Source organism: Microvirga flavescens (assembly GCF_003290125.1).
In the GTDB taxonomy this organism is placed as follows: domain Bacteria; phylum Pseudomonadota; class Alphaproteobacteria; order Rhizobiales; family Beijerinckiaceae; genus Microvirga; species Microvirga flavescens.
In genome coordinates this window covers 114,632-171,603 of the sequence record NZ_QMKH01000005.1, presented here as the reverse complement: position 1 = coordinate 171,603, position 56,972 = coordinate 114,632, and the positions used below count along the sequence as shown (strand labels likewise).

The following is a 56,972-nucleotide window of genomic DNA, read 5'->3' as shown; positions in this document are numbered from 1 at the left end:
ACGTGGATGCGGGCACCATCGTCTGGCGCGATCCGGAAACCGGCGAACGTTTCGAGACGCCCGTGACGGGTGGCCATGCCAAGCTGCAATGGAAGCCCGATTGGGCGATGCGCTGGGTCGCGCTCGGCGTCGATTATGAAATGGCGGGCAAGGACCTGATCGACTCGGTCAAGCTCTCCGGCGAGATCGCCAAGGCGCTCGGCGGCCTGCCGCCGGAAGGGTTCAATTACGAACTCTTCCTCGACGAGAAGGGACAGAAGATCTCGAAGTCGAAGGGCAATGGCCTGACCATCGACGAGTGGCTGACCTACGGCACGTCGGACAGCCTCGCGCTGTTCATGTACAACAAGCCGCGCGAAGCCAAGAAGCTTCACTTCGACGTGATCCCGCGTCAGGTCGACGACTATCTGACGTTCCTCGAAAAATATCCCGCGCAGGATATCAAGACGCAGCTCGCCAATCCGGTCTGGCATCTGCATACGGGCGAGCCGCCAGCGCCGGAGCTGGTTGCCTCAAGCGGTGGGCAGGGCGGCACGACGATTTCGTTCTCCATGCTGCTCAACCTCGTGGCGGTGGCGAACTCGGAAGATCCGGCCATGCTGTGGGGCTTCATCCGCCGCTACGCGCCCGGCGTCTCGCCGCAGACGCATCCTCGCCTCGACAGCCTTGTGAAGCGCGCCGTGCGCTACTTCGAGGATTTCGTGAAGCCGCAGAAGACCTATCGTCTGCCGGACGAGGTGGAGGCGGCGTCCCTTCGCAAGCTCAGCGAGGCACTCTCACCCTTCGAACGCGGCGAGCAGCCGGCGACGGCGGAAGCGATCCAGGACGAGATCTACAACGTCGGCCGCGCCGAACCACGCTATCAGGACTTCAAGGCCAAGGGCGCGACGCCCGAGCGCCCTGGCGTTTCCATCGAGTGGTTCAACACGATCTATCAGGTGCTGCTCGGCGAGCCGCGCGGCCCGCGCTTCGGCTCCTTCGTCGCGCTTTATGGCGTGAAGGAAACGCGCGCGCTGATCGAGAAGGCGATTGCCGGTGGCCTCGTGCGCGAGCATGAGGAGTTCCTGCGCCAGCGGGAGGCCGGACGCGCGGCTTGAAGCCGGCGTTCTGAAATCAAGCTTAAGGGGCAAGCTAAGGGGAAGGCGAAGCGGGCTCTGCTTCGCCTTCTTTTTTATGCGCGCTCGTCGAGGTTAGTGTCGGCTCCACATCACGCGCGCGACCCAGGAAACGTCTTCGAGCGGCAGGGGCGTTTCTTCCTGCCCAGAGCCGAGGGACGCAAGCTCGAGTGTCTTAGGAGTGCGGCGCCGCAGCTCCTTCGCGATGATCTCCCCGGCCTTGGTGCGCACGATCACGCGGTCGCCCTTGCGCATGCTGGCGGTGGGCGAGACGATGATGATGTCGCCGTCGCGAAAGAGCGGGCCGAAGGAGTCGCCGGAGACTTCGAGCGCGAAAACGTTGTCTCCAGCAAAGCCGGGAAAGTTGATCTCCTCCCAGGCAGGCCCGTTTTTCGGGAGCCCGTCCTCGGTAAACAGATCACCCTTCGCGGCCAGCTCGAGCTTGGTGAGCGGCAGAAAGGCTCCGCGCGTTGCCCCGCCCGGTTCGACGAGGCGAATGAAATCCTCAAGGCTCGCGCCGGTGGCGTGCAGGATCTTGGAGATCGATTCCGTCGACGGCCAACGGTCGCGGCCCTCAGGGCTTGTTCGCTTCGATTTGTTGAAGCTCGTGGCATCCAGCCCCGCCTTGCGGGCGAGGCCCGAGGCAGTCATGCCATGGCGCGCAGCCAGGGCATCGATGGCAGCCCAGACACGGTCATGAGAAAGCATGGCTTGAACCTCCTCGACAGCAGAACATAAGATCCGAACCTTTCCCTAGGAAATTAAGGCCGATTGTCAGGGCTTCAACCGTCCGACGCACGCGACAACTCGTCCATGTCCGGGTTGCCCACAACCTTCGGCCCAGTTACTCAAGACACATGGCACTGATTTACAAAATCTCTCCCGAAGTCCTTTGGCGGCAGGCCGAGAAGGATGGTTCCTTCACTGGCGCGCCTATCGACCTTCAAGACGGCTATATTCATTTCTCGACAGCAGAGCAGGTGCGCGAGACGGCGGAACGGCATTTCGCCGGACAGTCCGATCTCCTTCTCGTGGCGGTCGAGGCGGACACGTTGGGCGGGGCTCTCAAATATGAGCCGTCCCGCGGCGGCGCGCTGTTTCCGCATCTTTATTGTGTCCTTTCGATGGCTTCCGTCGTGTGGGTCAGACCGCTACCCTTGGGGGGCGATGGACGGCATGTTTTTCCGGAGCTGACATGAGGATCGGCGCTCTCTATCCCCTCGCGAAGCCGCTTTTGCATGCGCTCGATCCCGAGACGGCCCATCGCGCCACGATCAAGGCACTGTCCCTGATGCCGATCAAAGGTGGTGCGAAGGACGACCCGGTTCTCGCTGTGGATGTGCTCGGACGGCGCTTCCCGAATCCGGTTGGATTGGCGGCGGGCTATGACAAGCAAGGCGAGGTGCCGGATCAGCTTCTCTCCCTCGGCTTCGGGTTCGTGGAAATCGGTGGTGTGACGCCGAAGGCGCAAGCAGGCAATCCGCGCCCGCGCGTGTTCCGCCTCGAACGTGACGAGGCAATCATCAACCGATTCGGCCTCAACAGCGATGGACTGGAAGTTGTGCGCGAGCGCCTTGTGCGCCGCCGGGGACGCCCCGGAATCGTCGGCGTGAACATCGGCGCGAACAAGGAGAGCGCGGACAGGATCGCCGATTATGTGCGTTGCGTCGAGCGCCTGTGCGGTTTGGCCGATTTCCTGACGATCAACGTTTCCTCACCGAACACGCCGGGGTTGCGGGATCTTCAGGGCGAGGCATTTCTCGATGATCTGTTGGCGCGCTGCGTGGAAGCGCGAGAGAAGGCGGATGCAGGGCACTCGCCCAGGACAGCCATTCTCCTGAAGATCGCGCCGGACATTTCGCTCGATACGCTCGACGCTATCGTCGCCACGGTTCTCAAGCGCGGCGTCGATGCGCTCGTCGTTTCCAACACGACTGTCGCGCGGCCGGAGAGCCTCAAAGAAAAGACTCTTGCCGGCGAGACGGGCGGGCTTTCCGGGAAACCTCTCTTTTCGCCCTCGACGCGGCTTCTTGCGCAAACATTCCTGCGCGTGGAGAACAAAGTTCCACTCATCGGTGTCGGCGGCATCGACTCGGCCGAAACAGCCTTCACGAAGATCCGCGCCGGCGCCATGCTCATCCAGCTTTATTCCGCGCTGGTCTATCAGGGGCCGGGGTTGATCGAGACGATCAAGGATGGCCTGCGCGATCGCGTTCGCCAGTCGGGACGATCCTTGAGCGCACTTGTGGGAAGCGACGCACGAGAGTTGTCGCAGCAGGCCTGATTTCGTTCTCTTGAGGGAGGCGCAACAAGCAACCTCACCTTTGTGGGTACTTGACTAGAGAGGCCTGTGCTCTGAACAAAGAGCGCTTAAGCTTGGGTCAAATGCGCCGGATTGTGACAGCCATCGTCCGGTTGCAGCGAACGTACATTTCCCGCATGAGGATGGATGATGCTGGCAGGCAGGTTGCTCAACCGCCTCAGGGCGGACAAAGAGCGATTTGAATGGCTTCTTGCAGCGTTGATAACGCTGGGCGTCGTCGTGCTCGAATTGAAGACGGGCTTTCTCGTGCGCGTGTACCTGCTCGCGCGCGAGCATCAGGATCTTTACATCGACAAGCTGTATCTTGGGTCGATTGCCGCCTGCGTCGCGCTGGCCTTCATCGGCGTTCGCCGCTCTGTCCGGTTGCGCGCCGAAATCAGCCGCCGAGTCGAGGCAGAGCGGCACGCAAAGGCCATCGCGCGGCATGATCCGCTGACCGGCCTGCCCAACCGGAGCAGGTTCATCGAGGACGTCGCATCCACGATACAACGGATCAAGACCTACGGCTCGTCCAGCGCCGTTCTTCTGATCGACCTCGACCGTCTCAAGACGATCAACGAACTTTACGGCCACGCGGCGGGAGACAAGGTGTTGTCCGAGACGGCGGCGCGGTTGCGCCGTGTCCTGCGCGTGGGCGATGGGCTTGCCCGCGTCGGCGGCGACGAGTTCGCGCTGGTGATTGCCGTCAATTTCGATGAGGACATTCCCGTCCGCGTAGCCCAGCGTGCGATCAACATCGTCAATCAACCTGTCGTGCTCGGCGATGCCGAAATCAGGGTCGGCGCTGCTGTCGGAATTGCGATGTGCCCCGGCGACGGTTGTGATCCCAATGCGCTGCTGCACGCAGCGGCTCTCGCGATGAAGCGCGCCAAGAAGGAAGGGCGTGGCAAATATAGCTTCTTCGAAGAAGGCATGGACGAGGAATTGAAGTCCCGCGCCATCACCGAGCGGGAGTTGAAGGCCGCGATTGCCGCGAACCACATCAGGCCTCACTATCAGCCGCTTGTCTCCCTCAAAACCGGCGAGGTCTGCGGTTTCGAGATTCTCGCCCGCTGGGAGCATCCGACGAAAGGCCTTCGCATGCCGGCGGAGTTCGTTCCGGTCGCTGAGGACACGAGCCAGATTTCGGAGCTGTCCTATCGCCTGCTGCGGCAGGCCTGTGAGGATTCGAACGCGTGGCCCATCGGGCTGACGCTCTCCCTGAACATCGCCCCCTGCCAGCTCGAGGAGCGTGATCTGCCCTATGCCATTCTCGCTGTCCTGCGCGAGACGGGGTTCGATCCGAGGCGCCTGATCATCGAGATCACGGAGGCCGCGCTGGTGCGGGATCTCGATATGGCGCGGGAGATCCTGGGCGTGCTCAAGCGCGAAGGGGTGCGGATCGAGCTCGACGATTTCGGCATCGGCTATTCAAGCCTCTATCACTTACGCGAATTGTCCTTCGACGCGATCAAGATCGACCGTTCCTTCATTCAGGAACTGCGCGGCGACGATGAGAAAAAGAAAATCCTCGGGGCAATCATCAATCTCGGCCACACGTTAAGTCTCGCGACGGTGGCCGAGGGCGTCGAGGATGAGAGCGATTTCGCCCTGTTAAGTGAACTGGGGTGCCAGTTCGGGCAAGGCTATCATTTCGGCAGGCCGGTCGCCGCCCGTGAAGCGACCCGCCTCGTCGATCGGGAGCAGGTCGTCGCTTAGGCGGCCATGGCGGGCGTGCGTGAAGCGCCGAAGGCCTGCCGCGTCAGCCGTTGGCTCAGCAAGGCTTGTCCGATTCCTCTCGTGCCGAGGAAGGCGAGAAGCGCGATCCAGAGCCCTGCATTGCCAAGGCTGCCGACGGACAAAAGAACGAGGCTGTAGGCCGCAAGAGCGATCAGCATGAGATTGCGCATCGCCTGCGTCCATGTCGCTCCGGCATAGATCCCATCATACGCGAAGGCGAATGCGCCGACGAACGGCGTGGCGGCGGCAAAGATCAGGTATTGCTTGGCGTAGGCACGCACATCGGGATTGGTGGTCACGAAATCGATGAACCAGTCGCCGCCGACGAGGAAGATTGCGGACGCCGCAAGGCCGAAGCCGAAGCACCAGCCAAGGCTCAAGGACACCGCCCGCCGGAAGCTGCGCTCGTCGCGCGCACCGAGGCTTTGCCCGCACAGCGTTTCCGCCGCCGTGGCGAAGCCGTCGAGGAAATAACCGCCGATGAGGAAGAGGTTGTAGAGAACCGCGTTCGCCGCAAGCGTTACATCTCCTGCGCGCGCGCCGAGCGCGGTGAAGATCGAGAACGCGAGAATGAGCGCGACGTTGCGGATCATGATGTCGCGATTGATCGCGAGCGTCTGGAACATCGCGGCCCGGTTCAGAACCTCGCTGCGCGCAACGGCGAACGGGTTGGAGCCGATGCGGCGCAGCACGACAATGCCGAGCCCCACGCCGATGACCTCAGCGAGCGCCGTGCCGATGGCAGCGCCCGCGACGCCGAACTCGAAGACGAGAACAAGGACAGATGTCAGGATAATATTGGCGACATTGATGGCCACCTGCAAAAGCAGCCCGAGATCGGTTCTCCCGCGCCCCAGTGTCGAGCCGAGGATGACATAGTTCGCGAGTGTGAAGGGCGCCGCCCAAATACGCAGGAAGAAATAGATGGAGAGCGCGCTCGTGACGTTTTCGCTTGCTCCCGCGAGCGAAAACGTGGCCATGCCGATGGGCCATTGCAGGGCGATGAGGATGAGCCCGGCGACGATGGCGACGACGAGCGCCCGTGCAAGGGTGGTGTCAATCTCGTGGCGATTGCCAGCGCCGACCGCCTGCGCGGTCAGGCCGGCGGTGGCCATGCGAAGGGAGCCGAAGCTCCAGAACACGAAGTCGAACACCACCGCGCCGAGCGCGACCGCTCCCAAAAGATGCGCTTCGCCGAGCCGCCCGATCACTGTCGCGTCGACGAGGCCGAGCAGCGGCGTCGTCACATGCGAGAGCGTCATCGGCAGGGCGAGGGCGAGCACCCGCTTATGAGAGACTTCGATGCGCATAGAAGCCGAACCGTCCATGATCAGCGGCCCCTGTCGAAAAGGCGCACGAAAAACCAGAGCGGCACGACGATGATCGCGCCATACAGTATCCAGCGGCCAACCTCCTTCACCGTGTCGAGGCTCACGTTCAGAACCGCCTGGATCCAGTCGAACAGGCCTTCGATCAGCCCGAGGGGCGTAACGTTTAGGAAGGCCATGAAGGCCCCGACGAGGAGGGAGAGAAAGATCAGCTTGGCAAGGACGGAGGCCGGCGAGCCGCCGAGAAACCGGTTCATGTTGGACATCGCCTCACTCCTCCCAAAAGCGCTCTGGACCGGAGCGCCCGCGCATGCTTCATCGCAAGCACAGGAAACGAACGCAACCCGTACCTTCCCATGATCGATCATACTCTCTTCGACCCCGCCGCTATCAGCGAGGAAATCAAGGCGCAGAACGCCTATATCATCGAGCGGTTGAAGGGCCTGCCGGACCAGTGGTCCATTCCGCCCGCCGTCGTGCGCGAGCGCCGCGCCCAGGGGCTGGGCCCCTTCCCGCCGATGCCGCTGAGCAAGCGGGCAAAGGTCGAGACCATCGATGGGCCGCGCGGGCCGATTTCCTTGCGGATCATTGCCCCCGAGAACCCGCGCGGGGCCTATTTCCATGTCCACGGCGGCGGCTGGACCTTCGGCACCGCGGACGAGCAGGACCCCTGGCTCGACCGTTTGGCGGAACGCTCCGGCCTTGCGGTGGTGTCGGTCGAGTACCGGCTGGCGCCGGAAAATCCCTATCCGGCCGGACCGGACGATTGCGAGGCCGCGGCCCTCTGGTTCCTGCGCGAGGCGCAGGGGCGGTTCGGCACGGACCGCCTGTTCATCGGGGGCGAATCGGCGGGCGCACATCTCTCGGCGGTGACGATCCTGCGCCTGCGGGACAAGCACGGCCTCAAGCCCTTCCGGGGCGCGAACCTTTTCGCCGGGTGCTACGATCTCTCAATGACGCCGAGCGTGGTTCGTTGGGGCGCCGAGAAGCTGATCCTCAACACCCGCGACATCCGCATGTTCACGGACAATTTCTGCGGTCCGGATGCCGACCGTCGCGATCCGGATATCTCCCCGCTTTATGCCGATCTCACCGGCCTGCCGCCGGCCCTGTTCTCGGTCGGCACGCGGGATCTTCTGATCGACGACACGCTGTTCATGGCGGCGCGCTGGGCGCGGGAGGGCAATGCGGCGGATCTCGCCGTCTGGCCGGGCGGCTCGCACGTCTTCATCCGCTTCGACAGCGCGCTTTCGGAAGCCGCATTGTCGCGGATCGACGCGTTCATCGAAAAGCTCTGAGACTGAAAGAGTGGAGGGCGTGCCCGTTCGGCGCGCCTTTCGTTCACTCGGCGCTGGCCGGGGAGGGGCGCTGGGTCACGCCGATCTTGGAGGCCGCGATCACGGCCTGGGTGCGGCTGTCGACGCCGAGCTTGTCGAGAATGGCCGAAACGTGGGCCTTCACCGTGGCTTCCGACACGCCGAGCTCGTAGGCGATCTGCTTGTTGAGCAGGCCCTCGGAGAGCATGGCGAGCACCCGCACCTGCTGCGGGGTGAGGGTTCCGAGACGGCGGACGAGGTCGGCGGTTTCCTTGTCCTCCGCCGCCGTCAGGTCGACATCGGGCGGAGTCCAGGTGTCGCCGGCCAGAACCGCCTCGATGGCGCTGCCGATGCTGTCCACATTGACGGATTTCGGAATGAAACCGAATGCGCCGAATTCCATCGCACGGCGGATCACGGTCGCTTCCTCGTTGGCCGAGACAATCACCACCGGAATTTCAGGATATTGCGCGCGCAGCGAAAGAAGGCCGGAAAAACCCTGGACGCCGGGCATAGTCAGATCGAGGAGAATGAGATCGACATCCCGTGCGGTGCTAAGGAGCGCGCCCAACTCCTCCATCCCGCTCGACTCGATCACGCGCGCCTTGGACAGGACCGAACCGATCGCCTGCCTCAATGCGCCGCGAAACAGCGGATGGTCGTCCGCGATCACGATCGTGGTGTTTTGACCCTGCACCCTGTCTTCTCCCACGCAGCCTCCTGAGGCTTACCCGCAACCTGCACCCGATGGCAAGCAGGGGACTTTAGCCATGACCATTCCACGGAAAAAGCGCAAGTCTTTCCGCAGGGTTAGGCTCCGATCAGGTAAAAAACGACTTCGCGATTATGAGGCCGATCGCGGTGTTCGACAAGATAAAGCCCCTGCCAGGAGCCTAAGGCCATCTGGCCTTCGAGAACGGGGATGCTCAGGCTGGTGGCGGTCATCATGGCCCGGATATGGGCCGGCATGTCGTCCGGGCCTTCGGTTGTGTGGAGATATCCCACCTCTCGTGGCGCAAGGCGGTCGAGGGCGGTCAGAAGATCGGCCCGCACGTCCGGATCGGCGTTTTCCTGAATGAGGAGCGAGGCCGAGGTATGGCGGCAGAACACCGTGAGCAGGCCGTGCAGGATTCCGGTCGAAAAGACCCAGCGCGAGGCTGCCTCCGTGAGATCGGTGAAACCCTGCCCGCTGGTTTCGACCACGAGCCGTCCGGATGCCTGCTGGGTCACGCTGCCCTCGGTCAGGGGTTCGATGTCGAGCGGTTTCATGTCTCGCGGTCCTCCAGCGGATAGGTTTCCTCTTCGCCCCTCGCTAGAATTCTTTCCAGTGTTTCGATGCGGTCCGCCTCGGCGGCGGGCTTGTCCCAGCGGATGCGGTTGATGCGCGGAAAGCGCATCGCGACCCCCGACTTGTGGCGCGTCGAACGCTGCAGCCCCTCGAACGCCACTTCGAGAACGAGCCCGCGATCCTTACCGTATTCCACCTCGCGCACGGGGCCGAAGCGGTTGACCGTGTGGTTGCGGACATAGCGGTCGAGCTGCGCCAGCTCCTCATCCGTGAAGCCGTGATAAGCCTTGCCGACGGGGACCAACTCGTCGCCTTCAGGCCCCGTGCGCCAGACGCCGAAGGTGTAATCGGAATAGAACGACGAACGTTTCCCGTGACCGCGCTGCCCATACATCATCACCGCATCGACGAGATAGGGATCGCGCTTCCACTTGTACCAATATCCTTTGGGCCGCCCTGGTAGATAGGGGCTGTCGGCCCGCTTGATCATGCAGCCCTCGATGGCCTCGGCATCGGGACCTGCGCCGACCGAGGCCGGATTTGCACGCGCGGCGGCAAGAGCCTCCCACGAAGCAAAGGAAACCATCGGGGAGAGATCGATGCGTGGATGCGCGATGCGGCTGACGAGTACTTCGAGCCGTTGACGGCGTTGGAGGAAGGGAAGATCGCGTAAGTCCTCTCCGCCTTCGGCGAGAAGATCGTAGACGCGGAAATGCGCGGGAAACTCCGTCAGCAATTTTGCGGTCACGCTCTTGCGGTTCAGGCGCTGCTGCAAAACGTTGAAACTTTGCACGAGGCCGTCGCGCACGATCAGGAGTTCGCCATCGAGCGCGCCATCGAAATCGAGAGCCTCGACGAGATCGGGAAAGGCACGCGAGACATCATCGCCCGTGCGCGAGTAGATCCGCCGCACCATGCGCCCGTCGGGCGCGCGACCCGCCGCGGCCTGCAGGCGAATGCCGTCCCATTTCCATTCGGCGACGAAGTCGGTGGCGGTGAATTTCCCGAAATCCTCATCCTCGATGGGGTGAGCGAGCATCGGCGGGCGAAACGGCGCGGGGTTTTTCGATTCAGGTTTTGGGCCGCGCCCTTCCACCCAGGCGAACAGGTTTTCATAGGGCGCTTCGAGGCCATGCCACAGAAGCTCGACTTCATCCGCATCGACTCCGCCGAGTTGCGCGACGGCGGTCTTCGCAAGCCGCGCCGAAACGCCGACGCGCAATTCGCGCGTGATGAGCTTGAGCAGCGCCCAGCGCCCTGTTTCATCCAGTGCGTCGAGCCAGCCTGCGATGCGCGCGGGCAGTTCGCTCTTGCCGGTGCTGGACAACGCCTCAACGACTTCGCCAAGCGTCGGCACATGCGTGGGCGGATTGTTGTGGCCGGGTCGGGGCGGCGCGTCGGGCGTGGATGAAACTTCTTGCGGTGCGGGCCAGATCAGCGCCGTCGTTTCGGCAAGGTCGCCCACATAATGATAGGACATGCGAAACAACACCGGATCGACCCGCTCTTCCACCAGCCCCCGGATCAGGCCGGGCTTGGCCCCCTGGAACATCAGCGCATCGGTCATCGCGGCAAGCGCGTAGCCACGATCGGGATCGGGCGTGTGGCGGAAGTAATCGACGAGCAGTCGCAGTTTGGCGTTGCGGCGCGGTTCGTAGGCGAGACGGTCGAGGAGGGCGGCGAAGCGGTTCATGATGCGCCCGCCTCGCTTGTTTCGGCAGCCTGCGCCGTATCCTCCGCCTCTCCTTCATCGCCATAACCGAGCATGTGCAGAGGGCGCGCCTTGATGCCTTGCTGCAGGCACCAATGCACCAGCGCATCCTCCTGTCCGTGCGTGACCCAGACTTCGCCCGCGCCCGTTTCGCGGATGGTGCGGCAGAGATCGTCCCAATCCGCGTGGTCCGAGATCACGAGAGGAAGCTCCACGCCTTTCTGGCGCGCGCGGGCGCGCACGCGCATCCAGCCTGAGGCGAAGGCGGAAACAGGATCGGGAAATCGCCTTGACCAGCGATCCTGAAGGGAGGACGGTGGACACAACACGATGGCGCCCGCAAATTCCGTACGCGGCAGATCGCCGACGAGCGGCGTTTCGCCAAGCGAAACGCCCTCGCTCTTGTAGAGATAGGTCAATCGTTCCATCGCGCCGTGAAGATAGATCGGCGCGTCGTAGCCTTCCTCCCGAAGCAGCGCGATGACATGCTGCGCCTTGCCGAGTGGATAGGCTCCCACCATGTGCGTGCGCTCGGAAAAGAGCGAGACGGAGTTCAGGAGCTTGCGCACTTCCTCGCGCGCTGGTGGGTGTCGGAAGACCGGCAGGCCGAATGTCGCCTCCGTGATGAAGACATCGCAGGGGACGACCTCGAAAGGTGTGCAGGTCGGGTCCTCCGTGCGCTTGTAGTCGCCGGAGACGACGACGCGTGTGCCGCCTGCCTCAATGACGATCTGCGCCGAGCCGAGCACATGACCGGCGGGGGCAAAGCGCACCGAGACGCTGCCGATGCGCATCGGCTCGCCAAGCTCCACCTCTTCCGTCGTGTCGGCGAAATCCTCGCCGTAACGCACGGCCATGATGCGCAGCGTCTCCCGCGTCGCCAGAACGGCGGCGTGGCCGGCACGGGCGTGGTCCGAATGGCCGTGCGTGATCAGCGCGCGCGTGACGGGGCGGACCGGATCGATGTGAAAATCGCCGAGAGGGCAATAAAGCCCCTGCGGGGTCTGGGTCAGGATGTCGGTGGAGCGCAGAGCCATAGCGTTCAAGATATAGGAAATCAGGCGGGCTTTTCAGCCTTGTCCGCGATCTGCCTGCGGGCACGCCCGTTGACAGCGTGTCTTTCGTCTTTCATGCAAAAGTCATGTCTTTATCTTCGACCTTGCGTTCCTCCGGCGATCTTCTGGCCGACCGCCGCTATGAATATGCCCGTGCCGCCTTCGACGAGAAGGACTTCGAGGCTGCCGCCGATCTGGCGCGGCAGGTGCTGGAGATTGCGCCGCGCTTTGCCGCCGCGCATGCCTTGCTTGGCCGTGCGAGTGCCGCCCTTGGTGAGCAGGAGGGAGCCATTGAGGCCCTGCGGCAGGCCTTAAGCCTGGAGCCTGAAGATTCGTTGGGCGTCCGGCTCGATCTCGCGAGGCTCGGGGCTCTGCCGCTGGAAGAGGCGATCACTGACGGCTATGTGCGCGCGCTGTTTGACGAATACGCGCCGAAATTCGATACGCACCTCACCAAAAGCCTCGCCTATCGCGGCCCGGAACTCATCGCGGACGCCTTGAAGCGTGTCTGCGCCGCTCTGGGCCGGCCCTTGACCTTCGCGCATGTTCTCGATCTTGGCTGCGGCACCGGCCTGATGGCTCGGGCGCTCGAGGGAGTGTGCGGCTCCATCGAGGGCGTCGACCTCTCGCCGCGCATGCTGGAGATGGCGCGGCGCGCGGGGCTTTATGCGGCCCTGCATGAGGCCGAACTTGTTGCTTTTCTTCAAACCCGGGCAAAGGCTGAAGCTGGGCTCGTCGTTGCGGCGGATGTGTTCGTCTACATGGGCGCGCTCGAGGTCGCCTTTCGCGAGGCGCATCGCGTTCTCAAAAGCTCGGGCCTCTTCGCCTTCACGGTGCAGGCTTACAAGGGCGAAGGCTTCATCCTTGGAAGCGATGCGCGCTATGCCCACAGCGAAGCCTATCTGCGCGGGCTAGCCGAAGCGGCAGGCTTCACCGTCACACTCTGCGAAGAGGTTTCGAGCCGGGAGGACCGGGGCGAGCCGGTTCCCGGCCTCCTTCTGGTGCTGGAGCGGGTTTAGACCTGCGCAGGCGTCGAGGGGTGCGGCGCGGCCTCGTAGCAGCCCAAAACCGATTGATCGAAATCGATGATCGATCCGGTCATCAGGCCGGATTCGGCGCTTGCGAGGTAGCCGACCGCGCGCGCGACTTCCGCCGGATCGAGCAGGCGTCCGAAGGGCTGCTCCTTCGCGGCCTTCTCAAGCCAGCCATCCTGCGCGCCGTGATAGGTGCGCATGATCCTGTCCTCGCCGGGCGTGCTCATCCAGCCGATGTTGAGCCCGTTCACACGAATGCGCCAGGGCATGAGGCTGAAGGCGGCGTTCTTGGTCAGAGTCGCGAGAGCGCCCTTCGAGCCGCAATAAGCCGAGATGAACGGCTGGCCGCCATGGGCGGACATGGACAGGATGTTGACAATCGTGCCCTGAATCTTCTCCCGGCGCATGATCGTGGCCGCGTCCTGCATGAGAAAGAATGGCGCGCGCACGTTCACCGCGAACATGCGGTCGAACAGCTCCGGGCTCGTGTCGAAGATCGTGCCACGGTCCGTCATGCCCGCCGCGTTCACGAGAATATCGACCTTGCCGAACACGCTGTCGGCCCGCGCCGTCACCTGGCGCACGTCGTCGACATTCGCGAGGTCCGCTTGCACGAATTCCGTGCGGCAGCCTTGCGCCGTGATCTCCCGCGCCACGGCCTCCCCACGCTCGGCATTGCGGCCGCAGATCACGAGGCCCTTCGCGCCGCGTTCGGCCAGCGTGCGGGCGATGGTTTCGCCAAGGCCCTGGGTGCCGCCCGTAACGATGGCGACGGCATTGGTGAGGGACGAGAGGGAGGGCGTCTGCGACATGGTTTCTTTTCTTTCTGGCGATTGGCGTCGCGCAAGCTGAAACCGAAGCCGGCAAAATAGCAAGCGGGGAAGCGACCATTTTCCGCAAGCCCCCAGGGCGTGCATGACGGGCGGCTTTTGAGGGCCTATATATGTTGGGGTCCATGCCGAAGAAATCTTCCTCCCCCTTGCCCGAACGGTTTCGGCGCTGGTTCGATAGCCGGGGCTGGCAGCCGCGCCGCCATCAGCTCGATTTGCTCGCCAAGGCGAAGGCGGGCCTGTCCGCGCTGCTCGTCGCGCCGACAGGCGCGGGCAAGACGCTCGCGGGGTTTCTGCCGAGCCTTGTGGAGCTGGCCGAGCGAGACTCGCCGCCGCGTGGCAGGAAGCGCGTGCTTCACACGCTCTACATTTCGCCGCTGAAGGCGCTCGCGGTCGATATCGCCCGCAACCTTGAAACGCCGGTGCGGGAGATGGAACTGCCGATCCGCATCGAGACGCGAACGGGCGATACGCCTGCCCACAAGCGCGCCCGGCAGATCGAGCATCCGCCTGACATTCTGCTCACGACACCCGAGCAGCTTGCGCTTCTCCTCGCGCACCGCGATGCGCGTGAGCTGTTCAAGAATCTGCGCCGCGTGGTGCTGGACGAACTGCATTCGCTCGTCACCTCCAAGCGCGGCGACCTTCTTTCGCTTGGCCTTGCAAGGCTCTACGCGCTCGCACCGGAACTGACGGCGGTGGGCTTGTCGGCGACGGTGCGCGAGCCGGACGATTTGCGACGATATCTGGTGGCGAAACCCTCGGTGGAGAGAAATCTCGCCGATCTCGTCGTCGTCGCGGGCAGCGCTGAGCCCGATATCCGCATGTTGGAACTGGACGAGCCGTTGCCGCTCTCCGGCCACACCGCTGCGGCATCCATGCCCGCGATCTATGATTTGATCGCTAAGCACAAGACGACGCTTGTTTTCGTGAACACGCGCCTGCAGGCCGAGTACACCTTTCAGGCATTGTGGGATCTCAATGAGGATGGGCTTGCCATCGCCCTTCACCATGGATCCCTCGACGTGTCGCAGCGCCGTCGTGTCGAGGAGGCGATGGTTGCGGGAAAGCTGCGCGCGGTTGTCTGCACCGCGACGCTCGATCTCGGCATCGACTGGGGCGATGTCGATCTTGTGGTGAATGTCGGCGCGCCGAAGGGCGCATCGCGCATCATGCAGCGCATCGGGCGCTCCAACCACCGCATGGACGAGCCATCGAAGGCCTATCTCGTTCCCGCGAACCGCTTTGAGATTCTCGAATGTCGCGCGGCACTCGATGCCGTGCACGAGGCAGCGCAGGATACGCCCGACGCGCGCATCGGCGCACTCGACGTATTGTGCCAGCACATTCTCGGCATGGCCTGCGCCGAACCGTTTCGGCTGGAAGAGCTTTATGAAGAAGTCCGCGCCGCGGCGCCCTATGCCGACTTGTCGTGGGAGGATTTCGAGGCCAGCGTCGCCTTCGTCGCCACGGGCGGGTACGCCCTTCGTGCCTATGAGCGCTTCGCCAAGATCGTGAAGGGAAAGGATGGCCTGTGGCGCGTGCGCGACGCGCGTATCGCGCAGCAATACAGGCTCAATGTCGGCACCATCGTCGAATCCACCATGATCAAGGTGCGACTTGGGCGAACGTCGCGCGCGAGGCCGGGCTCCGTTCTGCCGCGTGGAAAAGTTCTCGGTGAGATCGAGGAATATTTCGCGGAGACCATGACGCCGGGCGACACGTTCCTCTTTGCCGGAGAGGTGCTGCGTTTCGAGGGCTTTCACGAGGATGAGGTTTTGGCCACACGGGCGAGCGGCAGCGATCCGAAAATTCCATCCTATGCGGGCGGCAAGTTTCCGCTCTCCACCTTCCTCGCCGCGCGGGTGCGCGAGATATTGGCCGATCCCTTCGAGTGGGACCGTCTGCCGCCGCAGCTTGCGGATTATCTTCTCGCGCAGCGCCGCCGCTCCATCGTTCCGGGGCCGCGCGATCTTCTGGTCGAAACCTTTCCGCGCGGCGGGCGCTACTACATGACGTGTTTTCCCTTCGAGGGGCGGTTGGCGCACCAGACGCTCGGGATGCTCCTCACCCGTCGCCTCGAACGCGCGCGGCAAAAACCCCTTGGCTTCGTCGCCAACGATTACGGCCTCGCGATCTGGGGCATGAACGACATCGCCGCCAAACAGGCGCGCGATCCCGGCTTCATCGACACTCTTTTCGCGGAGGACATGCTGGGGGACGATCTTGAGGACTGGCTTGCGGAATCATCGCTCATGAAGCGCACCTTCCGCCAATGCGCGGTGATTGCGGGAATGATCGAGCGCCGCTTTCCCGGCCAGGAAAAAACCGGGCGGCAGGTGACGATCTCCACCGATCTCGTCTATGACGTGCTGCGAAAGCACGAGCCCGACCATGTGCTGCTACGTGCCGCGCGGGCGGATGCGGCAACGGGGCTTCTGGACGTGAAGCGGCTTGGTATGATGCTCAAGCGTATCCGGGGGCGAATCATTCACAAGCCGCTCGACCGGGTTTCTCCTTTGAGCGTCTCCGTGATGCTGGAGATCGGCCGCGAGCGCATCCAGGGCGAGGGCGCGGACGATATTCTGGCAGAGGCGGAAGCGGCGCTTCTCGACGAGGCCTTGGCGTGACGGCATTGCTCAAGATGAAGCAGACGACGAGCGAGATCGCCCTGTCCGGTCTCGCGGCGGTGCTCGATCTCTCGGGCGCGCTATTCCTTGCCGATGAGAACGTGCTGCTGGTCGCCGATCTGCATTTCGAGAAAGGCTCTTCCTTCGCACGGCGCGGCATGATGCTGCCGCCCTATGACACTCGCGAGACCTTGAAAGCTCTGAGGCAGGCCGTCTCACGCTTTTCGCCCCGCGCGGTGATCGCGCTCGGTGACAGCTTTCACGATGTCGGAGGGCCGGATCGGTTGGGCGAAGAGGAGCGCGCGACGCTCGCCGCCGTGCAAGCAGGGCGCGACTGGATCTGGGTGACGGGCAATCACGATCACACGCTTCCCGCCAACATTGGCGGCGAGGTTGTCGAGACGATGACGCTCGGCCCGCTCACGTTGCGCCATGAGCCGGAGGAGGGGACGCAAAGCGAAGTCGCCGGCCATCTTCATCCCGTCGGAAAGGTCGTCATGCGTGGCCGCTCGACTCGTCGGCGCTGTTTTCTTACCGATGGGACGCGCTGCATCATGCCAGCGCTTGGGGCTTATGCGGGAGGCCTGAACGCCTGCGATGCGGCGTTCGAGCCGCTCTTTCCCAATAGCTTCACGGCGCATCTCATCGGGTCCGAGCGGATTTTTGCGATTGCGCGTGGAATGCTCTGCGGCGACTGAGGTGGTCAGTCGCGCCTGAAGATCGTGCTTGCCAGCCAGCCGAAGCCGAGAGCGATGAGTGCCGTTGCAAGACCATAAGTGAGCGAAGCGTCCCGTGCCGCTTCGCCGACCTGTTGCTCGAAGCCGATCTTGACCAGCTCGAAATTCGTGTGGCTGCGCGCCAGCACCACCGTTTCGGCGAGAAGGGCCACCTCCACATCGTAGGTTCCGGTCGGAGCAGAGGCGGGGACGGGAACCTGGGCGGTGAAAATGTTGGGTGTGAGGAAAGTGACGCCGCGTTCCTTCTCGAAATAGAGCCCATCGCGGGACTTGAGGCGATAGAGCGCCTCGCGAAACGGTTCGTCCGCGGTGCCGCGGTCGTTGGTGAAATCGGCGGCATGGACAATTGCATTCACCCCGATCTTTTGCCGCAATCTCGCTGGCTCCGAGGCGATTTCATCGAGAGGGCGAGATGTGAAGACGCTTAAGTAAGAGGGAGCATCGGGGAACTTTTGCTGTTCGCGATTGAGCCAGACGAGGCCGCGCCTCTCCTTCTCACGTACGACGATGGATTGTCGCGGACCGCGCACGGTGACAACGACGTCGTAACCTGTTGCGCGGGCAACAGTCTGCGCATCGCGCTCGACCGCGCCGAAGACGGCGATGGAGGTGCCGGTGTAGTTGGAGGTAATGAGAACCCGATGGCTCGACAGGGTCGTAATCAAGGCCTCTGCGAGCGCGGCAGCCGGAGAAAAGAACAGGAGAAGCGCGAGCGCCATTCTCATGTCCGTGTCTCCTGTATGGTGATGGAGAACGGTTCGTTCGGGCGCATGACGAGTTCAAGCGCGAAGCGCAGGCCCACCGCGAGCAGGAGTATTGCGAGAAGAAAGCGGAACAATTCCGCGCGCAGGTTTCTGCCCGCCCGCGCGCCGAACTGCGCGCCGAAGACGCCACCGACGATCAAAAGAATCGCAAGCACGATGTCGACCGCCTGGTTAGCGACCGCGTGCAGCACCAGAGCAACGAGCGTGGTGCAGACGATCTGGAATTGCGACGTTCCGACGACCACGGAGGTCGGAATGCGGAAGATATAGAGAAGGGCGGGCACCATGATGAACCCGCCGCCGATGCCGAGAAGCGCGCCGGCAAAGCCCACGAAGAGAGAAAGGCCAAGGATCGGGATGACGCTGACATAGAGCTGCGAGCGTGGAAAGCGCATGCGCAGCGGCCACAGAAGATAAGGCGCGTGCTGGCCGCCCTGTCGGGGAGGCAGCGGTGTTCCGCCACGCCGCTTCATCCAGAACTCGCTGATGCTCTCCTTCATCATCAGGCTGCCGACGACGCTGAAAAGGGTGACATAGGACACGACGATCACGAGATCGAGCTGGCCCGCGCGCCGCGCGGCGGCGAAGAACCAGACGCCCAGCGTCGAGCCGACAAAGCCGCCCGCCACCAGCATTCCGCCAAGGCGCAGATCGAGCGCGTTGCGCCGCAGCGCGCTCAAAACCGATGTCGTGGAGGATGCCACGATCTGCGCCGACTGGGTCGCGACGGCGACGGCTGGGGGAATGCCGAGAAAAATCAGGAGCGGCGTCATCAGGAAACCGCCGCCGATTCCGAAGAGCCCGGAGATGAAGCCGACGGCCGCGCCCAGGCCCAGGATCATGAGCACGCTCACCGACATTTCCGCGATAGGCAGATAGATTTGCACCCCGGTTCCCCTATAGCCGGTGCAGCCTCGCTTCAGAGCATGATCCCGTTTCGTTTAAACATTATCATGCTCCCTTTAAAATGCACGATGCGGTAGCCGTCCCCACTGGCTTCCACGCCGTCTGGAGAACAGCGGATCGTCACGGCATTATCCAACATTCGCGTGAACGCCGGCTGACTATGTCGCCGGCGTTTGCTCTCAGGTGCGGCCTTCGGGCTTCTGGTCGAGCGCGGCGGTGCGGCCCTTGACCGGCGGATTGAGTTCGTTCGCCTGGCTGTCGGTGGCGCGCGGGCGCCAGCGTTCGACGAGAGCCTTGGCTGCAACCGCATCGCCGGCGCTCATCTTGGCCGCAACCTCATCCCGCTTTTTCGCAGCGTCGGCATCGCCCTGGTTCGCAGCGAGGGCAAACCATTTGTAGGCCTGCACCAGGTCCTGCCGGCCCGTGGCGCCACGCGCATACATCACGCCGAGGTTGAACTGACTGTCTCGCAGGCCCGCTTCCGCCGCCTCCACATACCAGGGCAGGGCCGCGGCATAATCCGGCTTGCCACTGATGCCGGCGGCAAGAAGCGTCGCGAAGTTATGCATGGCGCGAGTGTTGCCACCGAGCGCCGCGCGCTCGTACCAGGCGGCCGCCGCTTTCACGTCGCGTGTCAGGCCGAAGCCCTTCTCGTAGGCCATCGCGAGCCGCTCCTGAGCCGGTGCGAGACCTGCCTGCGCCGCGCGTTCGAAAAGGCGCGCCGCAAGCGTTGAATCCTGATCGACGCCTCGCCCTTCCGCGAGGCGCGTGGCGAGTTCATAGACGGCGGTTGCATCGCCGCCCAACACGGCCTCTTTCAGAACAACGGGCGTACCGGCAGGAATTTCGCCGAGGGACGACGGGTCGATGAAGAACCCTTTCGGGGTTGCCGTTGTGTCGAGCGCCGCAGACTGCGCGACCTCACCCTCGTCCGCGACTGTCGCGACGGGTGCCGGATTGATGCTTCCCACTGTTGCGGGCTCGTGAGCGACACGCGCCGACTTGGCGGGCTTGCCTTCGAGGGCAGCAAGGGTTTGCGGATCGGGATCGAGAACGCTCGACACGATCTGGAAGCTTCCCGTTGCAAGAACCAGAAACGCCAGACCGAGAAGCAGAGGACGTTTATGATTATCAAGTGTCCGGCGCAGGCGCTGGATGAGGCTCGGGCCTGCTATTGCTGGGCCAAGACTCTCCTCGCCAGTTTTGTCGTTAAAATCGCCATCAAGATCGACCAGCGAGATCTCGACAATTGGGGCAGTAATATCGCTAGGCGTCTCGCTCGCTTTCGTGGCCTCCTGCTGAGAGGCGCGTCGCGCTGCCGCGATGAAGCTTGATCGCACATTGCCGAGATCGGCTTCCGCCGGGAACGTCGCGGAGGTCAGGTCCTGCATTTCGTTCGACTCAGTGTCAGGCTGCGTCTCTTCCGTTTCAGTTGTGGAAACCGACGCTTGCGGGAGCCGCGTCGCAGTAACATCCTCGATTTGCGACAGCGTTGCTGCATGCAGGCGGCGAACGGCCGCTTCAAGGCGATCTGCGGAGGGCATTCCTTCGGTGATGCCGGCATGGTGCGAAACGGCTACGGAATTCGTCTGGGGGATGCCTCGTCCGACGAGAGTTTCGAGGGCATCATACACGGCACGCAAAGTCTGTTGCGTCTTCTTGTCGGCGCGGGTGTGGAGCGCCTTCAATTCGACGAAACCCTGCTTCAAGGCGTCGATGTCGCTTTCTGTGACGGCAGGCGGCGCTCCTCTCAGAACGCGCTCGGCGGCGCGCTCGGCGATGAGCGAAGCTTCTTCCTGCAGGTCTTTGAGGCTCGCGCCGGCATTGACCGGCGGGGTTGCATCGCGGCTCTCCGCCAGTTGCTCGGCCAACACCACAAGACGCTGTTCAATGGCGTCGAGAGCGGGCGCGGGTGCGCGATCCAGCTTCTCGCCGATGGTGCGAAGCATGTCCTCGATGACGGATGTGTCGAGGGGCCCGCCAGTTCGGCTCTCAATCTGGCTCTCGATCTGCCTGCCGACCTGGCGCAACTCGTTTTCCAATTGACCGAAACGTTCGAGCAAGGGCTCGTGCGATGGCTCCGGGCGTTCCGCGACGGCCTGCACATCCGCCGACAGGCGCTCGATCAACGTCATCAATGCGTCCGAATGCCGGGCGCGATTATCGTTGATCTCGCCCATGCGTTCCGTAAGTAGCGCGAGCTGGCGCGCGACCGGCGTGAGATTGAGCGGCTCCGGTTCGGGCCTGTTGACGAGAAGATCGACGCGCTCGCTCAGGCTGTCGAGCCGGGCCGGCACGTCGTTACTCGCCTGGAGAACGAGCGTCTTGTCGAGAGCGGTGCAGATGTCTTCCAGCGATGTTTTAAGCGCCGCGAAGTCGTGGCGGCCGACCTGATTGAGACGCAGCTCCGTCACTTGCTGGGCGAGGGCCGTGACGTCGCCGGAAAGCTTTTCCAGCTGCTGCGGCTCAGCCCGTTGCGACAGATCCTGACGCATGTCGATGATCTGGCTGCTCAGGAATTCGATGACACTGCGATCGACGCCGGTTTCCGCCGCCTTGTCGATACGTTGCGACAGGGTATCGAGCTCGGAAGAAATGCGGCGATGGACGGTGTCGGAGAGGCTTTCCATCATATGCTGCAATTGGCGCTCGAGATCGGCGACCGAGCGCGCCAACGTCAGCATGTCATGGCTATTGCCGCTCGCGAGGTTGCCGGCAAGATGACGAATGGAATGATCGAGCTTCGCGATTTCATCGCGGCTCGCGAGCGAGCCGACGCTGCCTTGCAGCCGTTCAAGGTCCGTGCGGATCGCCTCGATGGTGGGAGAGGGAGCGATGTCGAGCGGATGTTCGAGGCGCTCCGCGAGCCGCCCCATATCCATGCGCAGGCCTGTCAGTGTGTCGGACAGGGGCGCGAGCGCCGCCACGGCCTCATTGATGGGAAATTCGATGCGGGTCGGTGGTGCGGGCATCCGTTCCGCGACGACCTGGCGCTCGACGGCGTCGAGCCTGTCCTTGAGCGTCGTCAATGCTTGGGACAATACTGTCGCCAGCCGGTCTTGGTGATCGGCGGAGTTGCGCGCCGCTTCGTTCAGGCGCTCCTCGGCCTGCTCGATCCAGACCGCCATCGATTCAAGCGCGACTGCCGTGCGGGCGGCCCGTTCTTCGGCCTCGGCCCGCTCATGCTGCGCGTCGATGTCGTGGTCGGAGGGCGCCCGCCCCATGCGCGCGATGATGGCGTCGATCTCGCCGATCCGCTTGCGCGCGGGAGGCGATGCCTCCCGCCTTTCGCTCGCGGTCAGCGCGGCGACCCATTCTTCAAGGCTCAGGCCGGCGCGCCGTGCTGCCGCCTCGGCAGCGCTCCGGGTATCCAGATCCAGACCCTCAGGGTTCGCGTTTCGTCTCATGGCGCCTGCCGACTCGGTACTTGGAGAACACCGGCCGGGCCGAAGAAAAAGCCCTTCCGGGACGGCCCGCTGGTCCGACGAGGCGAATCAGTCCGCTTCGTCAGACCTCTGCCGACGCCTTACCGTCCGGCGAACATGGTAAAAAAGCCGTTAAGCAGAGGAGGTTAGGAGCATGCCCCTGGGTTAGGGGGGCGGTTGAAAGTCGGTCTCCCACAAATTTTGTCATTATTTCTACCTCTGCGTGAGGTCTGTGCCTTTTCGCACTTGGATTAGTAAAGTGAATGTTCTAGCATTGCATTACTTTGGGCCCCTGATCTGGAGGGACGGCGGCCTCGAACAATAACGTGGGGCAACATGACCACCTATAAGCTTGATCAAGTGACAAATTCGGGCATCAAACTGCCTGAAGCGACGAATTCTTTTACGATTGGCGATCTCGCTCGCGAATTTGGAGTGACGCTTCGTACATTGCGTTTCTACGAAGATCGCGGCCTCCTTTCGCCGCGTCGTGAGGGCCTTGCCCGTATCTACGACGCGCGCGATCGAGACCGTCTGGCCGTGATCCTGAAGGGCAAACAACTCGGCTTCACCCTGACCGAGATCCGCGCCATGCTGGCGGAGGAACGCCTGGAGGGTGGCGCTGCGGCGGCTAATCTCAAGCTCTCGCTGGACCAGATCGAAGACCAGATCGAGCATCTCGAGCAGCAGAAGGTCGAGATCGAACAGGCCCTGGCTGAGCTCAAGGCCCGTCGCGCGAGCTTCGTCGCAGCGGCGTAAGAGACAGGCGCTGGGGGGCGCCTGTTTTCATGCGTAAGTAAATATTGAGGTGGCGTCAGTCTCTGGCGCCACCTTTTTTCATGCCTTGCGGGACCGCCCGATGCCCGTTTTTCTTTGAACCAGCAGGAAACGCGGCTCCCAATTCAGGGTCCGATGCCCGCCGGTTGCGCTGTCAGGGCGTTCGCCTTCCGTAGAATCTGCGCCATGTAACCCTTCGTCAGGGCGGGACCTCTTTTCTTGGTCGACTAGATGGTTTATATGTGAACTATCTGCGGCGAGAAGTCCGCTTCAAGATCGTTCTCTTGAAGAATGACGGCCGCACCCGTGATCTGGGAGGAGCCCCTATGCCGGTCTACAAGGCCCCCGTCGAAGACGTCCTGTTCCTCTTGGGTGATGTCTTTCCCATCGCCCGCCACAACAACCTGCCGGGATTTGCCGATGCGACGCCCGACACGGTGGAGGCCATTCTGGGCGAGGGCGCAAAGCTCTGCGAGGAGATCTTCGCTCCCTTGAACCTGAGTGGCGATCAGGAAGGCTGCACCCGCAACGCGGACGGCTCCGTGACGACGCCTAAGGGCTTCAAGGAAGCCTACGAGGCCTACGCGCAGGGCGGCTGGATGGGACTGTCCGTCCCCGAGGAGTTCGGCGGCCAGGGGCTGCCCACCTTGCTCAGCATCGTCATGCAGGAGTTCGTCTCCTCCTCCAACCTGGCGCTCGGGATGTATCCGGGGCTGACGCAGGGCGCCATCGCGGCGCTGCTCGTGCACGGCACGGCGGAACAGAAACATCTGTACGTGCCGAAGATGGTGGAGGGAGTCTGGACCGGCACCATGAATCTTACCGAGCCGCATTGCGGCACGGATCTGGGCCTCCTTAAAACCAAGGCCGTGCCCAATGGCGATGGCTCCTATGCCATCACCGGCACCAAGATCTTCATTTCCGCCGGCGAGCACGACATGGCGGAAAACATTGTGCATCTGGTGCTCGCGCGCATCGAAGGCGCGCCCGCGGGCACCAAGGGTATCTCGCTCTTCATCGTGCCGAAATTCATTGTGAAGGAGGATGGTACGCCCGGTGCCGGCAACGGGGTCTCCTGCGGCTCGCTCGAACACAAGATGGGCATTCACGGCAATGCCACCTGCGTGATGAACTACGACGGCGCGAAGGGTTGGCTGCTCGGAGAGGCCAACCGCGGCCTCAACGCCATGTTCGTGATGATGAACGAGGCGCGTCTCGCCGTCGGCGTTCAGGGTTTGGCGCAGTCCGAGGTCGCCTATCAGAACGCCGTGTCTTATGCGAAGGACCGTCTTCAGGGGCGCGCGCTGACCGGGCCGAAATTCCCGGACAAGCCCGCCGATCCTATCATCGTCCACCCCGATGTGCGCCGCACGCTTCTGTCGATCAAAGCAATCAACGAGGCTGCGCGCGCACTTGTGCTCTGGACGGCGCTCAAGAGCGACATCGCGCATCGTTCGTCCGATCCTGCGGAGCGCCAAGCCGCGGACGATCACATGGGCCTTTTGACCCCTGTGGTGAAGGGCGTTCTGACCGATCTCGGCTTCGACAACGCTGTCAAGGCGCAGCAGATGTTCGGCGGTCACGGCTACATCGAAGAATGGGGCATGTCGCAGTTCGTGCGCGATGCCCGCATCACCATGATCTATGAGGGTGCGAACGGCATTCAGGCGATGGACCTTGTCGGGCGAAAGCTCGCCAAGGACGGCGGGCGCGCCGTCATGGCCTTCTTCAACGAGGTCGGTGCATTCTGTCAGGAGAATGCCGGTGATGAAGAACTCAAGGCCTTCGTCGGGCCGTTGCAGAAGGGGCTTGCCGATCTGCAGCAGGCCACCATGTGGTTCATGCAGAACGCGATGGCCAATCCCGATAATGCGGGCGCGGGCGCGACCGATTACATGCATCTCTTCGGGACGGTGGTCATGGGTTACATGTGGGGCCTGATGGTGAAGGCCGCGCAGGCGAAGAAGGCGCAAGGCAATGGCGCTGCCGAAAAGATGGACGCGAAGTTGCTGACGGGCCGTTTCTACATGGATCGCCTCATGCCCGAGACCGCAACGCGCCTCGCGCGCATTTCGTCGGGCTCGCAATCGACGATGGCGCTGCCGGTGGACGCTTTCTGATTGACAGGTATCATCCCGGCTGGAGCGAAGAGCCGGGATCGCACGACGAGCATACGCCGAATTCTGATAACGATTCCGGGTCGCGTTTCGCGTCCGGAATGACAACATGACCGGGAGGCCCCTATGGTCGATGCCTTTATTTATGATGCCGTGCGCACGCCGCGCGGGCGCGGCAAGCCGGATGGCTCGCTGCACGAAGTGCCCACCGTCGATCTTGCCGTGACGACGCTCGACGCGATCCGCGAACGCAACCATCTCGATCCGAAGCTTGTCGAGGATGTGGTTCTCGGCAACGTCGATCCTGTTGGCGAGGCGGGCGGCGACATTGCGCGCGCGGCGGTGCTGAAGGCAGGCTTCGGCAAGGAAGTTCCGGGCGTGCAGATCAACCGCTTCTGCGCCTCCGGTCTCGATGCCGTGGCTCTTGCCGCATCGCAGGTGATGGCGGGCATGAAGGACCTTGCCATCGGCGGCGGCGTCGAATCCATGAGCCGCGTCGGCATGGGCGCATCGGGTGGCGCATGGCCGGTCGATCCCGGCATCGCGATTGCCAGTTACTTCCTGCCACAAGGTATCTCGGCGGATCTGATTGCCACGAAGTATGGCTTCTCCCGCGACGATGTGGACGCCTATGCGGTCGAGTCGCAAAAGCGCGCGGCGAAGGCCTGGGACGAGGGAAGGTTCAAGAAGTCGATTGTTCCGGTGAAGGACATCAACGGGCTGACCCTGCTTGCCAGGGACGAGCATATGCGCCCCTCCACCGACATGCAGTCCCTCGGCCAACTGAAAGCGTCCTTCACGCAGATGGGCGAGATGGGTGGCTTCGATGCTGTGGCGACATACGCGCATCCGGATGTCGAGGCCGTTAATCATGTGCATCACGCGGGCAATTCATCCGGCATCGTCGATGGTGCTTCCGCTGTGCTCGTCGGCTCCAAGGAAGGCGGCGCGAAGGCGGGGCTGAAGCCGCGCGCGCGCCTCAAGGCTTTCGCATCGCTCGGTTCCGATCTCGCCCTCATGCTGACGGGTCCCGTGGAAGTGTCGCAACTCGTTTTGAAGAAAGCCGGCATGACGACGAAGGACATTGATCTCTTCGAGATCAACGAGGCCTTCTCCGCCGTCGTGTTGCGCTATCTGCAGGCGCTGGAACTCGACCCCGCGAAGGTCAACGTGAATGGCGGCGCCATTGCGATGGGCCACCCGCTCGGAGCCACCGGCGGCATGCTTCTGGGAACCGCGCTCGATGAACTGGAGCGCACGGGCAAGCGGACGGCCTTGATTACCCTGTGCGTTGCCGCGGGCATGGGCACGGCGGCGATTATCGAGCGTGTTTGAGAGCGGAACGGGAGGACATCATGACGACATTCACCAATTTCCGTTTCGAGGTCGATGCTGACGGCATCGCGCTCGCGACTTGGGATATGCCGGATCGTTCCATGAACGTCATCACGCCCGAGGTGATGGAGGAGCTGTCGCAGATCGTCGAGAAGGTCGCGGGCGATGCCGCGATCAAGGGCTGCGTCATCACGTCCGGCAAGGAGACCTTCTCGGGCGGTGCGGATCTCAACATGCTGCAAGGGCTCGGCGCGCAATATGCCAAGCTCGCCAAGGAGAAGGGCGAGGAGGAGGCGATGAGCTTCTTCTTCGAGGAATCGCGCAAGCTCTCGCTGCTCTATCGCCGTCTGGAAACCTGCGGCAAGCCGTTTGCCGCCGCCGTGAACGGCGTGTGTCTCGGAGGCGCGTTCGAACTGGCGCTCTCGTGCCATTTCCGCGTTCTCTCGGATGCGGATTCAACCCGCGTCGGCTTGCCCGAGATCAAGGTCGGCCTTTTCCCCGGTGCGGGCGGCACGCAGCGCGTGGCGCGTCTGATGCAAACGGGCGATGCCCTGCAGATGCTGTTCAAGGGCGAGCAGCTTCGCTCGCTCATGGCCCGCAATATGGGCCTTGCGCACGCGGTTGCGCCGCGTAACGAGATCGTCGCCATCGCCAAGGAGTGGATCAAGGGCGGCGGCTCGGCGGAAGCGGCGTGGGACAACAAGAATTTCAAGCTACCCTCCAACAAGGTATATTCGGCGGCGGGCATGCAGATCTGGCCTGCGGCGAACGCCATCTATCGCCGTGAGACGCAAGGCAACTACCCGGCGGCCTATGCCATTCTCGAGGCGGTCTATCAGGGGCTGCAATTACCGATGGACCAGGCGTTGAAGGTGGAATCACGCTGGTTCGCCAAGATCCTGCGCTCCAAGGAAGCGGCGGCGATGATCCGCACGTTGTTCGTTTCCATGCAGGAGCTGAACAAGGGCGCGCGCCGTCCGAAGGACGCGCCGCCGACGAATCTCAAGAAGATCGGCGTCGTCGGCGCGGGCTTCATGGGCGCGAGCGTTGCTTATGTCACCGCCAATGCTGGGCTCGATGTCGTGCTGATCGATCGCGATGTGGAAGCCGCCGAGAAAGGCAAGGCGCATTCGCACAAGCTCATGACGGACCAGATCATGAAGGGCCGCGCCAAGACGGCGGATCGCGATGCGCTTCTCGCGCGCATCAAGGCGAGTGCGGATTATAATGACTTGAGCGATTGCGATCTCGTCATCGAGGCCGTGTTCGAGGATCCCAAGGTCAAGGCCGAGGTGATTGCGAAGGTGGAGGCCGCGATCAGGCCCGATTGCATCTTCGCGTCCAATACATCGACGCTACCGATCTCTGGCCTCGCGCAATCCTCGAAGCGTCCTGATGAATTCATCGGCATTCACTTCTTCTCACCCGTGGAGAAGATGATGCTGGTGGAGGTCATTCTCGGCAAGAAGACGGGCGACAAGGCGCTCGCCGCCGCGCTCGATTATGTGCGCCTCATCAAGAAGACGCCCATCGTCGTCAACGACTCGCGCGGGTTCTTCGCCAATCGCTGCGTTCTGGCCTATATCCTCGAAGGTCATCTGATGCTCACGGAGGGCGTGCCGCCGGCGATGATCGAGAACGCGGGCAAGCAGGCGGGCATGCCCGTCGGCCCGCTCTCCCTCAACGACGAGGTCGGCGTCGATCTCGGCCTGAAGATCCTCAAGGCCACTAAGGCGCAACTGGGCGAAGCCGCGATCATCCCGCAGCAGGAGGCGCTGTTGACGCGCCTCGTGGAGCAGGAAGGCCGTCTCGGTCGCAAGAACCGGAAAGGCTTCTACGATTACCCCGAGAGCGGGCCGAAGCATCTTTGGCCGAGCTTGATGGACTTGCAGCCGAAACACCTCGATGCGGAGACCATCGACATGCAGGAGCTTAAAGCACGCCTTCTCGTGACGCAGGCATTGGAAGCCGCGCGCACGGTGGAGGAAGGGGTCATCACCGATCCGCGCGAGGCGGATGTCGGCTCCATCCTCGGGTTCGGCTTCGCGCCGTTCACGGGCGGCGCTCTGTCCTACATCGACTTCATGGGCGCGAAGGTTTTCGTCGAGCTGTGCAAGTCGTTGCAGGCCAAGCATGGCGACCGCTTCGCCCCGCCGAAGATCCTCATCGACATGGCCGCAAGCGGTGGCACGTTTTACGGACGTGCTGAGGCCCGGAAGGCGGCGTGAACATTCGACAATGATGAAAACCCGGAGTTCTCCTCCGGGTTTTCCATAAGGCAGCGCGCAAGGCTGCGCTGTGGAAGTGACATGAATCTCTGGCTGCGCGTTCTTCATCTTTTCATTGCATCGCTTTTCAGGCCAAGGCTCGATCCAGTGAGCGATGTGTCGCGGCTCGGCTTCCGCGTATGGCCGCACGATCTCGACACGTCGCTCCACATGAACAACGGGCGTTACTGGACCCTTATGGATCTCGGACGCGCGGACATCATGATCCGCTCCGGGCTGTGGCGGAAAATTCTGAAACACGGGTGGGTGCCCGTCGTCAGCGCGGGACAGATCAGGTTCCGGCGGGAGTTGAAGCTCTTCCAACCCTTCACACTCGAAACCCGCATCGTGAGCTGGGCCGATAGCTGGGTGATGATGGAGCATCGACTCGTCACCGTAGCAAAAGATGGAAGCCCTATCGTCTCCGCCACCGCCCTGGTCCGCGTGGGGCTTTATGACCGCAAGGCCAAAAGCTTCGTTTCTGTCGAGCGCATGTTTGCCGATCTGGGCATTCAGGCCCATCAGCCTCAGCCCGGGGCGGAAATCACGGCGTTTTTGGCCGCCGAGGAGGCGATGAAGAAGACGACTTGATCGTTTCGTGGCACATTGTAGCCTGTGGTTCCGACAAGAAAACGAACGGCGCCGCCATGCCCCGCACCATCGACTACTACTTCTCCTTCGTCAGCCCCTGGGCCTATATCGGCCATGTGCCGTTCATGGATATCGTGCGGCGGCACGGGATCGAGGTGAACTACAAGCCCGTCTTTCTGGGCCGGGTGTTTTCGGAAACCGGCGGCTTGCCGCTGGCCCAGCGCCATCCGGTGCGCCAGCGTTACCGGATGGTGGAGCTTCAACGCTGGCGCGACAAGCGTGGCCTGTCGTTCAACCCCAAGCCGAAATACTGGCCGTTCGACGTCAATCTCGTGGATCGCTTCGTGATCGCCATTGGAGCTGCCGGCAAGGACCCCGACCCGTTCCTGCGCCGGGCCTTCGCCGGCATCTGGGAGGAGGATCGCGATCTCGCCAATCCTCTCGTCATTGCGGAGCTCGCGGAAGCAGCAGGTCTTGATTCAGCATCGCTGATGGATGTCGCGACAGGAAGCGCGACCGAAGCGATCTACGCCCTGAACCTCGAGAACGCCGTGGCGAACGATGTGTTCGGCTCGCCGTCCTACGTGCTCGACGGAGAGGTGTTCTGGGGGCAGGATCGTCTTGACCTGCTCGACGATGCCTTGAAGAGCGGCCGCGCGCCATTTTCCTCGAGCATCTGATGCCGTCAAAAAGGAGGCCGCAGCTTAGAGTCTGATCGTGTCTCTTTGAAACACAATCAGACTCCAGTCTCTGTTATTGGCGCATGATCCGGGCGAACAACCGGTGTCCACTTGTTCTGATCATGCTTTATTCGGCGGCGACCCGTGTCGCACGCCACTGCGTGAGGAGCGCGCGGAGTGCTGCGGGCTTCAGTGGCTTGTTGAGAATATGGACATTCATCTCCGCCGCGGCGTCCCGCACCGCAGGTGTCCGGTCGGCGGTGACGAGGACGGCGGGCGTGTCGACTTGTGTTTTCCAGCGCAGGGCCTTGATGGCTTCCAGTCCGTCGCCTTCGTCGAGGTGATAATCCGCGATGAAGGCCTCCGGGCCCTCCTTGTGATCCCTGATGATCTTTTGCGCGCCCTCGAGATCCGAAGCCGTCCAGACCTCGCAACCCCAGCCGGTGAGAAGAAGGCGCATGCCTTCGAGGATCGCAGGCTCGTTGTCGATGGCAAGAATCCGCAAGCCTGAAAGCTGTGTGACAGGCGCTTTCGGCGGTTCGGGCGCGGCGGCGGAGGCGGGAAGAGCGGCGACGATGGGGACGTCGAGCCGGAAGACCGAGCCGCGCCCGGCTGTTGATTGCAATGAGAGATGATGACCCAGCACGCGGCAGACGCGCTCGACAATGGAAAGGCCGAGGCCGAGGCCGCGCGCGGCCTTCGCACCCTGATCCAGGCGCTGGAATTCGCGGAAGACGATGCGTTGCTTGGAGGGCGGAATGCCTAGGCCCGTATCCCACACTTCCAAAATCAGGCGCCCGCCACGCCGCCGCCCACCGACGAGCACACGGCCTTCCGGCGTGTACTTGATGGCGTTGGAGACAAGGTTCTGCAGAATGCGGCGCAGCAGCCTGCGGTCGGAGCGCACGGTGAGCGAGGAAGGAACGAAGGTCAGCTCCAGTCCCTTCTCCCGCGCGACGGGGCCGAACTCGCGCTGCAGCTGGCGGAACAGCTCGTCGATGCGGAAGCTCGACCATTGCGGCTTCATCGCTCCCGTGTCGAGGCGTGAGATGTCGAGAAGCGCAGTGAGAATCTCTTCCACCGCATCGAGCGAAGCGTCGATGTTTTCTGCAAGCGCCACGTCTCCCGCTTCCTTGTCGCGTTCGACGAGCGATGTGGCGTAGAGCCTTGCGGCATTGAGCGGTTGCAGGATGTCGTGGCTCGCGGCGGCGAGGAAGCGCGTCTTGGACAGGTTCGCTTCTTCCGCCTCGGCCTTCGCGCTCAACAGGGCCTCGTTGAGGCGCGTCAGTTCTTCCGTGCGTTCCTTGACGCGCTGTTCCAGCGTCTCGTTGGCGCGGCGGCTTTCCTCTTCCGCCGCGACGGTTTCGGTGACGTCGGTATAGGTCGTGACAAGGCCGCCGTCGGGAAGCTGGTTGGAGCGGATCTCGATCACGATCTCGGACGGATAGAGCTTCAGTCGCACTGGTTCGAGATCGTGCAGGAAGGAGTGGATGCGAGATGCGATGTGCCTGTCATAGGAACCCGGACCATAGGACCCGCGCTGCGCGTTGAAGCGGATGATGCTGTCCATGCCGACGCCGACGCGCACGAGGTTCGGCGGCAGGTCGTAGAGATCGACAAAGGCCTGGTTCCACGCGAGCAAACGCAAATCGCGGTCGAGCACGGTGATGCCTTGTTTTGCGTAGTTGATGGCGTGTTGCAGGAGGTCGCGGCTCTGCTGGATAGCGGCGGAAGCGTCGTCCAGAAGTTTCAACGCATCCTTCGTTGAAACCGTGCGACGGCGCAGCAGGAGCGAGAGAGCAAGGCGCGAGGAGGCTGTGCCGATGGCCGAGGCGAGGAGATGCTCGGCATAGCGCAGGAGATGGAAATCCGCCTCCGCGCGCCCTTCCAGTGGCTGCCCACGGCTGTGGGCGAACCCTGCGAAGGACTTTGTCGCGCGCTCGTCACCGAGGTAGCGCGCGACGGTGGCGCGTAACTCGTCGACGGTGACGCTGGCGCGGAACAGGCGGAAGCTCGGCGCGGTGGAAACATCCGGCTCGCCAACGAAAACCTTCGCCTGAATGCGCTCGAGCGGCGTCGCCTGACGCCAGAACGATACGCCGATATAGGTCAGGATGTTGAGGGTAAGGCTCCAGACGACGCCGTGCGTGAGCTGCGGAAGATCGACGCCGAAGAGCGCGGTCGGCTTGAGCGCGAGAATGCCGAACGGCCCCGTGACCACGACATCCGACCAGAACACGCCGTCCCACACGAGGCTCGGCAGAAGAAGCGTATAGGCCCAGGTGAGGAAGCCCACGATAAGGCCGGCGCACGCGCCCATCGCGGTCCCGCGCGACCAGATCAGCCCGCCGAGAAAGGCCGGTGCGATCTGCGCCACGGCGGCGAAGGAGAGAAGGCCGATGGAGGCGAGCGCCGCGTCGCCGGACGCGCGATAATAGAAATAGGCGAGCAGGATCACGAGAACGATGGACACGCGCCTCACGCCGAGCACGAATCCACCGGGATCGACATCGGAAAAAGCGCGCCGTCGCAGCACGATCGGCATCACGAGATGATTCGAAATCATGATGGCGATGGCAACCGAATCGACGATGACCATTGCCGTTGCCGCAGAGAAACCGCCAAGGAAGGCGAGCAGCGCCATGCTGCCCGCCTTGTCGAACAGGGGCAGCGCGAGCACGGTCATGTCGCGGTCGATAGCGCCTTGCGGAAACACCGCCATGCCTGCAAGCGCGATGGGAATGACGAAGAGATTGATGAGGAGAAGATAGACGGGAAAGAGCCACGCCGCGCGCTTCAGGTCCGCAATGGAACGGTTCTCGACCACCGTCATGTGGAACTGACGCGGCAGCAGAATGGAGGCGCAGGTCGAAAGCAGGATCAGCGTCACATAGCTGCCGAAGCCCGACGTTCTATCGACCATGCTCGGGTTGAGGCCCTTCGCGGTGATCTGCGCGACGATGTCGTCGAAGCCATCGAACATTATGTAGGTGACATAGAAGCCGACGACGAGGAAGGCGATGAGCTTGATGACGGATTCGAGCGAGATGGCGAGCACCAGGCCGTCCTGGTGTTCCGTCGCATCCGTGTGGCGCGTGCCGAAGGCCACGGCGAAACCGGCAAGCACCAGCGCGACCACGAGCGCGAGATCGCCAAAGCCCGGAATGGTGTGGGAGGTCGTGCCGCTTGCCGCCGTCAGGAACACGTCGAGGGACGAGGCGACGGCCTTCAACTGCAAAGCGATGTACGGCACGGAGCCGATCAGCGCGATCAGCGAGACGATGGCCGCGACGCGCTCGCTCTTGCCGTAGCGGGCGGCCACGAAATCCGCGATGGAGGAAATGTTCTGCGCCTTGGCGACACGCACGATGCGCGCGACAAGAAGATGCCCGAGGCCGATGACGAGGATCGGGCCGATATAGATCGTCAAGAAGTCGAGCCCGGAGGAGCTTGCAAGCCCGACGGATCCGAAAAAGGTCCACGAGGTGCAATAGACCGCAAGCGACAGAGCCCCGATGGTCGAGCGCGCCCGTCCTCGTACGATCCGCCGCCCGTAGGAATCGCCCCAATGGGCGACCGAGAAGAGCAGGCAGAGATAGGCGAGGGCCAAGAGGATAACCGCCCAACTGGCGACCATGTGACGATCCTTGCGAAGAAACCCTGTGAGATTAGCGGCTTAAGGGGCGGAAGGCTACTTTGCGCGGCGGACGATGTTGCCGCGCTGCTAGAGCATGATCAGAACAAGTGGACACCGGTTGTTCGCTCGGATCATGCGACAAATAAGGGGGCGTGATCAGAACAAGTGGACACCGGTTGTTCGCTCGGATCGTGCGACAAATAAAGGGACTCAGATGCCCTTGTCCCAGGCGGGTTCCGGCGCAAAGCGCCTGGCCAGGAATTCCACGAAGGCACGCACCTTGGCGGGTGCCTGGCGTCCGGAGGGCAGGACGGCATGGACGCCAAATTCCTGGACCGGCAGGTCGAGGTCGATCCGCTCCAGCGTGCCGCTGCGCAGGCTGTCGCCGACTATGAAGGTCGGCTGGTAGATCAGCCCCTGGCCGGCCAACGCCGCGGCGAGGAGGGCATCGCCGTTGTTGGCACGCAGGTTGCCCGAAACCGGAACGATGGTTTCGCCATTCAGGCCGAAGGCCCAGCGGTTCGCGCCCAAGACACTCGGCAGGGTGTAGCCGAGGCAATTGTGATGCTGCAGGTCCGCCACCGTGCGCGGCCTGCCGTGCGTGAACAGGTAGGACGGGGCCGCGCAGACCACGACCCGGCAGGGAGCGATGCGGCGCGCCACGAGGCCGGAATCCTTCAGGCGGCCGATGCGGATCGCGAGATCCCAGCCTTCCTCGATCAGGTCCACATAACGGTCGGTCAGGCCGAGATCGACCGTCACCGCCGGGTGCAGGCGGCTGAACTCGGCCAGGGCCGGCGCGATTTCGCGAATGCCGAAAGCCAGGGGCACGTTGAGCTTGAGCGTGCCGCGCGGCTCCACGCGGTCGAGGCTGGCGGAAGCCTCCGCTTCCTCGATCTCGGCGAGAATACGCTCGCAGGCGGCGAGATAGCTTTTTCCCGCCTCGGTCAACGTCATGCCCCGGGTCGAGCGGTTGAGGAGCTTGACGCCCAACCGGTCCTCGAGGGCCGAAACATGCTTGGTCACCATCGTCTGAGACAGGTCGAGCGCTCGCGCCGCCGCCGAGAAATTGCCCAGCGCCGCCACCCGGGCGAACACCTGCATGCTGGCGACCCGATCAAGCAATTCACTCTCCTGGTGTGAGCTTATATTCTTCGAACGGCATTTATCCTATCACCGGTATGAGTCCATATGGAAGCGGACACGTTATTTCAGGAGATCCCAATGATCGACAACCGTACCGCTCCCTTCGCCGCCCTCGTGCTTCGCATCACGCTCGGCATTCTCTTCCTCGCCCATGCGGGCCTGAAGGTCTTCGTCTTCACCCCCGCCGGCACGGCGCAGTTCTTCGGCAGCCTCGGCCTGCCTCCGGCGCTTGCCTATCTCACCATCCTCGTCGAAGTCGTCGGCGCCATTGCCCTGATCCTCGGCTTCTACACCCGCATCGCATCCATCGTGTTGATCCCGATCCTGCTCGGCGCCATCTTCACCGTGCACGGCTCTGCCGGGTTCTTCTTCTCGAATGCCAACGGCGGCTGGGAATATCCGGCGTTCTGGGCCGTTGCGCTTCTCGTCCAGGCTCTTCTCGGCGGCGGCGCTTATGCGCTTCGCTCCGAGCCCGTGCGGGCTTAAAAACAGGACCAAAACCATGTCAGCAGCCATTTCCCCCTTGAGCGAGTCCGCCTACACGCCGGCTCGTCCTATCGGGGCAGGCGTGCGGATCGGCCACGTTCATCTGAAGGTGGCCGACCTCGATCGCTCGCTTGCCTTCTATTGCGGTGTCCTGGGCTTTCAGCTCATGCAGCGCTACGGCTCGCAGGCCGCCTTCATCTCGGCGGGAGGCTACCATCACCATATCGGCCTCAACACCTGGGAGAGCAAAGGCGGCTCGCCGCCCCCGCGCGGGACGACCGGCCTCTACCACACGGCCATTCTCTACCCGACCCGGGCTGAACTGGCCGATGCGCTGCGCCGCCTCGTCGAAGCGGGCGTTCCCCTCGAGGGCGCCAGCGACCACGGGGTGAGCGAGGCGCTTTACCTGAGCGATCCGGACCGCAACGGCGTCGAGCTCTACTGGGACCGCCCCGAGGCCCAGTGGCCCCGCACGCCGGACGGAACGCTGCAAATGGTGACCGAGCGCCTGGATCTGCAGGACCTCCTCGCCAGCGCGCAGCCCTGACGAACAGGCCGCCGCCTCTCGTGCCCCCACGGCGGCGGCCTTTCTCGACTAGCCCGCCTCGCTGCCTAGATGCTAAAGTTCCTATTGGGACTTCGGCTGACGAGGAGAAGGGTCGTGTTGGAAGAATTCAAGAAATTCGCCTTGCGTGGAAACGTGGTCGATCTCGCCATCGGCGTGATCATCGGCGCTGCCTTCAGCCGGATCGTGGACTCGATCGTCGGCGATATTTTCATGCCGGTCATCGGCGCGGTGACGGGTGGCCTCGACTTCTCGAACTACTTCCTGCCCCTGTCCAAGGAAGTGACGGCAGCCTCCCTCGCAGAGGCGAGGAAGCAGGGTGCCGTGCTGGCATTCGGCAACTTCATCACCATCGCCATCAACTTCATCATCGTGGCGTGGGTTCTCTTCATGGTCGTGAAGGGCATGAACAAGCTTCAGAAGGCCGAGAAGGCCAAGGAAGCGCCCGAGGCCGCGGCCGATGTGAAGCTTCTCACCGAGATCCGCGACATCCTGAAGGACAAGGGCGCGGCCTGATCCATCACCGGATTCGATCGGTCCCTTTGAACGTTGTCATGAGAATACTCTAAGGCTTGCCTTGTCCGGGCGAACGCGCCATGCCTGTTCGCCTGCCGAGGAGTGCCATTCATGAACGCGTCCGTTTCGATTCCCTCCGTCTTCAACCTTCGCCCCGAGGCGGAGCGCGCGCCGACGAGCGGCATCGTCGATGTGTTCAATTACGGCCGCAACCGCGAAGGGCTGATCCCGCTCTGGGTGGGCGAGGGCGACCTGCCGACTCCATCCTTCATCAACGAGGCCGCGACCCGCTCGCTCGCGGCTGGTGAGACTTTCTACACCTACCAGCGTGGCATTCCCGATCTGCGGCAGGCCATCGCGCGCTATCATGAGCGTGTTTACGGCAAGCCTGCCGACCCGGAGCGGTTCTTCGTCACCTCGGGCGGCATGCCCGCCTTGCAGATCGCCGTGCGCATGCTCGCGGGCAACGGGGACGAGGTTCTGGTGCCGACGCCGGTCTGGCCGAACTTTATCGGCGCTCTCACCATCGCGGGCGCGCAGGCTGTCGGCGTGCCGATGACCTATTCCGCCAAGGGCTGGTTCCTCGACGCGCAGCGCCTCGAGGCTGCGATCACCCCGCGCACGAAGGCCATCGTCATCAACTCGCCCTCCAACCCGACCGGCTGGGTGGCAACCCATGACGAATTGCGGGGTGCCCTTGAGCTTGCGCGCAAGCATGGCCTGTGGATCATCGCCGACGAGATCTATGGCCGCTTCGTTTACGATGAGGCGTTGGCGGTGGATGGCCGCGCGCCGTCCTTTCGCGATGTGATGCAGCCGGAAGACCGCGTTCTCTTCATCCAGACTTTCTCCAAGAACTGGGCCATGACCGGCTGGCGTCTCGGCTGGATCGAAGCGCCCCCGGCCCTCGGGCAGGTCGTCGAGAACCTCATTCAGTACCAGACCTCCGGCACGCCGGTCTTCATCCAGCGCGGCGGCGTCGCGGCGCTGGAGCAGGGCGAGAGCTTCGTCGCGCACCAGATTGCCCGTGCAAGGGAAGGCCGCGAGATCATCATGAAGCTCGCCGAAACCGGGCTCGTGGAATTGCCGCCGCCCTCCGGTGCGTTCTACGCCTTTCCGAAAGTCAAAGACGGCAAGACCTCGCAGGAGATCGCGATCCGCCTCATCGACGAGGCGAATGTCGGCCTCGCGCCGGGCTCGGCTTTCGGCGGCGAGGGGTACTTACGGATCTGCTATGCTCGCAAGTCCGAAGACCTGAAGGAGGCGGTGCGCCGCATTTCCGCAGCCCTGCCGAAGATCGCCGGGTAGTTCTCTCCCGCATGGCTTGTGTGCGCGGCGGGCATTTGACGCATGAGCCCGCCGACGCCATTGAGGAACGGGAGTTCTTTCGTCCGCGCATGCAAACCGTCCTGATCCACCTTGCCCAGATTCTCATTGCCAGCCTCGGTGGGCTGATCTTTCACGTTCTCGGCGTACCCGGAGCATGGCTCTCAGGGTCGACCGTCGCCGTCATCCTGTGGAGCCTCGCCGGCTGGTCGAAGCCGATGCCGCGCTCTCTGGCCGACCTCGCGATGCTCACCTCAGGCGCTTCGATGGGTGCGGCGGTGACGCCCGCCGCCATCGCCGCCGTGGGGCGCTATCCGCTGAGCCTCGTTCTCCTGGTCATCGGCGTCGTGGCGATCAGCGCGGCATCCGCATTCTGGCTCACGCGCATCTCCGGCTGGCGCAAGGGCGATGCCGTTCTTGCCTCCGCCCCCGGTGCGCTCTCGACGGTGATGGCCATCGCCATCGACCGCAACGCCGCCGTCGCTCCCATCGCCATCGTTCAGAACCTGCGTCTCTTTATTCTGATCGCGCTCCTGCCCGGCGTCGTCGTGATGACGGGCGGTGGCGCGCTTACATCCGGTCTGCTGGGACAAGGACAGGAGATCATGCCGGCGGGCGGCATGGCGATCATGCTTCTGGCCAGCGTCGCAACCGGCCTTCTCTTCAAGCGCCTCGGCATCGCCGCGCCGATCCTTCTCGGCGCCGCGCTCGTCAGCACGCTCTGCCATGCAACGGGATCCGTGTCGGGCGTCATTCCGCCGGTGATCGCGACCGGCGGCCTGATCCTGATGGGGGCCTTCATCGCGGATCGTTTTCGCGATCTCGATTTCGCGACGGTTCGCCGCTCCATCTTCGCCGGCATCGGCTCATTCACCATCGGGATGAGTATCGCCGTAGCGTTCGCTGTTCTCGCGAGCCAACTCGCGGGTGTGAGTTTCGCCAACGCGATGATCGCCTTCGCGCCGGGCGGGCTTGAAGCGATGACCGTACTCGCCCTGATGCTGGGGCTCGATCCGCTCTATGTCGGCATTCACCACTTCGTCCGCTTCATCGGCATCGGCTTTGCGCTGCCGGTGGTGTTGACCTGGCTACAGCCCAAGCCGGAGGCCTGAAAATTATTCGCTCCGGCGCAGGCGTTCCACGGCTTCCATGCGCGGTTTCGCCGTCTCCCAAAGACGCTTCGTCACCGCCCCGATGAGCGCTTCGGTCAAGAGCATTAGGCCTGCCGATGAATCCCAGTTCGATGGGGCCGTGACGTGGGCGGGCAGAACATGCCGCGCGACGCGCGCGATGGGTGAGAGCCACGGATCGGTGACGAGGACGACGGTCGCGCCCTGCTTCGCCGCGGTTTCCGCTAGCAGAACGCTATCGTCCTGGTAGCGCCGGATGTCGAACACGACGAGCACGTCCTTGCGGCCGATCTCGATCATTCTGTCGCGCCAGAGGGCCGGCTGGCTGTCGATGGCGTGAACGTGGCTGCGCACGATGCGCAGATGACTTTCCGCATATCGCGCGAGTGCGCCCGTGAAGCGTCCACCGGTGAAGTGAATGGTGCGGCGTTGATCGCTCAAAAGAGTCACTACGGCGTTGAACTCGGCGGGCGCGATGTTCTCCACCGTCGCGCGCAGGTTCGCGATGGTCGCCTCCGCGAAGGCGGCAAGGGCGGGGGCCGCCTGCCCGTTGTCGAGGGGGCCCGCCTTGGCGAGGGGGGAGAGGAGCTGCGCCTCCAGTTCCTCCCGCAGATGCTTCTGAAAATCCGGAAAGCCGCTGAAGCCGAGACGGGTGACGAAGCGCAGGACGGACGGGGCCGAGATGCCGGCCCGCGCCGCGAATTCGGCCACCGTCTCAAGGCCCGCGAACGGATAATGGCTCAGGAGGACATGGGCCGCCCGCTTCTCACTCGGCGTGAAGTACTCCATTTCGTGGCGGATGCGATCCGCGAGGCTGGGCGGGTCGACGGGCGGGAGAGAGGCGAGGTCGGGCATTCCAAGTGCTTGTCCACAGATGTCCTTGACGGGCTTCAAAAGCTGTATCAAAAATTTCAAAACAATAAAAACGATAACGAACGTACCAAACGTTCAATCAGGGGACAGCTTGCCCAAGGGGCAGGCAAACGGAGGACCGCATGACGCATGCGAGCCGGACCAGCTCCGTGGGTGGAGCTGTGTCTCAGGGGGATGAACCTGTTGCCCGCCTCGAGAATGCGGAGGGGCGTTCTCCCATCCTGCTGATTTGCGAGCACGCCTCCAAACATTTGCCCGCACGATACGGCACGCTTGGCCTCGGGCCGCAGGAGCTTGAAAGCCACATCGCCTGGGACCCCGGCGCGCTCGGGGTGGCGATGGGCCTGTCCCGCCTGCTCGATGCGCCCCTCATCCATGCCACGGTTTCCCGCCTCGTCCTCGATCTCAACCGCGATCCGTCCGCGCCTGACTCAATCACGATGTTGAGCGAGCGCACTGAGGTGCCGGGTAATCTCAATCTCTCCGCCGAGGAGCGGGCGCGCCGTGCGAACGAGGTCTACAGGCCGTTTCACGATGCGGTGGATCGCTTCGCCGAGGCGCGTAAGGCGGCGGGCGCTCTGCGTGCCGTTGTCTCGATTCATTCCTTCACGCCCGTCTACAAGGGCGTCCCGCGCCCGTGGGAAATCGGCCTGATCTTCAATGACGATGCGCGCTATGCGCGCCATGTGGAAGCCGGGTTGAAGCGCGATGCCGCGCTGACCGTTGGCATGAACGAGCCTTATTCACCGGCGGACAGAGTGTTCCATACGCTCGAACGCCATGCCGAGCGGCGCGGCCTTGCCCCGCTCATGATCGAAATCCGCAACGACCTCATCCGCATGGAAGACGGGCAGGCGTCGTGGGCTGATCGTCTCGCGCCTTTGCTGAGGGAGGGACTTCCGGGCGCGTGACGACAACCATGGCGCGGACCGCCATGGACTACAGAGGGCAACAATCTTCTTGGAGGGAAGAGAATGTCAGTCGGTCAAGGAAGCGCGGGAGCGCAGAGTTCCGGAGGGGCGCAAGGCTCCGCCGGCATCACCTACACGAAAGTCGACGATAGTTATTTCGAGGCCCGCAAGCTCAAGCGCTACGCTCGCGTGTGGTCGCTCTGGGCGCTCGGTGTCGGTGCGGTGATTTCAGGCCATTATTCAGGCTGGAATCTCGGCCTCGCGCAAGGTTACGGCTCGATGTTTTTCGCGACGATCATCATCGCGACGATGTATCTGGGCCTGACATTCTCGCTTGCCGAGATGTCTCCGGCGCTTCCGCATACGGGTGGCGCCTATTCCTTCGCCCGTACGGCGATGGGCCCCTGGGCGGGATACATTACGGGCATCGCCGAGAACATCGAATTCGTGCTGACCCCAGCCGTCATCGTGTTCTTCATCAGCTCGTATCTCTCCGCCATCTTCGGAACGGCGCCTGAGTTCCAGCCGGTTTATTGGGTTTTGTCCTACGCGCTGTTTGTGGGACTGAACATCGTGGGCGTCGAGCTCTCGTTCAAGGTCACGGTGACGGTCACGGTGATGGCGCTTGCCGTTCTTGTGATCTTCTACCTTTCGGTTCTGTTCTCCGGAAAGCTCGATTTCGCGCACTGGGCGTTGAACATCGGCGCTGACGGCGCAGAACTCGCCAATGGCAATGGGCCTTTCCTGCCGCTTGGCATCAAGGGCATCTTCATGACCATGCCGTTCGCGGTCTGGCTGTTCCTCGCCATCGAGCAATTGCCGCTGGCGGCGGAAGAGTCGCATGATCCGCAGAAGGACATGCCGAAGGGCATCATCCTCGGCATCATGACGCTCATCGTCTCGGCCTTCCTCGTGACCTTCCTGAACACGAGCATCGCGCCGGGCGCTGCGGGCCTTGCCAAATCCGGTGAGCCTCTGCTCGATGGTTTCCGTACCATCTTCGGTGCGGACATCGCGAAGATCCTTGCCGCCGTCGCGGTGATCGGCTTGATCGCCTCGTTCCACACGATCATCTTCGCCTTTGGCCGGCAGATCTACTCGCTCTCGCGGGCGGGTTATTTCCCGCGCTTCCTCTCTATCACGCACGGCAGCCGCAAGACGCCGCACGTGGCGCTGATCGCGGGCGCGGTGATCGGACTTCTCGTGATGCTGATCATCTGGTTCTCGGTCGGAGCCGAAGCTGGTGCCAACGTCATTGGCGGAACGCTGCTCAACATGGCGGTCGCAGGCGCAATGCTGGCCTACTTCATGCAGGGCATGTCCTACATCACCCTGAAGAAGAAGTTCCCGCATATCCACCGGCCCTACAAGAGCCCGTTTGGAAACGCAGGCGCGGTCGTGTGCATGATCATCGCTGCCATCACGCTCTACTTCCAGTTCACGGATCCCGTGTTCCAGAACGGCGTTCTCGGCGTCGCGATCTACTATGCGATCATGATGGCTTACTTCCTCGTGTGGGGGCGCCACAAGCTCATCCTCTCGCCGGAAGAGGAATTCGCCCTCACCAAGGGCGAGGGCGACTACAAGACCCATTGATCGAACGGGGAGCGCATTCGTGCGCTCCCCTCCCTTTTCTTTCCCGTTAGGTTCTCGGCATGAACGCCCCAACATTTCGTATGGACACCCCCAAAATCAAGACGGCAGCCGATGCTGCAGCCTATGTGCGCAGTCGTAACCTTCCTTTCGTGAAGATCGGCATCGTCGATGTCGACGGCATCATGCGCGGCAAATATATGGCGCGCGACAAGTTCGAATCCGCCCTCCAGAACGGCTTCGGCATGTGCGATGTCGTGCTCGGCTGGGATTCGAACGATCAGCTTTACGACAACACGACGCTCACCGGCTGGCACACCGCCTATCCCGATGCGACCGCTCGCATCCTGCCGGAAACGATGCGCCTCATCCCCTTCGAGGACGACCTGCCGTTCTTCCTTGCTGAGTTTGATGGCTATGCCGAGGCGGCTTGTCCGCGCGGTGTGCTGCGCCGCGTTTTGAAGAAGGCCGAGGACATGGGCTATGCCGTGTCAGCGGCGGCGGAATTCGAGTTCTTCGTGTTCGAGGAAACGCCGCACTCCGTGCGCGAGAAGAATTACCGCGACTTGAAAAATCTCACGCCGGGCTTCTTCGGTTATTCGGTGCTGCGCTCGGGCGTGCATTCGGAGTTCTATCACGACCTGCTCGATCTCGGCACGAAGATGGATTTCGAGATCGAAGGCCTGCACACCGAAACCGGACCCGGCGTTCTCGAAGCCGCGATTCGCGTGGACGATGCGCTGAAAGCCGCCGACAAGGCCGCGTTGTTCAAGACCTATACGAAGATCCTCGCCCAACGCCGTGGCCTCATGGCGACGTTCATGGCGAAATGGTCGCGCGACTGGCCCGGCCAGTCGGGCCATTTGCATGCTTCGCTGAAAGAGATCAAGACTGGCAAGGGTGCTTTCTACGATCCCAAGAAGCCGCACAACATGTCGGACACCATGCGCTGGTTCGTCGGCGGTCAGCAGCAACTGATGCCCGAGCTCCTTGCGATGGTCGCCTGCACGGTGAACAGCTACACGCGCCTCATTCCGGGCTATTGGGCGCCGACCGATTCCGCCTGGGGCGTTGAAAACCGCACCACCGCGCTTCGCGTCATCCCGGGCTCGGAGAAATCGCAGCGCGTCGAGTACCGCGTTGCGGCGGCTGACATCAATCCCTACATCGCGCTGGCAGCTGCTATCGGCTCTGGCCTGTGGGGCATCGAGAACAAGGTCGATCCGGGTGAGCCCGTGCAGGGCAACGCCTATGCCGTCAAGCATCCGAAGAAGCGCGCGCTGCCGCGCTCGCTCGGCGAGGCGGCGGAACGCCTGAAGGCCTCCAAGCCTGCGCGCCAGCTTTTCGGCGAAACCTTCGTTGACCATTACGCCGCAACGCGCGAATGGGAAGAACGAGAGGCCCGCAAGGCCATCACCGACTGGCAACTCGCCCGTTACTTCGAGATCATCTAAGAGCGGAATTCCGGAGAGGCGGCCTCCGCCCCTCCGGCTTTTGCGGCACTTCAAGAGGAGACGCTAGGTCCCCACGCGGGGCCTTAGCCTTTCAAGAGAGCATCATGGCCGAGACCGATATCGTCTGTACTTCCCCCATCGACGGGCGCGAACTTGTCCGCCGTCCCATCATGTCCGAAGCCGCCATCGGCGCGGCTCTTTCGGCGGCGCGCGAGGCGCAAGGAAAGTGGCGTCACGTTCCGCTGGCCGAGCGCGCGGCGAAGGTGCTCGCCATGCTCGACGCGCTGGTCGCCATGAACCAGGAGGTGGTGCCGGAAATCGCGCAGCAGATGGGCCGCCCGGTCCGTTATGGCGGCGAGTTCCGGGGCGTCGAGGAGCGCGCGCGCTACATGGTGCGCATCGCGGAGGAAAGCCTCAAAGACATTCCCGCCGCTGATCCGAAGGACGGCTTCCGTCGCATGATAAAGCGCGAGCCGGTCGGTCTCGTGCTGGTTGTCGCGCCGTGGAACTATCCGTATCTGACTGCCATCAACACCATCGCGCCCGCGCTCATGGCCGGAAACGCGGTGCTGCTCAAGCACGCCTCGCAGACCATTCTCGCCGGCGAGCGTTTCCAGATGGCGGCAGATCGCGCCGGCCTCCCGAAAGGCTTGTTCCAGAACCTTGTTCTCAGCCACGATCAGACAAGCCGCATCCTCGGCGAAGGTCTTGTCGATCACTGCAACTTCACGGGTTCGGTCTCCGGCGGCAAGGCCATCGAGCGCGCGGCGGCGGGCTCGTTCACGTCGCTCGGACTCGAGCTTGGTGGCAAGGACCCGGCTTATGTGCGGGCCGATGCCAATATCGAGAACGCCATCGAAAATCTCGTCGACGGCGCGTTCTTCAACTCGGGACAATGCTGCTGCGGCATCGAGCGCATCTATGTGCATGAGAGCCACTACGATCGCTTCGTCGAAGGCGCTGTCGGTCTCGTGAACAAGTACGTTCTCGGCAACCCGCTGGATGAGGCGACGACACTCGGCCCGATGGCGCACAAGCGCTTCGCCGATCTCGTGCGTCAGCAGAACGCGGAAGCGGTGGCCAAGGGGGCGAAGGCGCATATCGACGCCAAGCGCTTTGCGGCTGATGTCGGCAACACCGCCTATCTCGCGCCGCAAGTTCTGACGAATGTGGATCACTCCATGAGCGTCATGCGCGAAGAGAGCTTCGGCCCCACCGTCGGCATCATGAAGGTGAAGAACGACGAAGAGGCGATCCGCCTCATGAACGACTCGCCTTATGGCCTCTCTGCTGCGATCTGGACGTCCGATATCGAAGCGGCGGAAGCCATCGGCGACAAGCTTGAAACCGGCACCGTGTTCATGAACCGCTGCGACTATCTCGATCCTGCTCTCGCCTGGACCGGCGTGAAGGATACGGGCCGCGGCGCAAGCCTCTCGAAGCTCGCCTACGAATCCCTCACCCGTCCGAAATCCTTCCACCTCCGTCAGATCTGAGTTTGAACGATATGACCGCTTCTCCCCGCTCCAACTGGAATTATCCCACAGCCGTCCGCTTCGGCGCAGGCCGTATTTCGGAACTCGCCGAGGCTTGCAAGTCGGTCGGCATGAGCGCGCCGCTCATCGTCACCGATCCGTTCCTCGCCACGCAGCCGATGACGAAGAACGCGTTCGAGGCCCTGAGGGCCGCTGGCCTCAAGGTCGGCATCTTCTCCGACATCAAGCCGAACCCGGTCGAGACAAATGTTTATAAGGGCCTCGAAGCCTTGAAGGCGGGCGGCCATGACGGCGTCGTCGCTTTCGGTGGCGGCTCGGCGCTCGATGCCGGCAAGGTCATCGCCTTCATGAAGGGCCAGACGCGCCCGATGTGGGACTTCGAGGATATCGGCGATTGGTGGACCCGCGCGGACCCCAAGGGCATCGCGCCGATCATCGCCGTGCCGACCACGGCGGGCACGGGCTCGGAGGTTGGCCGCGCCGGCGTCATCACGCAGGAAGCGACCCACACCAAGAAGGTGATCTTCCATCCGCTCATGATGCCGAAGATCGTCATCTGCGATCCGGAACTCACCGTCGGCATGCCGCCTCACATCACAGCGGGTACGGGTCTCGATGCGCTCGCGCACTGCATCGAAGCCTATTGCGCACCGGGCTATCACCCGATGGCGGACGGCATCGCGGTGGAAGGCATTCGGCTCGTGAAGGAATACCTCCCGCGTGCTTACAAGGACGGCAAGGATATCGAGGCTCGCGCCAACATGATGTCCGCCGCCGCGATGGGCGCGACCGCGTTCCAGAAGGGCTTGGGTGCGATCCACGCGCTCTCCCACCCGACAGGCGCGCTCTACGATACCCATCACGGCCTCACCAACGCAGTCTTCATGCCGTATGTGCTGATCTATAATCGCGCGGCCATCGAGAAGAAGATCGAGCGTCTTTCCGCTTATCTCGGCCTGCAGCCGACATTCCAGGCGTTCCTCGACTGGGTGTTGCAACTGCGCAAGGATCTCGGCATCCCGCACACGCTCGCAGGCCTGAAGGTCGACAGCGCCCGCTTCGACGAAATGTCGGAGATGGCTCCCAACGATCCGACCGCCGGCGGAAATCCGGTGCCGGTCACCAAGGAAAGCGCGCGCAAGCTCTTCGAGAACGCGCTGGCAGGCGTGCTGTAAGAGCGCACGATTGTTTGATGCAAAAACGGCGGGATCTGATCCCGCCGTTTTTGTTTTCAGGATTTGAGGCGCGGGCCTACCCCACCTGCAGGCCCCACCAGCCATGCAGGCCGACATAGATCCCGACCAGAATAATGAGCGCGCCCGACAGGTAAGGCGCACGCTGCGCGACGGTGTTGAACCAGGACCAATGCTGCGAAGCATGGCGAACGCTCAGCGCCGCGGCTGCGCCAACCGAGACGAGCGTGATCGCAAGTCCGATGCTGAAACCCAGCACAAGCGTCGCGCCCAATGCGACTTCCTTCAATTGCAGACAGATCAGCAGGATGGTGATGGCGGCAGGGCAGGGGATGAGGCCGCCGGTAAGGCCGAAGAGTACGATCTGCCACGTCGTCACGCTGCGGCCCGCGAAGCGGCGGCGAATGTCGTTGGCGTGGGCAAGCTCGTGCGCGTCCTGATAGCCGTCCGTCGCCAGAGCCAGGCCTTCGACTTCCTCATGCATCGGATCGTGGCCTTGCCCTTCCACGAAAGACACGTCGTAATCATGCGAGTGGTCGCCATGAGAAAGCTTTAACCGCGCCATGAGTTCGTGCGGCTCGGGAATTTCATCGACGGATTCGAGATAGCCGTCCTTTTGTGCAAAGGCGAAGGTCTGGCGTCGGCCATCCGGACGCTCGGTCTCCAATGCCACATTCGCCGAAGACCATGCGCGACCGCTTAGGGCGCGGATGCGCCAGCGCGGCGGAACGTCCTTTTCGAAAATTTCGAGCGAAAGGACTCCGTGGCCCGTATCGATGTGCCGGACATCATCGTGATGATGGTCGTGATCATGATGATGGTGATGGCCGCCCATCGCATCAGCGAAGCGCCGGTCGCGCCATGTCCGCCAGATCATCCAGATCGCGATGCCGATGATGGCCACGGCGGACGCGAGCTGGAAATAGGGCTCCGTAGTTTCCGCATTCATGTCCCGCCAGAGATACAGTCCCCCAAGGGCGATGCCCCAGACGACCAGCGTGTGGGACGCCGTCGCCGCGAGCCCGAGCAGGATTGCCTGCCAGAGTGTCCCGCGCACCGCGACGATGAAGGCGGCCATCAGGGTCTTCGAATGCCCCGGCTCCAGTCCGTGGAGAGCGCCAAGGGCAATGGCGCTTGGAATGAACAGCCATGCATGGGCGGTGCCCTGCTGCAGCAGTTCGGTGAACGGTACCATCGGCTTAATCCCGAATTGAACGGCCTAAAGATATTTAGTGATGGCCTTGAACTCGTCGATCGAGTGGCGCTGGTTGCGCGGCAACTGGCCGATCGTGTTCTCAAGGCAGTGATCCAGATGATCCTGGATCAGGGTTTTCTTCGCCTGCCCGATAGCCTTTTCGACAGCATGGAGCTGCTGCGCAATGTCGAGACAGGGGCGCCCGGATTCGATCATCGCGACGACGCTGCGAAGGTGCCCTTCCGCCCGCTTTAGCCGTTTGGCGATGTCAGGATGGCTTTGATGCGTATGCTTTTCAGACATACTTTATGCTATCCCCCTGGATAGGATGCCGTCAAGCGCGCAGCCATGACTGGAAACGCGGGCCGTGGCCTCGCTCTGGGACGGGGAAAGCGTGCCTGGAGGCTGATCGCGTCCTTTCATGACGCGATCAGCCCCTCGATTTCTTCGCTTGCCGGTGATCCGGGGGTACAACCCGTCTCTACTTGTCCATGCTCTGGATTGTGCGGGGTGCGTACCGTTCGCCATGTCGCGCGATCCATAGCAGCAACCCGATCAGCGGGATGAGGATGTCGGTGTAGAAGATTGCCCCGGCATTACCCGGCGCGAAATTGTGGGCGGTAATCATCTGCGCCACATGACCTGCGGCCGCGCCCAAGAGAAAGCACGCCGGTCCTATGAGCGCTGCGAGGCGCATGTCGGCGTTGTCCTTGACGGCGAGGAAGCCGACGACTGAAAATCCGAGACTCGCGAAGCCGACCTCGGCCTGAAACGGGCTGCCATGCCCGATCTCCCCATTCCCGCCATAAGCTTAGAGCGCCTCGCGGCTCGAAAGAACCGCAAAGACGCTCTTGAGGGGCGGGAGTGAGAAGTTCGAGGCGTCTAGCCTGCCGCCTCAGCGTGCGCCGGCGCGCAGGGGCTTGAGCACCTCGGCCCACTTGTAGAGCTCGTCGAGCATCACCTTGGCTGACGTGCGGTGAATCTCCTCCGCCTTGAAGCTCTTGTCCTCATCGAGATGGCCGAACACCATCGGCAGCGGCACCGCCTCCGGAATCGGCATCATCTTGAGGGTGGTGACCAAGGACTTGGTGGCCTGCACGGCACGCAAACCGCCCGAAATGCCGCCATAGCCGACAAAGCCGGCAGGAGCGTAACCCCATTCGCGGACCAGGTAGTTCAGCGCATTCACGAGCGAGGGCGGCGGGCCGTAGTTGTACTCCGGCGTCACGAACACGAAAGCATCGGCCGCCTTCACACTCTCGGACCAGGCCTTGGTGTGATCCTTGGTGTATTGCTGCAGGCGGGGGTGGTTGGGCTCATCGAGGATCGGCAGATTGAAATCGGCGAGATCCACCAGCACCGGCTCGAACTTGCCGTGCTCGCCGGCATAATCGTTGAACCATTTCGCGATGCCCGGGCCGATGCGGCCGGGGCGCGTGCTGGCGATGATGGTGTGCAGCTTGAGCGACATCATGTCTCCTGAGTTTGCCTGCGAGGAACCTATGTCCTAGGTTCTGCTTTGTAACCGAGGCTCATTAGGTAACTTTCCGGGCGAACCGCAAGGAGGTACTTTGTTGTCACCCAGTAACATTCATGTTCCCGACCGCTGCCGTACCGTGACTGAAATCCTCTCGCGCGTCGGCGACAAGTGGACCGTCCAGGTCGTGATGCGGCTTGGCGGCGGGCCCAAGCGTTTCAACGAGTTGCGGCGCATGGTCGAGGGCGTTTCCCAGCGCATGCTGACCCTGACCCTGCGGGGACTGGAGCGCGACGGGCTCGTCACGAGGACGGTTTTCCCGACCATTCCGCCCCGTGTGGATTACGCTCTCACAGGGCTGGGTTGCTCCCTGCTCAAGACTGTGCGCGAGCTGGGGGAGTGGGCCATCGAGAATCGGGAAGAGATTTTGGAGGCCCGCCGTCGTTTCGATGAAGGTGAGAGTTCGCCAGCTTCCGACGCGGCGTAAGGAGCATCACATGGCGGCGAGGCGACGCTCCAGAACGTCCCAAAGCGCCTTGTCCCGGAACGTATGGATGGTGTGGTCGGCGCCGACTGCATTCATCTCCTCGGCGGTCAGGCCTGTGAGCACGCCGAAGGAAAAGAGGCCCGCGCCCTTGGCGGCTCTCATGCCGGAGGGCGAGTCCTCGAAGGCGATGGCCTGCTCGGGCGCAAGGCCGAGCCGCTCGAGCGCGGTGAGATAGGGCAGGGGATCTGGCTTGCCGCGCACCACCTGCTCGATAGTCACTTTCACGCCGAACCGGTGGGAGACATCCAGCATATCGAGCATGTGCTCGGCGTTCAAAAGCGGAGCGTTGGTGACGAGCGCGACTTTGATTGCGCGCTGCTCTGCCCAATCGAGCAGATCGATCAGCCCGTCCAGCGGCTCGAGATCGGAAGCGAGACGGCGGAAAGCGGCCTCCTTGCGATCTGCGAATTCCTCATGTTCCGCCACTGTGCGGTGAGGCAGGAGCGAGGCGAAGATCGAGGGGTTGGTGTTGCCGATGATCTTGGAGCGATAGATCTCATCGTTCACCGCAACGCCTTCCGGTGCGAGAACCTCGGCAAAAGCGCGCAGGTGAACCGGATCGCTGTGCACCAGCGTACCGTCCATATCGAAGATCAGGGCCTTGAGCATCGTCTCGCCTCGTCGCCGTTACCGGCACTCAACCGATGGTCTTGAAAAACGAAAAACCCGCCGACGTCAAACAAAGTTCGCGTCGACGGGTTGAAGAGCAGCCATGCACTCGCCGGAGCGTCAGGCCCCGGGGATAATGGCGACGCCGCGCTGGGACGAGAGCGACACGGAGACGGACTTTCCGGTCTCGATCGGCTCCTTGCGGCCATATTGCACCACGAACAGATTGCCGATGGCGGTCTCGACATCGTATTCGATCTGCGTGCCGAGATAGGACGCCTTCTTGATGCGCCCGGCGATGGCGGGGCCTTGCGCGGCCTGCTCGTCGAGAGCGATCGCGTCCGGGCGAACCGCGAGCTTCACCGGGCCAGGCTTTACGCCGCGATGAGGAAGGCGCAGGTTCAGGGTGTCGATCTTCACCGTGGCCTCTGCGCCGTTCACTTCGACAAGAGAGCCTTCGATGATGTTGGCATCGCCGATGAAGTCGGCCACGAACAGATCGGCGGGTTCCTCGTAGAGTTCGCGCGGCGTGCCCGTCTGCGCGATGCGCGCGTTGGACATCACGATGATGCGGTCGGAAACGGCGAGCGCCTCTTCCTGATCGTGCGTCACGTAGGCCACGGTGAGGTTGAGGCTCTGCTGCAATTCACGAATGTCTTCGCGAACGCGACGGCGCAGCTTGGCGTCGAGGTTCGAGAGCGGCTCGTCGAACAAAAGAACCTGCGGCTCGAGAACGAGTGCGCGCGCCACGGCGACGCGCTGTTGCTGGCCACCGGAGAGTTCCGACGGCGCGCGGCGCTCAAGGCCCGCAAGGCCGACGAGGCCGAGCTTCTCGATGGCCATCGCTTCAGCCTGCTTCTTTGGCACGCCCTGCACGGAGGGGCCGTAGGCGACGTTTTCCAGAACCGACATGTGCGGAAACAGCGCGTAGGACTGGAACACCATGCTGACATCGCGGTCCGCGGCGGAGAGCCGTGTGACGTCACGGTCGCCGATGAGGATCTGGCCTTCGCTCGCCATTTCAAGACCGGCGATCATGCGCAGCGTCGTCGTCTTGCCGCAGCCCGAGGGGCCGAGCAGCGTGACGAGCGTTCCCGGTTCGATGGTGAAGTTGACGGAATCGACCGCCGTGACGTCGCCATAGCGCTTCGTCACGTTGCGGAATTCGACCGAGGCCGCCTGCTTCTTGGATGCGGAGGAACGGAGGAGCGAGGAGGAAGATGACATCTGGTTCATGGCGCTGCTTGAACGGCGATGGGGTTTGAATTGGTGCTTGCGCTGCGGCGGCCGAGACGGCGTTCGCCGACGGCCAGCTGAATGCCTGTAATGGCGACCAGCATGACGAGAATGAGCACGGTGGAATAGGCGATGGCGAGGCCGAACTCGCCGGCTTCGACGCGGCCGACAATGTAGGTCGTGGCCATGTTGTATTCGGCAGTGACGAGGAAGATCACGGCGCTGACCGCCGTCATCGCTCGCACGAAGGAATAGACGAGCGAGGCGACGATGGCAGGCCGCAACAATGGCAGCACCACGCGGCGCATGGTCGTGGCCGAGCCCGCGCCGAGCGTCAGCGAGGCTTCGTCGAGGCTCTTGTCGATCTGGCTCAAGGTGGCGATGCCCGAGCGTACACCCACCGGCATGTTGCGGAACACGAAGCACATCACGAGGACGAAGCCCGTTCCGGTGATCTCGATCGGCGGGACGTTGAAGGCGAGGATGTAGGACACACCGACGACGGTGCCGGGGATGGCGAAGGAGAGCAATGTGCCGAACTCGAAGGCGCGTTGACCGGAGAAGCGCTGGCGCGTCAACAGATACGCGGTGAGAAGTCCGATGGCCGCCGTCAACGGAGCCGAGAAGGCCGCGACCTTCACCGTGGCGAAGAACGAGTTCCACGCCGAACCGGAGAAGTAGAAGCCCCAATCGGCGCGCTCAACGCGGAATGCGGTGAGGAAGTGATCAAGCGTTGGCGTGTAATCGCGGCCCATCGAGCGCACGAAGCCGCCGATGGCGATGATGACGTAGACCGACAGCGTGAAGATGGCCCACGGAATCGCCGTCGCGTAGGAGGCGAAGGCGACACGGCGCGGCAGCGGCAACGGAATGCCCGCATCGCCCTTGCCGGTAACGGTCGTATAAACCTTCTTGCCGAGCCACGCATGCTGCAGCCAGAACGCGCCGAGGGTGAAGGCGAGGAGGACGATGGAGAGCACGGCGGCGCGCCCCTGATCCTGTTGCGCACCCACGACGGCGAAGAAAATCTTGGTGGAAAGAACTTCATAATTGCCGCCGAGAACCAGCGGGTTGCCGAAATCGGCGAGGCTTTCCACGAAGCCGAGGAGGAAGGCGTTGGCGAGGCCGGGACGCATCAGGGGCAGCGTGACGGTGACGAAGGTCGTCCAGCTCTTGGCGCGCAGGGTTTGCGAAGCTTCCTCCAGCGTCGGGCTGATGCCCTGCACCACGCCGATGAGAACGAGGAACGCGATGGGCGTGAAGGCCAGCAACTGCGCGATGAAGACGCCGGGAAGCCCATAGATCCAGCGCGAGCGCGGAATGCCGAACCATTCGTAGAGAAGGCTCGACATCGCGCCTGAGCGGCCGAACAGCAGGATGAGCGCAAGGCCGATCACGAAAGGCGGCGTGATGATCGGCAGAACGCTCATGACGCGCAAGGTGCCCTTGAACTTGAAGCCCGTGCGGGTTGCGATGAGTGCGAAGGCAAGACCGAGAAGGGTGGTGCCGAAAGCGACGAGCAGGCCGAGGAAAAGCGTGTTCCACGCAACGCCGCAGCGCAGGTCGCCCGTGAGGCAATCGAGCCCCCAGACCGAACGGTCGATGAACTTCGCGAAGAATTCGAGCGGCGCGAAGTTGCCGCTGTTGTCGGCGAAGGCGCTCGCAAGAATCGTCGAGACCGGAAAGAAGACGAAGACGATGATGAGCGCGATGATGATGCCGATGGACGAGGTGACGAAGGCATCGCCACGGCACCAGCCGCGCGCTGCAAAGCCGTGGCAGAGAACGAGCAGGAACGCCGTCGAGGTCAGCGTCGCGCCATAACCCATGCCGCCCTGCTTCGGGCCCGGAGCGCCGAAGAGGCTCTTGAGGATGTCGAGCGTCCAGCCGTTGAGCCCGATGGTGAAACCTTGGAGGAGAATAAGGGCGAGCCCCAGAAGGCCGGCTCCGATCATCCAGTTGGCATCTGTCTTGCCGGAGCCGCCGGCAACGGGGCGCAGGGCGATCAGGAGAGGCGCGAGAACAGGCAGGAGCCACCAGGCTCCCTTCAGCCCGAGCACAAGGCCGGAATGGCCGGCGAGATAGTCGGAGAGCGTTGGCGTCGCCGTATTATCGAAACCGTACCAGGGCAGGAGCGCGTAACCGATCCAGCCGAGGACGATCCAGCCAAGGGTTGCCCGAGACATATGCGTACTCACGAAGACCCGAGACGATAGCCGCCATCAAGAAAGGCGCGGCGTCCCGGCGTTTGCATGTTCTGAAAATTGAACCGGCGGAGCGAAAGGCACGCTCCGCCGGGAAAGAAGCGTCGCGAAAAGCCTACTTCGGCAGGTTCTTCACTTCGTTGTCCCACTTGGACAGAAGACGCTTGCGCTCTTCGGACGAGCCGTACTTCGCGAAATCGAAGTTGATCAGCTTGATGTCGGCGAGCTTCGGCGCTTCCGGCGGAACCGGCGTCGCCTTGTTCGATGGCACCTGATAGGACTTCGTCTCGGCGCCGATCTTCTGCGCGGCGGGCGTGAGAGCCCAGTCGTAGAACTTCTGCGCGTTCTCGAGGTTCTTCGCACCCTTGATGATCGACATGGAGCCGATCTCGTAGCCGGTGCCTTCGCAAGGCGCGACAACCTTGATCGGGGCCTTGTCGACGACCATCGTCACGATGTCGTGCATGAAGGCGATGCCGACGGTGGTCTCGCCCAAAGCCATGGCCTTGGCGGGAGCCGCGCCCGACTTGGTGTATTGATTGATGTTCTTGTGCAGGGACTTGAGATAATCGAAGCCCTTCTCCTCGCCCATCAACTGAATGATGGTTGCAAGCAGCGTATAGGCCGTGCCGGAGGAGTTCGGATCGGCGACCTGCACCTCATCCTTCAGCTTGGCATTGAGAAGGTCGGCCCAGCACTTGGGTTCCGGAATGCCCTTCGACTTCACGAGTTCCGTGTTGTAGCCGAAGCCCAGCGCGCCCGAATAGATGCCGACCGTGCGGCCCTTGGACTGCTCCCACTGGCGCACCGCCCAATCCTGCAACTCGCCCATCTTCGGCGACTTGTACTCGACGGTCAGGCCTTCTTCGGCGGCCTGCATGTGCGGATCGCCCGTGCCGCCCCACCAGATGTCGGCGCGGGGATTGGCCGCTTCGGCCTTCACCTGCGCAAACACTTCGCCCGCGCTCTTGCGGGTCATCGAAACCTTGATGCCTGTCTCACGCTCGAAGGCGTTGACCATGCCGCGGCACCATTCTTCCTGCACGCCGCAATACATGACGAGCGCGCCCTGTGCCTGCGCCGCGCCCGCCGATGCGAAGGAGAGAGCGGTGACGGCACCCGCGAACATGCTCGCGGCGACAAGTTTCTTCCGAAGTTTCATCAATGATCCTCCCATAGATCTTTTGAGATTGTTATTCTTGTTGGCCGGCTAAGTTCTATGCAATAGCCCGGCAGGTCAAGCGCTTTGAGCGTCGCCTTTAGGATGAAAGGCCACGCCCGTGATCTGTGAATAGGTCAGGGCTCCTTCCCGATCTGCGTTGCCGCCGAGATGGCGGGCGCGAGTTCGGGCGTGCAGGCGAGCACGGGATTGCCCTTCCGCAATCCGTCCTTGGCAAGGAAATTGTTGGTCCAGCCGCCGGCCTCCTCGATGATGAGAAGGCCCGCCAGGACGTCCCAGGAATTGATGTGCAGTTCGCAATAGGCGTCGATCCTGCCGTCGGCCACATAGGCGAGGCCGAGTGTTCCCGAGCCCGCGCGGCGGACATTGACGCCGGTGTTCTTCAAGCGATCGACGAGCGTAATGTAAGGCTCGACCGGCAGTCGTGACGACCAGCCGGCTTCCACCGTCGCCTGACGGATTTCGGACAGCCCGCTGACGCGGATCGCCTCCCCGTTCAGCGTCGCGCCCCGTCCGCGCATGGCGAGATAGAGCTCATCCATCATGACGTTGTAGACCGCGCCGATCTCGACGCGGTTGTCGCGAACGAACGCGATGGAGATCGCGAAATGCGGGATGCCTCTTGCGAAATTCGCGGTGCCGTCGATGGGGTCCACCACCCACACGTCGCGTCCGAAGGTTCCACCGCCCTCCTCGCCGAAGAAAGAATCTTCCGGGACAGTTTCCGCGATGCGGCGACGAATCAGGTTCTCTACTTCCGCATCGGTGGCTGTCAGAAAGTCTTGATGCCCTTTGAAGTCGGGGCGTTGCGAGCGTGGCCGCTCCAGAAAGCGCCGCCGGGCCAGCACGCCCGCCTCGCGGGCGATCGCCGCAGCCGCCGCAAATCTCAATTCCAGTCCATCCACCGCCATATCCTCCCCCTTGTTTGACGTGAGAAAGCGTTAAGTCGTTGTCAAACAGTCACATTTCCCACGTAGATTAGGTGGCTGACCTGAACCGCTGCAAAGAAGAGGTTTTCAAGGCGCCAATAATCTGATTCTTTGGTTAGCCGGCTTTACTAAGCCGTTTTTCCCAACCTCAGCAATATTCCTCAACCCACAGAATGCCCAAAGCTCAAAAGACAGCCCCCAAGAGCGAGATCCCGCAAGTGGCGGCGCTACCGTTTCGCGTAACGGACGGCAGGGTCGAGGTGCTGCTTGTGACGTCGCGGGAGACAAAGCGCTGGCTCATTCCGAAGGGTTGGCCGATCAAGGGCAAGAAGCCTTACAAGGCCGCGGCGCAGGAGGCTGTGGAGGAGGCGGGCGTCAAGGGTTCGATCAAGCACAAGCCGCTTGGATATTACGAGTACTGGAAGCGGCGGGCCGATCATTTCGATCTGTGCCGGGTCGATGTGTATCCCCTCGAAGTCTCGAAGCAGCTCAAGACATGGCGCGAAAAGGGCCAGCGCGACCAGCAATGGTTCGATGTGGAGGATGCCGCCCATCAGGTGCTGGAGCCTGCCCTTGCCGAACTCATTCGCAGCCTGCCGGCGCATGTGACCTCCGCGCTGCTTGCCGACGCGTAAGTGCTCATGAGCGCGATCGTCACGGCGGTGAGCCTCAGCCCGGTCCATTCCTTCAGCAAACCGAACGAGATCTCGATTCGTCTCATCGCAGGGCTCGGGGTCGAGGGGGATGCTCACCTCGGCGAGACCGTCAAACATCGCTCGCGGGTCGCGCAGGATCCGACGCAGCCTAACCTGCGGCAGGTGCATCTCATCCATGCCGAGCTTCACGAAGAGCTGGCACGAGCTGGTTTCGCAGTGGCGGCGGGCGCGATGGGGGAGAACGTCACGACGCGCGGCATCGACCTTCTTGCGTTGCCGAGAGGCGCGCGTTTGCATCTCGGCGATCACGCCGTTGTCGAAATCACGGGCCTTCGCAATCCGTGTGCCCAGCTTGACCGTTTCCAGAAGGGCTTGATGGCGGCGGTGCTCGACCGAGACGCGCAAGGCAATCTTGTCCGCAAGGCCGGCGTGATGGGAATCGTGCTCGCGGATGGCGAGGTCAGGCCGGGCGATGCCATTCATGTCACGCTTCCCGCGCTGCCGCACCGCGCGCTTGAGAGAGTGTGATGCGCGCTGCCGATGCTGGTAGTTGCAAGGTCGCGAAGAATTAGGTATGACTTCCTCCGGTTTTAACGCGAAGAGGGAGGATTGCATGGTATACGCACGCTTGCGCACAGCGCCTCCCGGCATGTTCAAACGCTAGT

At 62.9% G+C, this 56,972-nt stretch carries 50 protein-coding genes (1 of these 50 cut by a window edge); 27 read left to right on the top strand and 23 right to left on the bottom strand.

The window, feature by feature from the left end; all coding sequences use genetic code 11:
* Nucleotides 1–1,097, top strand: the 3' portion of a protein-coding gene (locus DQW91_RS11615; RefSeq protein ID WP_112663922.1) for a lysine--tRNA ligase. Its footprint begins 634 nt before the window's first position; only the last 1,097 of its 1,731 coding nucleotides appear in the window; its start codon lies off the left edge, out of view; its stop codon occupies nt 1,095–1,097.
* A gap of 93 nt (nt 1,098–1,190) precedes the next feature.
* Here DQW91_RS11615 and DQW91_RS11610 read toward each other — a convergent pair whose 3' ends face one another.
* A complete protein-coding gene (locus tag DQW91_RS11610; protein ID WP_112663801.1) occupies nt 1,191–1,823 on the bottom strand; it encodes a S24 family peptidase in 633 nt (210 codons plus the stop codon).
* Between the two features lie 149 nt (nt 1,824–1,972).
* Between DQW91_RS11610 and DQW91_RS11605 the strand changes: the two genes are divergently transcribed.
* The 3 genes from DQW91_RS11605 to DQW91_RS11595 all read left to right on the top strand — a co-directional run bounded on the left by DQW91_RS11605 (nt 1,973) and on the right by DQW91_RS11595 (nt 5,136).
* Nucleotides 1,973–2,314, top strand: coding sequence for a DUF952 domain-containing protein (locus DQW91_RS11605; protein WP_112663800.1), 342 nt, complete (start codon nt 1,973–1,975; stop codon nt 2,312–2,314).
* Complete coding sequence (locus DQW91_RS11600; protein ID WP_112663799.1) at nt 2,311–3,399, top strand: quinone-dependent dihydroorotate dehydrogenase; 1,089 nt, start codon at nt 2,311–2,313, stop codon at nt 3,397–3,399. The genes DQW91_RS11605 and DQW91_RS11600 overlap by 4 nt, the downstream gene beginning before the upstream one ends.
* Nucleotides 3,400–3,564: 165 nt before the next feature.
* Nucleotides 3,565–5,136 carry a putative bifunctional diguanylate cyclase/phosphodiesterase gene (locus tag DQW91_RS11595; RefSeq protein ID WP_112663798.1) on the top strand — a complete coding sequence of 524 codons (1,572 nt, stop codon included), beginning with the start codon at nt 3,565–3,567 and terminating at the stop codon, nt 5,134–5,136.
* Here the strand turns inward: DQW91_RS11595 and DQW91_RS11590 are convergent.
* Nucleotides 5,133–6,485 (bottom strand): MATE family efflux transporter, encoded by a 1,353-nt coding sequence (locus DQW91_RS11590; RefSeq protein ID WP_112663797.1) that lies wholly within the window; start codon nt 6,483–6,485, stop codon nt 5,133–5,135. The genes DQW91_RS11595 and DQW91_RS11590 overlap by 4 nt on opposite strands.
* Nucleotides 6,486–6,487: 2 nt before the next feature.
* The gene (locus tag DQW91_RS11585) at nt 6,488–6,751 is read right to left on the bottom strand and encodes a DUF6460 domain-containing protein (protein WP_112663796.1); all 264 of its coding nucleotides are present in this window, start codon (nt 6,749–6,751) and stop codon (nt 6,488–6,490) included.
* A 90-nt stretch (nt 6,752–6,841) separates the two neighbouring features.
* Here DQW91_RS11585 and DQW91_RS11580 point away from each other — a divergent pair, with 90 nt between their 5' ends.
* Entirely contained in the window at nt 6,842–7,783 is a 942-nt protein-coding gene (locus DQW91_RS11580) for an alpha/beta hydrolase (protein WP_112663795.1), read from the top strand.
* Between the two features lie 43 nt (nt 7,784–7,826).
* Here the strand turns inward: DQW91_RS11580 and DQW91_RS11575 are convergent, their stop codons facing one another.
* The 4 genes from DQW91_RS11575 to DQW91_RS11560 all read right to left on the bottom strand — a co-directional run bounded on the left by DQW91_RS11575 (nt 7,827) and on the right by DQW91_RS11560 (nt 11,837).
* On the bottom strand, nt 7,827–8,513 hold the full coding sequence (locus tag DQW91_RS11575) for a response regulator (RefSeq protein ID WP_245410995.1): 687 nt from the start codon (nt 8,511–8,513) through the stop codon (nt 7,827–7,829).
* A 98-nt stretch (nt 8,514–8,611) separates the two neighbouring features.
* Nucleotides 8,612–9,070 (bottom strand): secondary thiamine-phosphate synthase enzyme YjbQ, encoded by a 459-nt coding sequence (locus DQW91_RS11570; protein ID WP_112663793.1) that lies wholly within the window; start codon nt 9,068–9,070, stop codon nt 8,612–8,614.
* Complete coding sequence (locus tag DQW91_RS11565) at nt 9,067–10,782, bottom strand: cisplatin damage response ATP-dependent DNA ligase (RefSeq protein WP_112663792.1); 1,716 nt, start codon at nt 10,780–10,782, stop codon at nt 9,067–9,069. The genes DQW91_RS11570 and DQW91_RS11565 overlap by 4 nt, the downstream gene beginning before the upstream one ends.
* Nucleotides 10,779–11,837 (bottom strand): ligase-associated DNA damage response exonuclease, encoded by a 1,059-nt coding sequence (locus tag DQW91_RS11560; protein ID WP_112663791.1) that lies wholly within the window; start codon nt 11,835–11,837, stop codon nt 10,779–10,781. Before DQW91_RS11560 ends, DQW91_RS11565 begins: the two co-directional genes overlap by 4 nt.
* A 104-nt stretch (nt 11,838–11,941) precedes the next feature.
* Between DQW91_RS11560 and DQW91_RS11555 the strand changes: the two genes are divergently transcribed.
* Complete coding sequence (locus tag DQW91_RS11555; protein WP_112663790.1) at nt 11,942–12,874, top strand: class I SAM-dependent DNA methyltransferase; 933 nt, start codon at nt 11,942–11,944, stop codon at nt 12,872–12,874.
* Here DQW91_RS11555 and DQW91_RS11550 read toward each other — a convergent pair.
* Nucleotides 12,871–13,701, bottom strand: a complete 831-nt coding sequence (locus DQW91_RS11550) for an SDR family oxidoreductase (protein ID WP_112663789.1) — start codon at nt 13,699–13,701, stop codon at nt 12,871–12,873. The genes DQW91_RS11555 and DQW91_RS11550 overlap by 4 nt on opposite strands.
* 143 nt (nt 13,702–13,844) lie before the next feature.
* Here DQW91_RS11550 and DQW91_RS11545 point away from each other — a divergent pair, with 143 nt between their 5' ends.
* Both DQW91_RS11545 and pdeM read left to right on the top strand, forming a co-directional pair.
* Nucleotides 13,845–16,349: a ligase-associated DNA damage response DEXH box helicase gene (locus DQW91_RS11545; protein WP_112663788.1), complete on the top strand. Its 2,505-nt coding sequence runs from the start codon at nt 13,845–13,847 to the stop codon at nt 16,347–16,349.
* Entirely contained in the window at nt 16,346–17,047 is a 702-nt protein-coding gene (pdeM, locus tag DQW91_RS11540; RefSeq protein WP_245410994.1) for a ligase-associated DNA damage response endonuclease PdeM, read from the top strand. Before DQW91_RS11545 ends, pdeM begins: the two co-directional genes overlap by 4 nt.
* 5 nt (nt 17,048–17,052) lie before the next feature.
* On the opposite strand, the gene DQW91_RS11535 is transcribed toward pdeM, so the two are convergent.
* The 3 genes from DQW91_RS11535 to DQW91_RS11525 form a co-directional block, all read right to left on the bottom strand.
* Nucleotides 17,053–17,811 carry a TIGR02186 family protein gene (locus DQW91_RS11535; RefSeq protein WP_112663787.1) on the bottom strand — a complete coding sequence of 253 codons (759 nt, stop codon included), beginning with the start codon at nt 17,809–17,811 and terminating at the stop codon, nt 17,053–17,055.
* Nucleotides 17,808–18,737, bottom strand: a complete 930-nt coding sequence (locus tag DQW91_RS11530) for a sulfite exporter TauE/SafE family protein (protein ID WP_112663786.1) — start codon at nt 18,735–18,737, stop codon at nt 17,808–17,810. Before DQW91_RS11530 ends, DQW91_RS11535 begins: the two co-directional genes overlap by 4 nt.
* A gap of 198 nt (nt 18,738–18,935) precedes the next feature.
* A complete protein-coding gene (locus tag DQW91_RS11525) occupies nt 18,936–22,163 on the bottom strand; it encodes a tetratricopeptide repeat protein (RefSeq protein ID WP_112663785.1) in 3,228 nt (1,075 codons plus the stop codon).
* Between the two features lie 354 nt (nt 22,164–22,517).
* Between DQW91_RS11525 and DQW91_RS11520 the strand changes: the two genes are divergently transcribed.
* The 6 genes from DQW91_RS11520 (at nt 22,518) to DQW91_RS11495 (ending at nt 29,948) form a co-directional block, all read left to right on the top strand.
* Nucleotides 22,518–22,940 (top strand): MerR family transcriptional regulator, encoded by a 423-nt coding sequence (locus tag DQW91_RS11520; protein ID WP_112663784.1) that lies wholly within the window; start codon nt 22,518–22,520, stop codon nt 22,938–22,940.
* Between the two features lie 344 nt (nt 22,941–23,284).
* Nucleotides 23,285–25,078 (top strand): acyl-CoA dehydrogenase C-terminal domain-containing protein, encoded by a 1,794-nt coding sequence (locus DQW91_RS11515; protein ID WP_112663920.1) that lies wholly within the window; start codon nt 23,285–23,287, stop codon nt 25,076–25,078.
* A 123-nt stretch (nt 25,079–25,201) separates the two neighbouring features.
* Nucleotides 25,202–26,410: an acetyl-CoA C-acetyltransferase gene (locus DQW91_RS11510; RefSeq protein WP_112663783.1), complete on the top strand. Its 1,209-nt coding sequence runs from the start codon at nt 25,202–25,204 to the stop codon at nt 26,408–26,410.
* Between the two features lie 20 nt (nt 26,411–26,430).
* Nucleotides 26,431–28,638 (top strand): FAD-dependent oxidoreductase, encoded by a 2,208-nt coding sequence (locus DQW91_RS11505; protein WP_112663782.1) that lies wholly within the window; start codon nt 26,431–26,433, stop codon nt 28,636–28,638.
* An 81-nt stretch (nt 28,639–28,719) separates the two neighbouring features.
* On the top strand, nt 28,720–29,268 hold the full coding sequence (locus DQW91_RS11500; RefSeq protein ID WP_112663781.1) for an acyl-CoA thioesterase: 549 nt from the start codon (nt 28,720–28,722) through the stop codon (nt 29,266–29,268).
* A 56-nt stretch (nt 29,269–29,324) separates the two neighbouring features.
* Nucleotides 29,325–29,948, top strand: a complete 624-nt coding sequence (locus tag DQW91_RS11495; protein ID WP_112663919.1) for a 2-hydroxychromene-2-carboxylate isomerase — start codon at nt 29,325–29,327, stop codon at nt 29,946–29,948.
* Nucleotides 29,949–30,075: 127 nt separating this feature from the next.
* On the opposite strand, the gene DQW91_RS11490 is transcribed toward DQW91_RS11495, so the two are convergent.
* Nucleotides 30,076–33,585: a PAS domain-containing hybrid sensor histidine kinase/response regulator gene (locus DQW91_RS11490; RefSeq protein WP_112663780.1), complete on the bottom strand. Its 3,510-nt coding sequence runs from the start codon at nt 33,583–33,585 to the stop codon at nt 30,076–30,078.
* A gap of 210 nt (nt 33,586–33,795) precedes the next feature.
* Nucleotides 33,796–34,710, bottom strand: coding sequence for a LysR family transcriptional regulator (locus DQW91_RS11485; RefSeq protein ID WP_112663779.1), 915 nt, complete (start codon nt 34,708–34,710; stop codon nt 33,796–33,798).
* A gap of 99 nt (nt 34,711–34,809) precedes the next feature.
* Between DQW91_RS11485 and DQW91_RS11480 the strand changes: the two genes are divergently transcribed.
* From DQW91_RS11480 to DQW91_RS11460, 5 genes are all read left to right on the top strand, one after another.
* Nucleotides 34,810–35,217 (top strand): DoxX family protein, encoded by a 408-nt coding sequence (locus DQW91_RS11480; RefSeq protein WP_112663778.1) that lies wholly within the window; start codon nt 34,810–34,812, stop codon nt 35,215–35,217.
* A 16-nt stretch (nt 35,218–35,233) separates the two neighbouring features.
* Entirely contained in the window at nt 35,234–35,764 is a 531-nt protein-coding gene (locus DQW91_RS11475; RefSeq protein WP_112663777.1) for a VOC family protein, read from the top strand.
* A gap of 114 nt (nt 35,765–35,878) precedes the next feature.
* The gene (gene mscL, locus DQW91_RS11470) at nt 35,879–36,298 is read left to right on the top strand and encodes a large conductance mechanosensitive channel protein MscL (RefSeq protein WP_112663776.1); all 420 of its coding nucleotides are present in this window, start codon (nt 35,879–35,881) and stop codon (nt 36,296–36,298) included.
* 111 nt (nt 36,299–36,409) lie between these two features.
* Nucleotides 36,410–37,606: a pyridoxal phosphate-dependent aminotransferase gene (locus DQW91_RS11465; protein WP_112663775.1), complete on the top strand. Its 1,197-nt coding sequence runs from the start codon at nt 36,410–36,412 to the stop codon at nt 37,604–37,606.
* A gap of 11 nt (nt 37,607–37,617) precedes the next feature.
* Nucleotides 37,618–38,736, top strand: a complete 1,119-nt coding sequence (locus DQW91_RS11460; RefSeq protein ID WP_245410993.1) for an AbrB family transcriptional regulator — start codon at nt 37,618–37,620, stop codon at nt 38,734–38,736.
* Nucleotides 38,737–38,739: 3 nt separating this feature from the next.
* Here DQW91_RS11460 and DQW91_RS11455 read toward each other — a convergent pair whose 3' ends face one another.
* Nucleotides 38,740–39,609 carry a MurR/RpiR family transcriptional regulator gene (locus tag DQW91_RS11455; protein WP_112663774.1) on the bottom strand — a complete coding sequence of 290 codons (870 nt, stop codon included), beginning with the start codon at nt 39,607–39,609 and terminating at the stop codon, nt 38,740–38,742.
* A 140-nt stretch (nt 39,610–39,749) separates the two neighbouring features.
* On the opposite strand from DQW91_RS11455, the gene DQW91_RS11450 reads away from it, so the two are divergent.
* The 5 genes from DQW91_RS11450 to DQW91_RS11430 all read left to right on the top strand — a co-directional run bounded on the left by DQW91_RS11450 (nt 39,750) and on the right by DQW91_RS11430 (nt 46,256).
* Entirely contained in the window at nt 39,750–40,538 is a 789-nt protein-coding gene (locus tag DQW91_RS11450; protein WP_112663773.1) for an N-formylglutamate amidohydrolase, read from the top strand.
* Nucleotides 40,539–40,601: 63 nt separating this feature from the next.
* Complete coding sequence (locus DQW91_RS11445) at nt 40,602–42,134, top strand: amino acid permease (protein ID WP_112663772.1); 1,533 nt, start codon at nt 40,602–40,604, stop codon at nt 42,132–42,134.
* 59 nt (nt 42,135–42,193) lie between these two features.
* A complete protein-coding gene (locus DQW91_RS11440; protein WP_245410992.1) occupies nt 42,194–43,585 on the top strand; it encodes a glutamine synthetase family protein in 1,392 nt (463 codons plus the stop codon).
* Nucleotides 43,586–43,689: 104 nt separating this feature from the next.
* Entirely contained in the window at nt 43,690–45,081 is a 1,392-nt protein-coding gene (locus DQW91_RS11435) for an aldehyde dehydrogenase family protein (protein WP_112663770.1), read from the top strand.
* A gap of 11 nt (nt 45,082–45,092) precedes the next feature.
* Nucleotides 45,093–46,256, top strand: coding sequence for an iron-containing alcohol dehydrogenase (locus tag DQW91_RS11430; protein ID WP_112663769.1), 1,164 nt, complete (start codon nt 45,093–45,095; stop codon nt 46,254–46,256).
* 76 nt (nt 46,257–46,332) lie between these two features.
* On the opposite strand, the gene DQW91_RS11425 is transcribed toward DQW91_RS11430, so the two are convergent.
* The 4 genes from DQW91_RS11425 to DQW91_RS11410 all read right to left on the bottom strand — a co-directional run bounded on the left by DQW91_RS11425 (nt 46,333) and on the right by DQW91_RS11410 (nt 48,940).
* The gene (locus DQW91_RS11425; protein ID WP_112663768.1) at nt 46,333–47,469 is read right to left on the bottom strand and encodes a nickel/cobalt efflux transporter; all 1,137 of its coding nucleotides are present in this window, start codon (nt 47,467–47,469) and stop codon (nt 46,333–46,335) included.
* Nucleotides 47,470–47,493: 24 nt separating this feature from the next.
* The gene (locus tag DQW91_RS11420; protein ID WP_112663767.1) at nt 47,494–47,772 is read right to left on the bottom strand and encodes a metal-sensing transcriptional repressor; all 279 of its coding nucleotides are present in this window, start codon (nt 47,770–47,772) and stop codon (nt 47,494–47,496) included.
* A 178-nt stretch (nt 47,773–47,950) separates the two neighbouring features.
* Nucleotides 47,951–48,259 (bottom strand): DUF6790 family protein, encoded by a 309-nt coding sequence (locus DQW91_RS11415; protein WP_342633215.1) that lies wholly within the window; start codon nt 48,257–48,259, stop codon nt 47,951–47,953.
* A gap of 105 nt (nt 48,260–48,364) precedes the next feature.
* Nucleotides 48,365–48,940 carry an NADPH-dependent FMN reductase gene (locus tag DQW91_RS11410; protein ID WP_112663917.1) on the bottom strand — a complete coding sequence of 192 codons (576 nt, stop codon included), beginning with the start codon at nt 48,938–48,940 and terminating at the stop codon, nt 48,365–48,367.
* 103 nt (nt 48,941–49,043) lie between these two features.
* On the opposite strand from DQW91_RS11410, the gene DQW91_RS11405 reads away from it, so the two are divergent.
* On the top strand, nt 49,044–49,433 hold the full coding sequence (locus tag DQW91_RS11405; RefSeq protein WP_112663766.1) for a winged helix-turn-helix transcriptional regulator: 390 nt from the start codon (nt 49,044–49,046) through the stop codon (nt 49,431–49,433).
* A 6-nt stretch (nt 49,434–49,439) separates the two neighbouring features.
* Here DQW91_RS11405 and DQW91_RS11400 read toward each other — a convergent pair whose 3' ends face one another.
* The 5 genes from DQW91_RS11400 to DQW91_RS11380 all read right to left on the bottom strand — a co-directional run bounded on the left by DQW91_RS11400 (nt 49,440) and on the right by DQW91_RS11380 (nt 55,633).
* A complete protein-coding gene (locus DQW91_RS11400) occupies nt 49,440–50,102 on the bottom strand; it encodes an HAD family hydrolase (RefSeq protein WP_112663765.1) in 663 nt (220 codons plus the stop codon).
* A 120-nt stretch (nt 50,103–50,222) separates the two neighbouring features.
* Nucleotides 50,223–51,329, bottom strand: coding sequence for an ABC transporter ATP-binding protein (locus tag DQW91_RS11395; protein ID WP_112663916.1), 1,107 nt, complete (start codon nt 51,327–51,329; stop codon nt 50,223–50,225).
* Between the two features lie 5 nt (nt 51,330–51,334).
* Nucleotides 51,335–53,524, bottom strand: a complete 2,190-nt coding sequence (locus tag DQW91_RS11390) for an ABC transporter permease (protein WP_112663764.1) — start codon at nt 53,522–53,524, stop codon at nt 51,335–51,337.
* A gap of 133 nt (nt 53,525–53,657) precedes the next feature.
* A complete protein-coding gene (locus DQW91_RS11385; RefSeq protein WP_112663763.1) occupies nt 53,658–54,704 on the bottom strand; it encodes an ABC transporter substrate-binding protein in 1,047 nt (348 codons plus the stop codon).
* A gap of 134 nt (nt 54,705–54,838) precedes the next feature.
* Nucleotides 54,839–55,633, bottom strand: a complete 795-nt coding sequence (locus DQW91_RS11380) for an inositol monophosphatase family protein (RefSeq protein ID WP_112663762.1) — start codon at nt 55,631–55,633, stop codon at nt 54,839–54,841.
* Between the two features lie 191 nt (nt 55,634–55,824).
* On the opposite strand from DQW91_RS11380, the gene DQW91_RS11375 reads away from it, so the two are divergent.
* Nucleotides 55,825–56,286: an NUDIX hydrolase gene (locus DQW91_RS11375; RefSeq protein ID WP_112663761.1), complete on the top strand. Its 462-nt coding sequence runs from the start codon at nt 55,825–55,827 to the stop codon at nt 56,284–56,286.
* Between the two features lie 6 nt (nt 56,287–56,292).
* Complete coding sequence (locus DQW91_RS11370; protein WP_112663760.1) at nt 56,293–56,835, top strand: MOSC domain-containing protein; 543 nt, start codon at nt 56,293–56,295, stop codon at nt 56,833–56,835.
* Nucleotides 56,836–56,972: the final 137 nt, after the last annotated feature.

Bases quoted from the DNA above. Each gene is read 5' to 3' on its own strand.
- DQW91_RS11610 (WP_112663801.1), bottom strand. From the start codon at position 1,823: ATGCTTTCTCATGACCGTGTCTGGGCTGCCATCGATGCCCTGGCTGCG.
- DQW91_RS11605 (WP_112663800.1), top strand. From the start codon at position 1,973: ATGGCACTGATTTACAAAATCTCTCCCGAAGTCCTTTGGCGGCAGGCC.
- DQW91_RS11600 (WP_112663799.1), top strand. From the start codon at position 2,311: ATGAGGATCGGCGCTCTCTATCCCCTCGCGAAGCCGCTTTTGCATGCG.
- DQW91_RS11595 (WP_112663798.1), top strand. From the start codon at position 3,565: ATGATGCTGGCAGGCAGGTTGCTCAACCGCCTCAGGGCGGACAAAGAG.
- DQW91_RS11590 (WP_112663797.1), bottom strand. From the start codon at position 6,485: ATGGACGGTTCGGCTTCTATGCGCATCGAAGTCTCTCATAAGCGGGTG.
- DQW91_RS11585 (WP_112663796.1), bottom strand. From the start codon at position 6,751: ATGTCCAACATGAACCGGTTTCTCGGCGGCTCGCCGGCCTCCGTCCTT.
- DQW91_RS11580 (WP_112663795.1), top strand. From the start codon at position 6,842: ATGATCGATCATACTCTCTTCGACCCCGCCGCTATCAGCGAGGAAATC.
- DQW91_RS11570 (WP_112663793.1), bottom strand. From the start codon at position 9,070: ATGAAACCGCTCGACATCGAACCCCTGACCGAGGGCAGCGTGACCCAG.
- DQW91_RS11565 (WP_112663792.1), bottom strand. From the start codon at position 10,782: ATGAACCGCTTCGCCGCCCTCCTCGACCGTCTCGCCTACGAACCGCGC.
- DQW91_RS11560 (WP_112663791.1), bottom strand. From the start codon at position 11,837: ATGGCTCTGCGCTCCACCGACATCCTGACCCAGACCCCGCAGGGGCTT.
- DQW91_RS11555 (WP_112663790.1), top strand. From the start codon at position 11,942: ATGTCTTTATCTTCGACCTTGCGTTCCTCCGGCGATCTTCTGGCCGAC.
- DQW91_RS11550 (WP_112663789.1), bottom strand. From the start codon at position 13,701: ATGTCGCAGACGCCCTCCCTCTCGTCCCTCACCAATGCCGTCGCCATC.
- DQW91_RS11545 (WP_112663788.1), top strand. From the start codon at position 13,845: ATGCCGAAGAAATCTTCCTCCCCCTTGCCCGAACGGTTTCGGCGCTGG.
- DQW91_RS11535 (WP_112663787.1), bottom strand. From the start codon at position 17,811: ATGAGAATGGCGCTCGCGCTTCTCCTGTTCTTTTCTCCGGCTGCCGCG.
- DQW91_RS11525 (WP_112663785.1), bottom strand. From the start codon at position 22,163: ATGAGACGAAACGCGAACCCTGAGGGTCTGGATCTGGATACCCGGAGC.
- DQW91_RS11520 (WP_112663784.1), top strand. From the start codon at position 22,518: ATGACCACCTATAAGCTTGATCAAGTGACAAATTCGGGCATCAAACTG.
- DQW91_RS11515 (WP_112663920.1), top strand. From the start codon at position 23,285: ATGCCGGTCTACAAGGCCCCCGTCGAAGACGTCCTGTTCCTCTTGGGT.
- DQW91_RS11510 (WP_112663783.1), top strand. From the start codon at position 25,202: ATGGTCGATGCCTTTATTTATGATGCCGTGCGCACGCCGCGCGGGCGC.
- DQW91_RS11505 (WP_112663782.1), top strand. From the start codon at position 26,431: ATGACGACATTCACCAATTTCCGTTTCGAGGTCGATGCTGACGGCATC.
- DQW91_RS11500 (WP_112663781.1), top strand. From the start codon at position 28,720: ATGAATCTCTGGCTGCGCGTTCTTCATCTTTTCATTGCATCGCTTTTC.
- DQW91_RS11495 (WP_112663919.1), top strand. From the start codon at position 29,325: ATGCCCCGCACCATCGACTACTACTTCTCCTTCGTCAGCCCCTGGGCC.
- DQW91_RS11490 (WP_112663780.1), bottom strand. From the start codon at position 33,585: ATGGTCGCCAGTTGGGCGGTTATCCTCTTGGCCCTCGCCTATCTCTGC.
- DQW91_RS11480 (WP_112663778.1), top strand. From the start codon at position 34,810: ATGATCGACAACCGTACCGCTCCCTTCGCCGCCCTCGTGCTTCGCATC.
- DQW91_RS11475 (WP_112663777.1), top strand. From the start codon at position 35,234: ATGTCAGCAGCCATTTCCCCCTTGAGCGAGTCCGCCTACACGCCGGCT.
- DQW91_RS11465 (WP_112663775.1), top strand. From the start codon at position 36,410: ATGAACGCGTCCGTTTCGATTCCCTCCGTCTTCAACCTTCGCCCCGAG.
- DQW91_RS11460 (WP_245410993.1), top strand. From the start codon at position 37,618: ATGGCTTGTGTGCGCGGCGGGCATTTGACGCATGAGCCCGCCGACGCC.
- DQW91_RS11455 (WP_112663774.1), bottom strand. From the start codon at position 39,609: ATGCCCGACCTCGCCTCTCTCCCGCCCGTCGACCCGCCCAGCCTCGCG.
- DQW91_RS11450 (WP_112663773.1), top strand. From the start codon at position 39,750: ATGACGCATGCGAGCCGGACCAGCTCCGTGGGTGGAGCTGTGTCTCAG.
- DQW91_RS11445 (WP_112663772.1), top strand. From the start codon at position 40,602: ATGTCAGTCGGTCAAGGAAGCGCGGGAGCGCAGAGTTCCGGAGGGGCG.
- DQW91_RS11440 (WP_245410992.1), top strand. From the start codon at position 42,194: ATGAACGCCCCAACATTTCGTATGGACACCCCCAAAATCAAGACGGCA.
- DQW91_RS11435 (WP_112663770.1), top strand. From the start codon at position 43,690: ATGGCCGAGACCGATATCGTCTGTACTTCCCCCATCGACGGGCGCGAA.
- DQW91_RS11430 (WP_112663769.1), top strand. From the start codon at position 45,093: ATGACCGCTTCTCCCCGCTCCAACTGGAATTATCCCACAGCCGTCCGC.
- DQW91_RS11425 (WP_112663768.1), bottom strand. From the start codon at position 47,469: ATGGTACCGTTCACCGAACTGCTGCAGCAGGGCACCGCCCATGCATGG.
- DQW91_RS11420 (WP_112663767.1), bottom strand. From the start codon at position 47,772: ATGTCTGAAAAGCATACGCATCAAAGCCATCCTGACATCGCCAAACGG.
- DQW91_RS11410 (WP_112663917.1), bottom strand. From the start codon at position 48,940: ATGTCGCTCAAGCTGCACACCATCATCGCCAGCACGCGCCCCGGCCGC.
- DQW91_RS11400 (WP_112663765.1), bottom strand. From the start codon at position 50,102: ATGCTCAAGGCCCTGATCTTCGATATGGACGGTACGCTGGTGCACAGC.
- DQW91_RS11395 (WP_112663916.1), bottom strand. From the start codon at position 51,329: ATGTCATCTTCCTCCTCGCTCCTCCGTTCCTCCGCATCCAAGAAGCAG.
- DQW91_RS11390 (WP_112663764.1), bottom strand. From the start codon at position 53,524: ATGTCTCGGGCAACCCTTGGCTGGATCGTCCTCGGCTGGATCGGTTAC.
- DQW91_RS11385 (WP_112663763.1), bottom strand. From the start codon at position 54,704: ATGAAACTTCGGAAGAAACTTGTCGCCGCGAGCATGTTCGCGGGTGCC.
- DQW91_RS11380 (WP_112663762.1), bottom strand. From the start codon at position 55,633: ATGGCGGTGGATGGACTGGAATTGAGATTTGCGGCGGCTGCGGCGATC.
- DQW91_RS11375 (WP_112663761.1), top strand. From the start codon at position 55,825: ATGCCCAAAGCTCAAAAGACAGCCCCCAAGAGCGAGATCCCGCAAGTG.
- DQW91_RS11370 (WP_112663760.1), top strand. From the start codon at position 56,293: ATGAGCGCGATCGTCACGGCGGTGAGCCTCAGCCCGGTCCATTCCTTC.